Annotated in this window: 63 protein-coding genes (1 of these 63 running past the window's edge); 25 read left to right on the forward strand and 38 right to left on the reverse strand. The window is 38.3% G+C overall.

Going from position 1 to position 57,671, the window contains the following annotated elements:
• Window positions 1-354: 354 nt before the first annotated feature.
• The 10 genes from CCAL5182_RS01465 to CCAL5182_RS01510 form a co-directional block, all read right to left on the reverse strand.
• A complete protein-coding gene (locus CCAL5182_RS01465) occupies window positions 355-957 on the reverse strand; it encodes a LysE/ArgO family amino acid transporter (protein ID WP_336610077.1) in 603 nt (200 codons plus the stop codon).
• 106 nt (window positions 958-1,063) lie between these two features.
• Window positions 1,064-4,321, reverse strand: coding sequence for a carbamoyl-phosphate synthase large subunit (gene carB / locus CCAL5182_RS01470; RefSeq protein WP_336610078.1), 3,258 nt, complete (start codon window positions 4,319-4,321; stop codon window positions 1,064-1,066).
• Window positions 4,321-5,076: a rod shape-determining protein MreC gene (gene mreC, locus CCAL5182_RS01475; protein WP_169937649.1), complete on the reverse strand. Its 756-nt coding sequence runs from the start codon at window positions 5,074-5,076 to the stop codon at window positions 4,321-4,323. Before mreC ends, carB begins: the two co-directional genes overlap by 1 nt.
• Window positions 5,066-6,103 carry a rod shape-determining protein gene (locus CCAL5182_RS01480; RefSeq protein WP_169937650.1) on the reverse strand — a complete coding sequence of 346 codons (1,038 nt, stop codon included), beginning with the start codon at window positions 6,101-6,103 and terminating at the stop codon, window positions 5,066-5,068. Before CCAL5182_RS01480 ends, mreC begins: the two co-directional genes overlap by 11 nt.
• Window positions 6,104-6,112: 9 nt before the next feature.
• Window positions 6,113-7,345: an ATP-dependent Clp protease ATP-binding subunit ClpX gene (gene clpX, locus CCAL5182_RS01485; RefSeq protein WP_169999955.1), complete on the reverse strand. Its 1,233-nt coding sequence runs from the start codon at window positions 7,343-7,345 to the stop codon at window positions 6,113-6,115.
• A complete protein-coding gene (gene lpxA / locus CCAL5182_RS01490; protein ID WP_336610079.1) occupies window positions 7,345-8,133 on the reverse strand; it encodes an acyl-ACP--UDP-N-acetylglucosamine O-acyltransferase in 789 nt (262 codons plus the stop codon). Before lpxA ends, clpX begins: the two co-directional genes overlap by 1 nt.
• Before the next feature lie 19 nt (window positions 8,134-8,152).
• Window positions 8,153-8,599 carry a 3-hydroxyacyl-ACP dehydratase FabZ gene (fabZ, locus tag CCAL5182_RS01495; protein ID WP_169972539.1) on the reverse strand — a complete coding sequence of 149 codons (447 nt, stop codon included), beginning with the start codon at window positions 8,597-8,599 and terminating at the stop codon, window positions 8,153-8,155.
• A gap of 128 nt (window positions 8,600-8,727) precedes the next feature.
• Window positions 8,728-9,801, reverse strand: coding sequence for an epoxyqueuosine reductase QueH (locus tag CCAL5182_RS01500; RefSeq protein WP_336610080.1), 1,074 nt, complete (start codon window positions 9,799-9,801; stop codon window positions 8,728-8,730).
• A 138-nt stretch (window positions 9,802-9,939) separates the two neighbouring features.
• Entirely contained in the window at window positions 9,940-10,605 is a 666-nt protein-coding gene (locus CCAL5182_RS01505) for a hypothetical protein (protein WP_336610081.1), read from the reverse strand.
• Window positions 10,606-10,820: 215 nt separating this feature from the next.
• On the reverse strand, window positions 10,821-11,186 hold the full coding sequence (locus CCAL5182_RS01510; protein ID WP_169938798.1) for a hypothetical protein: 366 nt from the start codon (window positions 11,184-11,186) through the stop codon (window positions 10,821-10,823).
• A gap of 148 nt (window positions 11,187-11,334) precedes the next feature.
• On the opposite strand from CCAL5182_RS01510, the gene CCAL5182_RS01515 reads away from it, so the two are divergent.
• The 13 genes from CCAL5182_RS01515 (at window position 11,335) to CCAL5182_RS01575 (ending at window position 18,735) form a co-directional block, all read left to right on the forward strand.
• Entirely contained in the window at window positions 11,335-11,634 is a 300-nt protein-coding gene (locus CCAL5182_RS01515; RefSeq protein ID WP_336610082.1) for a hypothetical protein, read from the forward strand.
• Between the two features lie 16 nt (window positions 11,635-11,650).
• A complete protein-coding gene (locus CCAL5182_RS01520) occupies window positions 11,651-11,776 on the forward strand; it encodes a chorismate-binding protein (RefSeq protein WP_228026654.1) in 126 nt (41 codons plus the stop codon).
• Between the two features lie 65 nt (window positions 11,777-11,841).
• Entirely contained in the window at window positions 11,842-12,108 is a 267-nt protein-coding gene (locus CCAL5182_RS01525) for a hypothetical protein (RefSeq protein WP_336610083.1), read from the forward strand.
• Window positions 12,096-12,341 carry a hypothetical protein gene (locus CCAL5182_RS01530; protein WP_336610084.1) on the forward strand — a complete coding sequence of 82 codons (246 nt, stop codon included), beginning with the start codon at window positions 12,096-12,098 and terminating at the stop codon, window positions 12,339-12,341. The genes CCAL5182_RS01525 and CCAL5182_RS01530 overlap by 13 nt, the downstream gene beginning before the upstream one ends.
• Before the next feature lie 287 nt (window positions 12,342-12,628).
• Window positions 12,629-12,832 (forward strand): tautomerase family protein, encoded by a 204-nt coding sequence (locus CCAL5182_RS01535; RefSeq protein ID WP_169938802.1) that lies wholly within the window; start codon window positions 12,629-12,631, stop codon window positions 12,830-12,832.
• A complete protein-coding gene (bcp, locus tag CCAL5182_RS01540) occupies window positions 12,829-13,326 on the forward strand; it encodes a thioredoxin-dependent thiol peroxidase (protein ID WP_336610085.1) in 498 nt (165 codons plus the stop codon). The genes CCAL5182_RS01535 and bcp overlap by 4 nt, the downstream gene beginning before the upstream one ends.
• Window positions 13,326-14,333: a peptide-methionine (R)-S-oxide reductase MsrB gene (msrB, locus tag CCAL5182_RS01545; RefSeq protein ID WP_169938806.1), complete on the forward strand. Its 1,008-nt coding sequence runs from the start codon at window positions 13,326-13,328 to the stop codon at window positions 14,331-14,333. Before bcp ends, msrB begins: the two co-directional genes overlap by 1 nt.
• Window positions 14,334-14,444: 111 nt before the next feature.
• Window positions 14,445-15,359 carry a branched-chain amino acid transaminase gene (locus tag CCAL5182_RS01550; RefSeq protein WP_169938808.1) on the forward strand — a complete coding sequence of 305 codons (915 nt, stop codon included), beginning with the start codon at window positions 14,445-14,447 and terminating at the stop codon, window positions 15,357-15,359.
• 16 nt (window positions 15,360-15,375) lie between these two features.
• Entirely contained in the window at window positions 15,376-16,479 is a 1,104-nt protein-coding gene (locus CCAL5182_RS01555; protein ID WP_169999951.1) for a prohibitin family protein, read from the forward strand.
• A gap of 9 nt (window positions 16,480-16,488) precedes the next feature.
• The gene (gene hisIE, locus CCAL5182_RS01560; RefSeq protein WP_169972545.1) at window positions 16,489-17,208 is read left to right on the forward strand and encodes a bifunctional phosphoribosyl-AMP cyclohydrolase/phosphoribosyl-ATP diphosphatase HisIE; all 720 of its coding nucleotides are present in this window, start codon (window positions 16,489-16,491) and stop codon (window positions 17,206-17,208) included.
• Window positions 17,198-17,728: a DUF2393 family protein gene (locus CCAL5182_RS01565; RefSeq protein WP_169938814.1), complete on the forward strand. Its 531-nt coding sequence runs from the start codon at window positions 17,198-17,200 to the stop codon at window positions 17,726-17,728. The genes hisIE and CCAL5182_RS01565 overlap by 11 nt, the downstream gene beginning before the upstream one ends.
• On the forward strand, window positions 17,728-18,279 hold the full coding sequence (locus tag CCAL5182_RS01570) for a DUF2393 family protein (RefSeq protein WP_336610086.1): 552 nt from the start codon (window positions 17,728-17,730) through the stop codon (window positions 18,277-18,279). The genes CCAL5182_RS01565 and CCAL5182_RS01570 overlap by 1 nt, the downstream gene beginning before the upstream one ends.
• 9 nt (window positions 18,280-18,288) lie before the next feature.
• A complete protein-coding gene (locus CCAL5182_RS01575) occupies window positions 18,289-18,735 on the forward strand; it encodes a type II secretion system protein (protein WP_169938818.1) in 447 nt (148 codons plus the stop codon).
• A 3-nt stretch (window positions 18,736-18,738) separates the two neighbouring features.
• Here CCAL5182_RS01575 and CCAL5182_RS01580 read toward each other — a convergent pair whose 3' ends face one another.
• From CCAL5182_RS01580 to rpmE, 16 genes are all read right to left on the reverse strand, one after another.
• The gene (locus CCAL5182_RS01580; RefSeq protein WP_336610087.1) at window positions 18,739-19,437 is read right to left on the reverse strand and encodes a hypothetical protein; all 699 of its coding nucleotides are present in this window, start codon (window positions 19,435-19,437) and stop codon (window positions 18,739-18,741) included.
• Entirely contained in the window at window positions 19,438-20,775 is a 1,338-nt protein-coding gene (gene purF, locus CCAL5182_RS01585; RefSeq protein ID WP_336610088.1) for an amidophosphoribosyltransferase, read from the reverse strand.
• A 9-nt stretch (window positions 20,776-20,784) separates the two neighbouring features.
• The gene (dapB, locus tag CCAL5182_RS01590; RefSeq protein WP_336610089.1) at window positions 20,785-21,552 is read right to left on the reverse strand and encodes a 4-hydroxy-tetrahydrodipicolinate reductase; all 768 of its coding nucleotides are present in this window, start codon (window positions 21,550-21,552) and stop codon (window positions 20,785-20,787) included.
• A 128-nt stretch (window positions 21,553-21,680) separates the two neighbouring features.
• Window positions 21,681-22,619, reverse strand: coding sequence for an NAD(P)/FAD-dependent oxidoreductase (locus tag CCAL5182_RS01595; protein ID WP_169938826.1), 939 nt, complete (start codon window positions 22,617-22,619; stop codon window positions 21,681-21,683).
• 10 nt (window positions 22,620-22,629) lie between these two features.
• Complete coding sequence (locus CCAL5182_RS01600) at window positions 22,630-23,082, reverse strand: hypothetical protein (RefSeq protein WP_169972551.1); 453 nt, start codon at window positions 23,080-23,082, stop codon at window positions 22,630-22,632.
• Window positions 23,082-23,396 (reverse strand): thioredoxin, encoded by a 315-nt coding sequence (gene trxA / locus CCAL5182_RS01605; protein ID WP_169938830.1) that lies wholly within the window; start codon window positions 23,394-23,396, stop codon window positions 23,082-23,084. The genes CCAL5182_RS01600 and trxA overlap by 1 nt, the downstream gene beginning before the upstream one ends.
• Window positions 23,397-23,466: 70 nt before the next feature.
• Complete coding sequence (locus CCAL5182_RS01610; protein WP_336610090.1) at window positions 23,467-23,823, reverse strand: YraN family protein; 357 nt, start codon at window positions 23,821-23,823, stop codon at window positions 23,467-23,469.
• 35 nt (window positions 23,824-23,858) lie between these two features.
• Complete coding sequence (locus CCAL5182_RS01615) at window positions 23,859-24,518, reverse strand: enolase C-terminal domain-like protein (RefSeq protein WP_336610091.1); 660 nt, start codon at window positions 24,516-24,518, stop codon at window positions 23,859-23,861.
• 111 nt (window positions 24,519-24,629) lie between these two features.
• The gene (locus CCAL5182_RS01620) at window positions 24,630-24,779 is read right to left on the reverse strand and encodes a hypothetical protein (RefSeq protein WP_336610092.1); all 150 of its coding nucleotides are present in this window, start codon (window positions 24,777-24,779) and stop codon (window positions 24,630-24,632) included.
• A gap of 135 nt (window positions 24,780-24,914) precedes the next feature.
• Complete coding sequence (locus CCAL5182_RS01625; RefSeq protein WP_336610093.1) at window positions 24,915-26,183, reverse strand: homoserine dehydrogenase; 1,269 nt, start codon at window positions 26,181-26,183, stop codon at window positions 24,915-24,917.
• 19 nt (window positions 26,184-26,202) lie between these two features.
• Entirely contained in the window at window positions 26,203-27,411 is a 1,209-nt protein-coding gene (locus tag CCAL5182_RS01630; protein WP_336610094.1) for an LL-diaminopimelate aminotransferase, read from the reverse strand.
• A 9-nt stretch (window positions 27,412-27,420) separates the two neighbouring features.
• On the reverse strand, window positions 27,421-28,212 hold the full coding sequence (locus CCAL5182_RS01635) for a hypothetical protein (protein ID WP_170015273.1): 792 nt from the start codon (window positions 28,210-28,212) through the stop codon (window positions 27,421-27,423).
• On the reverse strand, window positions 28,209-29,192 hold the full coding sequence (locus CCAL5182_RS01640) for a phosphatidylglycerophosphate synthase (RefSeq protein ID WP_169972269.1): 984 nt from the start codon (window positions 29,190-29,192) through the stop codon (window positions 28,209-28,211). Before CCAL5182_RS01640 ends, CCAL5182_RS01635 begins: the two co-directional genes overlap by 4 nt.
• Window positions 29,185-29,865: a 23S rRNA (guanosine(2251)-2'-O)-methyltransferase RlmB gene (gene rlmB / locus CCAL5182_RS01645; protein WP_169972270.1), complete on the reverse strand. Its 681-nt coding sequence runs from the start codon at window positions 29,863-29,865 to the stop codon at window positions 29,185-29,187. The genes CCAL5182_RS01640 and rlmB overlap by 8 nt, the downstream gene beginning before the upstream one ends.
• A gap of 36 nt (window positions 29,866-29,901) precedes the next feature.
• On the reverse strand, window positions 29,902-30,714 hold the full coding sequence (gene rsmI / locus CCAL5182_RS01650) for a 16S rRNA (cytidine(1402)-2'-O)-methyltransferase (RefSeq protein ID WP_169972271.1): 813 nt from the start codon (window positions 30,712-30,714) through the stop codon (window positions 29,902-29,904).
• A 3-nt stretch (window positions 30,715-30,717) separates the two neighbouring features.
• On the reverse strand, window positions 30,718-30,918 hold the full coding sequence (gene rpmE, locus CCAL5182_RS01655) for a 50S ribosomal protein L31 (RefSeq protein WP_169938026.1): 201 nt from the start codon (window positions 30,916-30,918) through the stop codon (window positions 30,718-30,720).
• 393 nt (window positions 30,919-31,311) lie between these two features.
• Here rpmE and CCAL5182_RS01660 point away from each other — a divergent pair, with 393 nt between their 5' ends.
• The 5 genes from CCAL5182_RS01660 to CCAL5182_RS01680 all read left to right on the forward strand — a co-directional run bounded on the left by CCAL5182_RS01660 (window position 31,312) and on the right by CCAL5182_RS01680 (window position 38,902).
• A complete protein-coding gene (locus CCAL5182_RS01660) occupies window positions 31,312-32,502 on the forward strand; it encodes a NifS family cysteine desulfurase (RefSeq protein WP_169938024.1) in 1,191 nt (396 codons plus the stop codon).
• Between the two features lie 51 nt (window positions 32,503-32,553).
• A complete protein-coding gene (locus CCAL5182_RS01665; RefSeq protein WP_169972273.1) occupies window positions 32,554-33,540 on the forward strand; it encodes an iron-sulfur cluster assembly scaffold protein in 987 nt (328 codons plus the stop codon).
• A gap of 186 nt (window positions 33,541-33,726) precedes the next feature.
• Window positions 33,727-36,099 (forward strand): ribonucleoside-diphosphate reductase subunit alpha, encoded by a 2,373-nt coding sequence (locus CCAL5182_RS01670; protein WP_336610095.1) that lies wholly within the window; start codon window positions 33,727-33,729, stop codon window positions 36,097-36,099.
• Between the two features lie 5 nt (window positions 36,100-36,104).
• The gene (locus CCAL5182_RS01675; RefSeq protein ID WP_336610096.1) at window positions 36,105-37,280 is read left to right on the forward strand and encodes a replication-associated recombination protein A; all 1,176 of its coding nucleotides are present in this window, start codon (window positions 36,105-36,107) and stop codon (window positions 37,278-37,280) included.
• 212 nt (window positions 37,281-37,492) lie between these two features.
• Window positions 37,493-38,902, forward strand: coding sequence for an alanine/glycine:cation symporter family protein (locus CCAL5182_RS01680; RefSeq protein ID WP_169972274.1), 1,410 nt, complete (start codon window positions 37,493-37,495; stop codon window positions 38,900-38,902).
• Window positions 38,903-38,947: 45 nt separating this feature from the next.
• Here CCAL5182_RS01680 and purM read toward each other — a convergent pair whose 3' ends face one another.
• The gene (purM, locus tag CCAL5182_RS01685) at window positions 38,948-39,931 is read right to left on the reverse strand and encodes a phosphoribosylformylglycinamidine cyclo-ligase (RefSeq protein WP_169938016.1); all 984 of its coding nucleotides are present in this window, start codon (window positions 39,929-39,931) and stop codon (window positions 38,948-38,950) included.
• Between the two features lie 70 nt (window positions 39,932-40,001).
• On the opposite strand from purM, the gene coaE reads away from it, so the two are divergent.
• Together coaE and dapF are read left to right on the forward strand one after the other, a co-directional pair.
• Window positions 40,002-40,607 carry a dephospho-CoA kinase gene (gene coaE, locus CCAL5182_RS01690; protein WP_169938013.1) on the forward strand — a complete coding sequence of 202 codons (606 nt, stop codon included), beginning with the start codon at window positions 40,002-40,004 and terminating at the stop codon, window positions 40,605-40,607.
• Entirely contained in the window at window positions 40,597-41,340 is a 744-nt protein-coding gene (gene dapF, locus CCAL5182_RS01695) for a diaminopimelate epimerase (RefSeq protein ID WP_336610097.1), read from the forward strand. Before coaE ends, dapF begins: the two co-directional genes overlap by 11 nt.
• 24 nt (window positions 41,341-41,364) lie before the next feature.
• Here dapF and rplT read toward each other — a convergent pair whose 3' ends face one another.
• The 11 genes from rplT to ccoG form a co-directional block, all read right to left on the reverse strand.
• On the reverse strand, window positions 41,365-41,721 hold the full coding sequence (rplT, locus tag CCAL5182_RS01700) for a 50S ribosomal protein L20 (protein WP_169938009.1): 357 nt from the start codon (window positions 41,719-41,721) through the stop codon (window positions 41,365-41,367).
• A 105-nt stretch (window positions 41,722-41,826) separates the two neighbouring features.
• The gene (gene rpmI / locus CCAL5182_RS01705) at window positions 41,827-42,018 is read right to left on the reverse strand and encodes a 50S ribosomal protein L35 (protein WP_169938007.1); all 192 of its coding nucleotides are present in this window, start codon (window positions 42,016-42,018) and stop codon (window positions 41,827-41,829) included.
• Between the two features lie 177 nt (window positions 42,019-42,195).
• Window positions 42,196-43,338 (reverse strand): trans-sulfuration enzyme family protein, encoded by a 1,143-nt coding sequence (locus CCAL5182_RS01710; RefSeq protein ID WP_336610098.1) that lies wholly within the window; start codon window positions 43,336-43,338, stop codon window positions 42,196-42,198.
• 159 nt (window positions 43,339-43,497) lie between these two features.
• Window positions 43,498-44,295: a TonB-dependent receptor domain-containing protein gene (locus CCAL5182_RS01715; RefSeq protein WP_336610099.1), complete on the reverse strand. Its 798-nt coding sequence runs from the start codon at window positions 44,293-44,295 to the stop codon at window positions 43,498-43,500.
• 20 nt (window positions 44,296-44,315) lie between these two features.
• On the reverse strand, window positions 44,316-45,512 hold the full coding sequence (locus tag CCAL5182_RS01720; protein WP_336610100.1) for a TonB-dependent receptor plug domain-containing protein: 1,197 nt from the start codon (window positions 45,510-45,512) through the stop codon (window positions 44,316-44,318).
• Window positions 45,513-45,767: 255 nt separating this feature from the next.
• Window positions 45,768-46,001 (reverse strand): hypothetical protein, encoded by a 234-nt coding sequence (locus CCAL5182_RS01725; protein ID WP_169938001.1) that lies wholly within the window; start codon window positions 45,999-46,001, stop codon window positions 45,768-45,770.
• Window positions 46,002-46,094: 93 nt separating this feature from the next.
• Window positions 46,095-47,480 carry a TolC family protein gene (locus CCAL5182_RS01730; protein WP_336610101.1) on the reverse strand — a complete coding sequence of 462 codons (1,386 nt, stop codon included), beginning with the start codon at window positions 47,478-47,480 and terminating at the stop codon, window positions 46,095-46,097.
• Complete coding sequence (locus CCAL5182_RS01735; protein ID WP_336610102.1) at window positions 47,473-50,628, reverse strand: efflux RND transporter permease subunit; 3,156 nt, start codon at window positions 50,626-50,628, stop codon at window positions 47,473-47,475. Before CCAL5182_RS01735 ends, CCAL5182_RS01730 begins: the two co-directional genes overlap by 8 nt.
• Entirely contained in the window at window positions 50,628-51,773 is a 1,146-nt protein-coding gene (locus CCAL5182_RS01740) for an efflux RND transporter periplasmic adaptor subunit (RefSeq protein ID WP_169972282.1), read from the reverse strand. The genes CCAL5182_RS01735 and CCAL5182_RS01740 overlap by 1 nt, the downstream gene beginning before the upstream one ends.
• 106 nt (window positions 51,774-51,879) lie before the next feature.
• The gene (locus CCAL5182_RS01745; RefSeq protein WP_169937993.1) at window positions 51,880-52,500 is read right to left on the reverse strand and encodes a TetR/AcrR family transcriptional regulator; all 621 of its coding nucleotides are present in this window, start codon (window positions 52,498-52,500) and stop codon (window positions 51,880-51,882) included.
• A gap of 9 nt (window positions 52,501-52,509) precedes the next feature.
• Window positions 52,510-53,850, reverse strand: coding sequence for a cytochrome c oxidase accessory protein CcoG (ccoG, locus tag CCAL5182_RS01750; protein ID WP_169937991.1), 1,341 nt, complete (start codon window positions 53,848-53,850; stop codon window positions 52,510-52,512).
• A 151-nt stretch (window positions 53,851-54,001) separates the two neighbouring features.
• Here ccoG and rpsU point away from each other — a divergent pair, with 151 nt between their 5' ends.
• From rpsU to CCAL5182_RS01775, 5 genes are all read left to right on the forward strand, one after another.
• Complete coding sequence (gene rpsU, locus CCAL5182_RS01755) at window positions 54,002-54,214, forward strand: 30S ribosomal protein S21 (protein ID WP_169937989.1); 213 nt, start codon at window positions 54,002-54,004, stop codon at window positions 54,212-54,214.
• A gap of 105 nt (window positions 54,215-54,319) precedes the next feature.
• On the forward strand, window positions 54,320-54,958 hold the full coding sequence (locus tag CCAL5182_RS01760) for a DNA-binding protein (protein WP_336610103.1): 639 nt from the start codon (window positions 54,320-54,322) through the stop codon (window positions 54,956-54,958).
• Window positions 54,955-55,572 carry a UPF0323 family lipoprotein gene (locus CCAL5182_RS01765; RefSeq protein WP_336610104.1) on the forward strand — a complete coding sequence of 206 codons (618 nt, stop codon included), beginning with the start codon at window positions 54,955-54,957 and terminating at the stop codon, window positions 55,570-55,572. The genes CCAL5182_RS01760 and CCAL5182_RS01765 overlap by 4 nt, the downstream gene beginning before the upstream one ends.
• Before the next feature lies 1 nt (window position 55,573).
• Window positions 55,574-56,755, forward strand: a complete 1,182-nt coding sequence (locus CCAL5182_RS01770) for a glutathionylspermidine synthase family protein (RefSeq protein ID WP_336610105.1) — start codon at window positions 55,574-55,576, stop codon at window positions 56,753-56,755.
• A 2-nt stretch (window positions 56,756-56,757) separates the two neighbouring features.
• Window positions 56,758-57,671, forward strand: the 5' portion of a protein-coding gene (locus tag CCAL5182_RS01775) for a D-2-hydroxyacid dehydrogenase (protein ID WP_336610106.1). It continues 28 nt past the right edge of the window; the window shows 914 of its 942 coding nt (coding positions 1-914); its start codon is at window positions 56,758-56,760; its stop codon lies off the right edge, out of view.

Raw genomic sequence — 57,671 nt, forward strand, 5'->3', positions numbered from 1 at the left:
ATGTTATACTGATTAAATAGATGGTTAAAATGTGGTTATAGATTTCTTTAATCTCACTGAAATGAGAATTTATTCTTTAAATTTTTCTCATTTTAATGAGATTTAAATTCTCATTTCATTTGGAGGTTCATAACTTGACTAGTAACTGCTGCATTGTATGTATATTTTTTATTTTCATCATAATTTGTATAGACTAAATAAAAATAACCAACGGCAAGAATAGCTAAAAAATAAAAAATTACCTGTTTAAATTTCATTATAGCATTATAGGATTTTTAAGATAAATTTACTTACTCAAACAAAGCAAAATACACAAAAGCGTTGTTTGGTTAAGATATTGACTTTATTTTAAATTTAAACACTAAAAACAAGCATGAATGCAAGCGCTAACATTATCACGCCTACTATAAATTCTAAAATTTTCCATGCCACCGCCTTTTCAAAAAATGGGGCTAAAAGCCTAGCACCGTATCCAAGCGAAAAGAAAAATACAAACGAAGCACTTACGGCACCTGCTCCAAAGATGTTTGCATTGGTGCCAAATTTAGTAGAAACAGAGCCAATGAGCATAACGGTATCAAGATAAACATGCGGGTTTAGCCAAGTAAATGCGAGTGTTAAAAGAGCTGTTTTTGCAAGTGACGCAGTAGCAAAACTTTGTGGCTTTAGGGCGTGCGTCATCTTATATGCACTATAAAAGCTTTTTATCCCGTAAACAAACAAAAATGCCCCACCACCATATCTAGCAACACTTTCTAAGTAGCTAAATTTTTGCGTCATATAGCCAAAACCGCCAACTCCTGCTACTATCAAAATAGCGTCTGACATAGCACAAATAATACAAATTAAAAATACAAATTCTTTTTTGATGCCCTGCTTTAGCACAAAGGCATTTTGCGCTCCGATAGCAAGTATAAGTGATAAACTAGTAAGAAATCCGGATATAAAAGCATCCATAAAAAACCCTTAAAAGCGCAGTTTTACGCCAAATTTCGATGTATATAAACGCTTAAAATGAGATCAAATTTATGGTCTAAGCCATAGCCTAGACCTTTAAATTTGATTAATTTTTAAGATATTCTTGAAGTGATCTTACTTCGTAAGCCGAGCCGTCTTGAACGCTTTTGATCGACTTAGCGGCCGCAAGTGCCGCACGCATCGTGGTAAAATACGGTATCTTAAATCTCAAAACATTTTGGCGAATTTTTTTACCGTCATCGGCATTTGATTTGCTATCGCTTGTGTTTATCACAAGTGCGATATCGCCGTTTTTAAGCTTATCTTCGATATTTGGACGACTTTCGCTGATCTTATATACAAATTCCGCTTTTATGCCGTTTTCATTTAAAATTTTATAAGTTCCGCCGGTTGCCGTTATGTTAAATCCAAGCTTAATAAGATCTCTTGCTAACTCGCTCGCATAAGGTTTATCGGCATCGGCTAAGGTCAAAAATACAGTTCCGCTTGTAGGCAAGCAGTTACTAGCAGCTATCTGGCTCTTAACAAAACTTCTAGCAAAATCAGGACTTATACCCATTACTTCGCCTGTTGATTTCATCTCAGGCCCAAGAATTAAGTCAGCACCCGTTAGCTTATTAAACGGAAATACCGCCTCTTTAACGCAAACATGATTTTTGATATTTGGTAATAAAATTCCGTCTTCTTGTGTTAAAACACCGTAACTGTCGTAGAATTTAAGTGCTTCACGTAAATTTCCCTGCCACATAACCCTGGTTGCAACCTTTGCCATCGGTATGCCCGTAGCCTTGCTTACAAAAGGCACGGTTCTACTTGCTCTTGGGTTTACCTCGATCATATAAAGCTCATTTTCATAGATCGCAAACTGGATATTCATAAGTCCGATAACGCCTAAATTTAAAGCTATATCACGAGTTTGAGCACGGACTTTATCTATCATCTCCTTACTTAAACTCATCGCAGGCAAGATACAAGCGCTATCTCCGGAGTGGATGCCTGCCTCCTCTATGTGCTCCATTATCGCACCAATATAGACATCTTTACCGTCACTTATCGCGTCTACATCAAGCTCTGTTGCATCTTGTAAAAATTTATCAAGCAACACGGGAGAGTTGTTGCTAACCTGAACTGCCTCATTCATATACTCTTTTAGCTCCGCCTCACTATGAACTCTTCTCATCGCTCTACCGCCTAATACATAGCTTGGACGAACAAGCACGGGATACCCTATCGCAGCTGCCTTTTCGATAGCCTCTTTTTCACTTGTAGCGGTATCGTTTTTAGGCTGTTTAACACCTATCTTATCGATAAATTCGCTAAATTTCTTTCTGTCTTCGGCAACATCTATGGTTCTTGCGCTTGTGCCTATTATCTTTGCTCCGGTTATAGTCAAGCGTTTAGCAAATTTAAGAGGAGTTTGTCCTCCAAAATGAACTATAACACCGTCAGGCTTTTCGCACTCTATAACACTTCTTACATGCTCAAAATCAATCGGCTCAAAATAAAGTATATCGCTTGTATCATAGTCGGTTGAGACGGTTTCTGGGTTGCAGTTATACATTATCGTTTTTATACCAAGATCACGCAATGCATAACTTGCGTGCACACAACAATAGTCAAACTCTATGCCTTGTCCGACGCGGTTTGGGCCACCGCCTATTATCATGACTTTTTTATCGCTAGTAGCAGCTTTAGCCTGCTTGCTCTGGGTGATATTTGTAGTAGAGTAAAGATAAGGCGTTAGGGCTTTAAATTCTCCCGCACAAGTATCGACTTCGTTGTATTCAAGGCTTATACCAAGCTTTTCGCGAGCGAAATAAATATCATTTTGACTAAGTTCAAGGTTGTCTTTTTCATTTATCAAATGCGCTATCATCTTATCCGAAAAACCCATAGTTTTGGCTTCTCTAAGCAAATTTGCGTCATTTAATATATCCATATCGATCTTGTCTTCAAATTTTACTATTTGATGAATTTGATCCAAAAACCAAGGATCGATCTTGCTAAATTCATGAATTTCTTCTAAGCTAAAGCCTTGTCTGTAAGCTTCGGCTATCATTAAAATTCTATTTTCATTTGCATTTCTAAGACCGTATATGAGTGCATTTTTATCTAAATTTAAAGAGTTAAATCCGCTCAAATCACGCTCCATAGAACAAAGCGCCTTTTGGATACTCTCCTTAAATGTCCTGCCTATTGCCATAACTTCGCCAACAGACTTCATTGCCGTGCCAAGATAAGGGTTAGAGCCTGGAAATTTTTCAAATGTAAAGCGAGGAATTTTAGTAACGATATAATCGATCACAGGTTCAAAGCTAGCAGGAGTTCCTGTAATGTCATTTTTTATCTCATCAAGGCTAAATCCAACCGCCAAAAGAGTAGCAACTTTTGCTATAGGATAGCCCGTAGCCTTACTAGCAAGAGCAGAAGAACGTGAAACGCGTGGGTTCATCTCTATAACGATCATTCGACCTGTTTTTGGATGTATAGCAAACTGGACATTTGAGCCACCCGTATCAACACCTATCTCGCGAAGTATAGCAAAAGAGGCATCGCGCATAACTTGATACTCTTTATCTGTTAGCGTAAGCGCAGGAGCTACCGTGATACTATCTCCGGTATGAACACCCATAGGATCGAAGTTTTCGATAGAACAAACTATGATACAGTTGTCGTTTCTATCTCTTATAACTTCCATCTCATACTCTTTCCAACCAAGCAAACTCTCCTCAATAAGAATTTCATGTATAGGAGAGGCCTCAAGTCCAAGTTGAGCAAGCTCTTTAAATTCGTCTATATTATACGCTACGCCGCTTCCTGCTCCACCAAGAGTAAACGACGCCCTTATAATGATAGGAAAGCCAATATCGTTTGCCGCGTCTAATGCCTCTTGAAAACTGTGAGCATAGTGGCTTTTAGGAAGATCCATGCCGATCTTTTTCATAGCTTCTTTAAAAATTTGTCTATCTTCGCCCTTTTTTATAGCCTCAGGGTTTGCGCCAAGAAATTTGACATCTCCTAGCATATTTGCCTCATAAAGCTCCATGGCAACATTAAGAGCAACTTGCCCACCCATCGTAGGCAAGATAGCATCGACATTTTCTCTGTCTATGATGCGTTTTATACTCTCTTTTGTTATAGGTTCAACATAAGTCGCATCGGCAAAATCAGGATCAGTCATGATCGTAGCCGGATTTGAGTTTATTAATACAACGCGATATCCAAGCTCTTTAAGCGTTTTAGCAGCCTGTGTGCCGCTGTAGTCAAACTCGCAAGCCTGACCGATAACGATCGGACCCGAACCTATAAGCAAAATCGTTTTAACATCATCTCTTCTTGGCATTATCTTTCCTTTGTAACAACATATAAATAACTTGGTATATTAATCTGAGCATAAGGCTCGACTAAAACGCTTTGGTATAAACTCTCATCAAAAATTTCAGACACTTTTCCGACAGGCACTCCGCTAAAAAATGCTCCGTCAAGACCGCTAGTAAAGACCTCATCGCCGATCTTTGGTCTTAGCCATTGAGGTATAAATTTGATCAAAATTCCATTTTTATTACCGTGCGCGATACCTGGAATTTTGTCATTACCTATATAAACGGAAAATAGACTCTTTGGGTCGTTTTGAAGCAGGGCAAGCGGTTTGCCGTCCTTTTGTATCACAACACCCGCACTTTTTCCTTGGTATATAAGACCGTAAATTTTATTTGGATCATATCCTTCAAATTCGGTTATCCAAATTTTATTATAATCCCCGATATTAGCATAACTTAACCCCTTTACAAGACGAACTTTAGGGGCGTAAGCGGTTGCGTTTTTATCTTTTAAAATTTCATTTAGCTCGTTTGCGAAGGTACTAAGAAGCATTGCCGATCTTTCAAGCTCGGCATTTTGCTCTCTTAGGCTTTTAATCTCGGCAACTTGCCTAAAATGTTCATTTATCTTATCTTTTAAATTTTTTGCGATATCATCATAAAAATTTATAACATAATTACTCGCTTTAACCGACAAATTTGTAAAAATTCCGCCTTTATAAACGGAAAATACAATAAGTAGTGCGATTAAAGCAAAAAGAGTAATCTTAGTCTTCATTTATTAGCTGCTGAAGCAAACTTATCTCTTCTAGTGCTTTTCCGGTTCCGTGCGCAACCGCAAGCAACGGCTCATCTGCAACAAAAACAGGAAGTTTAACGATATCAGAAAGATATTTGTCAAGTCCGCGTATAAGCGCACCACCTCCGGTCAAGACTATACCTGTTTCAACGATATCACCCGCAAGATCAGGCGGCATCATCTCAAGAACGGTTTTTAACGCATCGGCTATCTCTTTAAGAGGCTCTCTCATAGCCTCTCTTACATCTTCGCTAGTTAGCTCTACGCGGCTTAAAAGTCCGCTAACCTGGTCGCGACCTTTTACTACTACCGTTAGTTCCTTATCTAGCTGAATGGCAGAGCCGACACCGATTTTGATCTCTTCACCCGTTCTTTCTCCAATAAGCAAGTTGTATTTTTCTTTTATATAGTTTACTATACTTGTATCTATCTTATCTCCTGCAGTGCGGATAGACTTACTTATAACTAGTCCTCCAAGAGATACTACGCCTATCTCGGTTGTTCCACCACCGATATCTACTATAAGGCTTCCTTGCGGCTCACGAACCGGTAAATTTGCTCCTATGGCTGCAGCCATAGGTTCTTCTATCAAAAATACCTCTCTAGCACCGGCACTTAGCGCACTCTCTCTGACAGCCTTTCTTTCTACTTGAGTAAGACCGTAAGGCACGGAGATGATTATGCGAGGGCGGATAAAGCTCTTTCTTTTATGCGTCTTTTCTATAAAGTAGCGTATCATTTTCTCAGTCATATCAAAGTCAGCGATAACACCGTCTCTCATCGGACGAATCGCCTCTATATCACCAGGAGTTTTACCAACCATCTCTTTTGCCGCATGTCCTACGGCTAGAATTTTTTGTTTCCCGTATTTTTCACGACGAACCGCAACTACTGAAGGTTCATTTATAATAATCCCTTTATCTTTAACAAGCACAAGGGTGTTTGCCGTACCAAGGTCGATACCCATATCGCTTGAAAAAAACCCTATCAGTTGATCTAAAAACATTTACTTCCTTTACGCGCTTTTTTTATTTTGTTTTATAAAAATCGGCTTTACACCATCTTTTACAACTTCTTTTGATATGACCACCTCATAATCTCTTAATTCAGGCAGATCATACATAACATCCGTCATTATCTCTTCCATTATACTTCTAAGTCCGCGCGCGCCGGTTTTTCTCTCGATCGCCAAAGAGGCGATTTCAGACAAGGCATCATCGTCAAATTTCAAAGCAACACCATCGATAGCAAACAGTTTTTGATACTGTTTTAGTATCGAATTTTTAGGCTCGGTTAAAATTTTAACCATATCTTCTTTTGTAATCTCATTTAATGTAGCTACCACGTGCAAACGTCCGATAAGCTCAGGGATAAGTCCAAAATGCACCAAATCATCAGGCTCAAGAAGTCCTAAAAGATCCTCTTTTTCACTTTTTGTTCGTTTTTCTTGGTTAAAACCTAAGACATTTTTACCAACGCGTCTTTCGATGATATCCAAAAGTCCGTCAAATGCACCGCCACAAACAAATAAAATATTTGTAGTGTCGATTTGTATAAAGTCTTGGTTAGGATGTTTTCTACCACCTTTTGGTGGGATATTTACAACACTTCCCTCAATGATCTTAAGAAGAGCTTGCTGCACACCCTCGCCTGAAACATCACGTGTTATACTTCGGTTTTCGCTCATCCTGGCGATCTTGTCTATCTCATCGACAAAAACTATACCCTTTTCAGCTTTTTTAACATCGCCGTTTGCGGCTTGAAGAAGACGAGTAAGGATATTTTCGACATCTTCGCCAACGTATCCAGCCTCAGTAAGGCTTGTTGCGTCACATATCGCGATAGGAACATCAAGAAATTTCGCTAAAGTCTGCGCCATCAAAGTTTTGCCACTTCCTGTTGGTCCTACAAGTAAGATATTTGACTTTGAAATTTCAGTGTCGTCTTCTATCTCGCCTTGTTTAAAAATTCTTTTATAGTGATTATAAACACCAACGCTAAAAACCTTTTTAGCCCTATCTTGACCTACGACATAACTATCAAGGACTGATTTTAGTTCTTTTGGAGTTAAATTTTGATACTGAATTTCTTCACTTTCTTCTTTTGTGTCGATACTGGTATCGCCGTATATCATATTATAAGCAGCGCTTATACAATACTCGCATATAAACGCATTGCCGGCAATATCAGTTAGTAAACGACGTTCGTTTGACTCATTTTCGCCACAAAAATTACACTTTCTCGCCATCAATCTCTTCCTTTTGCAAGCGGAATTCCTCTTGCCGTATTTATTATAAAGTTACACATTTTTTTGACATTTTCGTCACTTGTTTTTACGATAAGCTCATTTGCTTGGTCTTTTATACTTACACCTTGGTTAAATAAAAATTTATAAGCCTTTACAAGCCCTTCAACCTGCTCTTTTGCAAAACGTCTGCGAATTCCGACTAAATTTAAACTTCTAATATAAGCACGGTTTCCTTCGGCCAAACAAAACGGAACCACATCTTGAGATAAAGCACTAGCTCCTGCTATCATGCAACTTTCGCCTATTTTGACAAATTGATGAACAGGCGTTAGCCCGCCTACAACAGCATAATCACCCATTTCCACATGTCCCGCCAGTGTTGCGTTATTTGCCAGGATAACGTTATTGCCTATCACGCAGTCGTGCGCGATATGACAATACGCCATTATAAAAGCGTCATCACCGATACGAGTTATGCCATCGCCTTTGTGAGTTCCTGAATTTATCGTGCAAAATTCGCGTATCGTAGCATTTTTGCCAATTATCACGCCGGTATTTTCCTCATCATGATAGCTAATATCTTGCGGGATATCTCCTACGATAGCGTAACTAAAAACACGTCCGCCATCGGCTATTTTTGTGTTGCCGATTATCCTTGCACCTTGTTTTATGGTAACACCGTCTCCCAAAACAGCTTTTGAGCTAACATAAGCATAGGCTTCGATATTTACGTCTTCGCCTATTATCGCGCCATCTTCAACCACTGCTGTTTGATGAATTTTTTTCATGATACTTTTTGCCTTTAAATTACTTATCGACTATCATCGCCTTTAATTCAGCCTCTGCACAAAGCACGTCATCAACATACGCCTTGCCTTCAAGCACCCAGATATTTCCTTTATGTTTTAAAACATTTAGGCGGTATTCCAAACGATCTCCCGGTTTTACGGGATGGCGAAATTTAGCACCGTCTATACTCATGAAATAAACAACTTTATTTTCGATACCGGCTTGATGTTCGTCGCTCATGCTTTTAAACGCCAACACGCCGCCGGCTTGCGCCATGCCTTCGATTATCATAACGCCAGGGTATATCGGATGACCCGGAAAGTGTCCTTGAAATATCGGCTCACCTATCGTTACGTTTTTATAGGCAATGATATTTTTAGCAGGCTCTATCGCAGTAACTCTATCGATAAGCAAAAACGGAAATCTATGCGGAAGAATTTTTTGAATTTGAACTACATCTATCACCAAAAGACCTTTTAAGTAAAAATTTTTCATAGATTTTAGCAAATTTTTACTAATACCAAGTTTATTGCCAAGAAATTTAAAAATTTATAAAATTTCTTTTAGGTAAATTTTACGACAGATCTTTGTTTTTATTCAAGCGATAAAATTTCACGGCTGTCGTTATAAGTAACGTTTTTAGCATAAATTTCATACCTTCCTGCGTGAATTTCATCTAAGATAATGATCGGATTTTGACTAAAGTCACCGCAAATTTCACGGCGCAAACTTAACTCGTCATTGATATCTAGTGGATGTTTACAAATTTCGATTACGTTTTTATAATTTTTTTTGCTTAGTTTATTAAATCGTTTAAGACTTAAAAGCGTAACGCCATCTCGTAATTCATCGCAAATTTCAGCCGTTTCATTTAGGCTAAATTTTACATTTTCTCTTTTAAAATTTGAGTATAAAAAAAAGAAGCTTGGCAAGATGGAGTTGTTAAATTTTACATAAGCGCGAAGCAAGCGGTAGTTTAAAAAATATTTGCGCGAAAGATGAAATTTCACACCGCTACTCTCACACTCTCTTACCCTTTCGTAAAGCTTCAAACGCTCCCCTATGCTTCCTGGCAAAATTCGTCCGTTAATTTCACTCATAAGCTCTGACACCGGCAGTTTTTGAGCCTCTCTTTGCTTTGATAGTCCAAATACACAGCCACAGTAGTTTTGATGATAAAGCTTATCTTTTTTGGCTAGCTCAAACTGCTCGTTTGTTCCACCATTTTTTCTATAATCAATCGCAACCGCCGTTAGATCATATCCTCTGACAGCATTATTTAGGGCATTTTCAAGCTGTATAAAGTCCTTTTTAGGGCTCATCAAAAGTGTGGTCGTGATCGACTTTTCGCCAAGTTCAACAGCTTTTTTAGCCGAATTTCCAACACGAAATTCAAAACAATAAACGCAGCGCTTGCCCTTTTCAGGCTCATTTTCAAGCCCTTTTGTACCACTAAGCCATGCCTCGTAGTCGTATTCGCCCATGATAAGCTCTATACCCATCTGATCGCACGAGCGTTTTACATCCAAAAAACGCATCACATACTCACTATACGGATGGATGTTTGGGTCGTAAAAGTAGCCTATTAGGCGCTCATTTGAGAAATCAGCTCGCAAACGACGTAAAAAATAATGACTATCAACAGAGCAACAAATATGAACCAGCAAATTTTTCCTTTTATCTTTTGGTTAAAATTTATCAAATTTAACCATAACAATTTAATTACATTATGAAATTTTATACTATTTTGTCTTAACGAAAGGAAGTGCGCCTTGCATATAACAAAACGCACTTAAATTTGACGACTACTCTATCGGAGCTTTGCTTTGCAAAAAGCGATTTAGCGTCTCTACTTCTTGTGGGGTTAGTGCGGAGTTGCTTATCATGGTTTCGATCACGCTTGGCCATACATTTGCGCCAAATTCATCATAAGCATGGAGTGCGTGACAGCTGCCGCATCTTTCTTCAAAAAGTGCCTGTCCTGCCTTGTGAACAACATCTATGTCGGCAACTAAAGTATCTTTTTTCACAAAGCCTTTAACACTTACTTCATCCCATTCGTTGCCATAAGGGTCCTTGTGTGTTTTTATGACTTTAAAAGTTTTCATGTCACCTACATTGATATCCTGCTCCAAAACCCCTACTCTAGCGTATGCGATAGGGCTTTCACCAGGGATAAAACCGACATACTCAACCTCCACATATTCGCCGTTTTGTGAAATTTGCTTTAATTTCGCTCCAGCATGCAACTCTGCTATAACCTTGCCGCCTACCTTATCTAAAACAGGCGTCATGGAGCCGACAAATAAGTCAGCTCCACAAAAAGCTCTTAACGGTCCAAAGTGAGACGCGGTCATCCTTGCACTCTCGTCGTTCATAAGAGAATTACTTATGATGTCTATTGCACTTGAGCTGGTTGTTCCAACAGCCGTTGCGGCAGCCATACCGCTTAAAAATTCTCGTCTTTGCATTACTTCTCCTTTATTTACGAAAATTTGTATATTTTTTGATTATACACCTGTTACTATTAGAGATGCTTAAATTTTTTATATTGTTAAAATTTAATTTTTATTTTTAGATATTTTTAAGTAAAGTTACTGCAATGATCATCGAGATGGTTTAAAATTTAGAATAAAACAAGCATTTTACTCTAAATTTTAGTTACGGTAGATGATATAAATTTGTATTAAAGATCGTTTATTTCGCTACTTCTTGCATTATAAACAAACCAGCTAAGAAGTAGATATAATAAGACAAACGCAAAAATCAACCCCGGATAAAAGCCACCGCTTTGTGCTAAATTCATCTTATGAAGCGAGATAAAAAGCGCTCCAAGAGCAACCAAAAAACCAACAAGTCTTAGTATAAAATTTGTAGGTTTTATGCAAATAGCCAAAAGCGCTACCGCTACGACACCAAGGGGTATGATAGCTACTTGAAAGATCCAGGCAAAAGCTATCGCGACAAATGATAGTGCCAAGAAAAATGTTCGCTTTTTCATAAGATCTTGAAAGAAGCAAACTATGCCTTTATTTTCTATGTTATAGTCCATTTTCCATCCTTTTTGCGTTATTTTAAAATTTCAAAGATAAATAAAGCGTTAAAATACCAAAATACGCCGAAATTTTAGTAAAAATACAAATTCATTTAAAGACCGTCCGTTTATAGCACTTATAAACTGTGATGCAAGTAAAAATATAGTGCGCAAACCAAAGCGCGCTACCGAGTTTGGAATTAGTTTTAAATTTGACGCTACCCTAAAACCAAAAACCTATACCTTGCAAAAATTTCCTATAAATTTTAAGACATACAAGCAAGCCTTTAATAAAGTCCAAAACCACCAGCACAACGGACATAGTTATTTGTTAAATTTATGCTTTACAACACCTATAAAAACAGAGCTTAGCTTGGAAGAAATTTATAACCACGCGGATGCAAAGCTGGTTTTATACAAAAAGACGAATTTATCTGCTTTGGCCCGGAGCCTTTTGTGCGTATAAATAAAAGGCACGACAAATGCCACACAAAAGGACGCTAAAAATAAATTTACTTAACGACAAAAAAGAGCTTAGCGAACAAATGATGATCACAGATCTCATGCGCAACAACCTTTTGGCTGTTGCTGGCGGCATAAAAGTGTAAAAATTTTACGGCTGGTTCGATAAGCGGTGTGGCTAAAATTCGCTCTTGTGAGATTATCAACGAGTGTGAGATATCACCCAGGGTTTTTATACGGACATTTTATACACTCAGATAAAAAATACACACAAAGCTTTACTTTGATACGATATGTGCGTCAAAACGGCAACGACATGGAGTTTATAAGCGGTGGAGGCATAACACTACAAAGCGATGCAAGAAAGGAGTATGATGAGCTTATCAAAAAGTCTACTTTCCTTTTTGAAACGATAAAGATAAAAGATAAAACGGCGTGCGATCTTGCGGTCTTGATGGATTGGTTATGGCAAAAGTAGTTTATGATGAACTTAGCGAGCTTGTAAGCGTTGAGTATTTTCCTTATAAAGTGCGAGAATTTGAGAAATTCTACCTTACAAATATCAACTTTTCATACGCGAAAAAGTATCTTGATCACTTAAATATCAACAAAGCAAAAGGTAAAAAAGATAAGATCATTATGATAAAAAACGATCAGATTTTAGATACTAGTATCGCAAATATCGCTATTTTTGCTAACAACCTAGGCTGATTAACACAAAAACTGCTTGATGGTGGGTATTTACAAGAAGCAGATATCGACGCAAACATACTTTTAAAAACAAAAAGACTTGCCATCATGAATGCTATGGTTGGATTTTACGAGATAAAAAATTTCAAATAATAACTTCGCTGTTTTAAAATTTAAATAATCAGTATTTATCTATCGCTCGCAAAATAACTGCACCATGCAAATTTAAATTTGTAATTTTATTAAGTTTTATAAACGAAACATTTTAAATTTTTAGCTAGAATACATAAAACTTAAAAGGAGAAAAAATGCCATTTATTAACATAAAAACAGCGGCTCCCGAGCCGACAAAAGAGCAAAAAGAGCAGATCATAAAAGAAACAACCGAGATGATGGTTAGAATTCTAGGCAAACAAAAAGAACGCGTTATGGTATTTATAGAAACTTACGATCAAGACAGCGTAGGAGTCGGCGGCAAAAGCATAGAAGAGATAAAAAAGGAGAGCAAATGAGCGAATTTAGCAAAGAAGACATAGAGCGCAAAGTAACACTGCAAAAAGGCGATGAAGCGCCAAATTTCACGCTTGAAAACGCCGATGGAGTTAGCGTAAATTTAAAAGATTTTATCAGTAAAAATGTCGTGCTTTACTTTTATCCAAAGGACAACACTCCTGGCTGCACCACCGAAGCTTGCGAATTTAGCGCACTTTTTGACGACTTTATCTCAAACGATACGGTAATAGTTGGTATAAGCCCGGATAGCGTAAAAAGCCATGTTGGATTTATATCTAAACAAAACTTAAAGCACATCTTGCTAAGTGATCCTCAAAAACAAGTCTCAAAAGAGTATGGAGTATGGCAGGTGCGTAAAAACTACGGCAAAGAGTATCTTGGCATAGTTAGAACAACTTTTGTTATCGATAAAGAAGGTAAAATTTCAAAAGTATACAAAAGCGTTAAAGCCAAAGACCATGCGGCAAAAGTCCTAGCGGATCTAGTTAAATAATGGCTAAAATTTTAACGATTATTTTGTTCTTGTGCACGCTTTTAAATGCACAGATAAAAGGAGAGGCGAAAATGAGTGAAATTTATCTTGCAGGAGGTTGTTTTTGGGGAGTTGAGGGGTATTTTAAACAACTTAAAGGAGTGGTTGAAACAAGTGTAGGTTATGCAAACGGCAACTCGGAAAACACAAGCTATGACAAACTAAAACAAACCGATCACGCCGAGACTATACTTATAAAATTTGATGAAAATCGCATAAATTTGGCTGAAATTTTAGCTCATTTTTTCCGTATCATCGACCCGTTTTCTATTAACAAACAAGGCAACGATGTTGGAAGACAGTATAGAAGCGGGATTTATTACACAAATGATATCCAAAAGGCTCTTTTGGATAAATTTATCGCCATGGAGCAAGAAAAAGCAACACAAAAGATCGCAGTTGAAATTCTGCCACTTAAAAACTACATAAAAGCCGAAGAGTATCATCAAGACTATCTTGACAAAAATCCAAACGGATACTGCCATATTGACCTAAATTTAGCGAAAAAACCGCTTTATGGCGAAGATGATTTTGTCATGCCTAGCCGTGAGGAGTTAAAGCAAAAACTTAGCCCACATCAATACGCCGTAACTCAGGAAAAGGCAACAGAGAGACCATTTAGTAGTGAGTACGATAAATTCTACGAAAAAGGAATTTATGTCGATATAGTAAGCGGTAAACCGCTATTTTCAAGCTCGGATAAATTTGACGCTGGATGTGGCTGGCCAAGCTTTTCAAAACCCATAACAACCGATGCGTTAAGCTACGAGCAAGACGAAAGCCACGGCATGCAAAGGATCGAAGTGCTATCAAGCGTAGCAAATAGCCATTTAGGACATGTTTTTAACGACGGCTTGCCTGAACTTGGAGGTCTTAGATACTGCATAAATGGAGCTAGTTTAAAATTTATCCCGCTTGAAAAGATGAAAGAGCTAGGATATGAAAAGTATATAATCTACGTTAAGTAACACAAGGGGCTTAAAAGCCCCGAAATTCTTTAATCCAGCACAAAGTTTATAAAATTTAAACGTTTTTTGTGATAAAATCTCACTAAATTTACACAAAGAAAGGCAAAATCAATGGATGCTGCAGAATTTATCTGGATGGATGGAAAATTAATCAAATGGGAAGATGCCAAAGTTCACGTTTTAACCCACTCGCTACACTATGCAAATGCTGTATTTGAGGGCACAAGAGCTTATCAAACAGACAAAGGTTTGGCGATTTTTAGATTAAGAGATCATACTAAACGTTTATTAAAATCAGCAAAAATGACAGTATTAAATTGCAAATACACTCTTGAAGAGCTTGAAAATGCGCAAATCGAGCTTTTAAGAGCTAATAAATTTAAAGGCAATGTTTATCTTCGCCCACTTATCTATCTTGGATACGGCATAATGGGATTAGCCCATACAAAAGCCCCTGTAAACACCGCGATAGCTGCATGGGAATGGGGTGCATATCTTGGTGAAGAGGGCTTAAAAAAGGGTATTAGAGTTAAAATCTCAAGCTTTGCAAAATACGCTCCTAACAGTCAAATGACAAAGGCTAAGTCAAGCTCAAACTATCTAACATCACAAATGGCAAACTATGAAGCAAAAGACGCAGGATATGACGAAGCACTACTTTTAGATGAAGAAGGCTTTGTAGCCGAAGGTCCTGGCGAATGCTTTTTTATCGTTGAAAACGGCGAGTTAGTAACTCCTCCAAGCGATAATGCACTGCTTAGCATAACTCAAGATACGGTTATAAAACTAGCTTGTGATCTTGGTATAAAAGTTCGTAGAGAGCGCTTAACAAGAGATCAAGTTTATACAGCCGATGAGGCGTTTTTTACAGGAACTGCGGCTGAAGTAACTCCGATAAGCAATATCGATAACAGAATCATCGGAAGTGGCGAGCGCGGAGAAGTAACAAAAAGACTACAAGATGCGTATTTTGATGTAGTTTACGGAAAAAATGAAAAATACGCTTCATTTTTGACATATATTTAAAAATTAAAGGGACATAATGCCAGCAAACTTGAACGACTATTTTAATAAAAAAAACAACAACAGCTCGGGCGATAATGGCGGCAATGAGCCGCCTAGGATAAATTTCAAAAAACCAAAAATGCCAGATGGAATGGGTAAAATAGGCACTCTAGCTTATGTTATCATAGCTATCATAGCGGTGATCGCCATTACACAGCCTTTTGTTATCATCAACTCAGGCGAAGTAGGTATCAAATCAACCGCCGGTAAATACGAATCAAACCCTATGCAGCCGGGCTTTCACTTCTTCATGCCTTTTATCCAAAAGGTCATAGTCGTAGATACGAGAGTTAGGCTTATCAACTATACTTCAGGTGAAGATATGGGAGAAAACGCAAGACTGATAAGTGGCGGCACAACGGGTATAATTCGTAAAAATTCTATCTCTGTTCTTGATGCAAGAAACTTACCGGTTAGCATAGATATAACTGTTCAATACCGTCTAAATCCTGAAAATGCACCTCAAACTATTGCCGCTTGGGGTCTTAGCTGGGAAAACAAGATCGTAGACCCGGTTGTTCGCGACGTGGTTAGAAGTATCGCCGGTAAATACACCGCAGAAGAGCTTCCAACACGCAGAAACGAGATAGCTACACAGATAGATCAAGGTATAAGAAAGGATATTGACGCTCAGCCAAATAGACCTGTAGAGCTTTTAACAGTGCAGCTTCGCGAGATCATCTTGCCTGAAAAAGTAAAAGAGCAAATAGAGCGCGTTCAGATCGCAAAGCAAGAAGCCGAGAGAACTAAATACGAAGTAGAGCGTGCAAACCAAGAGGCCCTTAAAAAAGCCGCACTCGCAGAAGGTACGGCAAAAGCTGCTATCATAGAAGCTCAAGGTAAAGCCGATGCCGTTAAGATCGAAGCCGACGCACAAGCTTATGCAAACAAAGAGGTGGCAAAAAGTCTTGATGGTAACTTACTAAATTTAAAACAGATTGAAACTCAGGGTAAATTTAATGAAGCTCTTCGCGAAAACAAAGACGCTAAAATTTTCCTAACTCCTGGCGGAGCCGTGCCAAATATCTGGGTTGACACAAAAGACAAAGCAAGACAAAGCGCGGTTGAGACAACAAGATAAGGATAAAAAGTGCTTGAGAATTTAAACATAGACTGGCAAAAAGTAGACAACCTCCTCCCGACTATCGTCCAAGAGCAAGGCAGCAACGATGTCTTGATGCTCGCTTACATGAATGAAGAGGCATTAAATTTAAGTCTAAAAAGTGGCTTTGCTCACTACTTCTCACGCACTAAAAATCGCATCTGGAAAAAAGGTGAAGAGAGCGGAAATACCCAAAAAATCATCTCCGCTCATCTTGACTGCGATAACGACACATTGCTTTTAAAAGTCGTGCAAAATGGTGGCATAGCATGTCATACAGGGCAAAAGTCGTGCTTTTTTAACGAGATAAATTTAACAAATTTAACCTCATCGAATAAGCCTGAAAATGTAGTTAATAAGCCAACCTACAACCTAGCTGACGAACTTTATCACATTATACTAGACAGAAAGTTAAACGCCGATCCACAAAAATCCTATGTCGCGAGCTTGTTTCATAAAGGTGAAAATTCCATATTAAAAAAAATAGGCGAAGAGGCAACTGAATTTGTTATGGCTTGCAAAGATACAACGGCAAATTCTAGCGAGAAAAACAAAAACGACATGGTTTATGAGGCTGCAGACCTTTACTTTCATACCATGGTTGCGCTTAGCATACACAACATACACCCCGATCGTATCAAAACCGAACTCGCGCGTCGCTTTGGCATGAGCGGCATAGACGAGAAAAACTCGCGTAATGATAAATAACTTAAAGCACGATATACTTTTTATACTCGCAAATTCCCAAGCGGTGGATTATTTATCATACGGTTGGGTTTTTATAGCTTTTCTTTTTATTTTATTTATTGGAATATTTTTTGCTTTAAAATCATGGTGGCAGATAGGTTTTTTAATCATCTTGCTAGGTTTAATTGGCTTTTTTGTGGCGAATTTTTATGTTCACCAAGGTTTAAAAACATACCTAAGACCAACCGTCATAAGTGATGTTGCGACAAAACAACTAACATACTCAAATACGCTAATCGCTGACTTTAACATAACAAATGAGTCCAATAAAAGCTTTAAAATTTGCAAGATAGACATTGGTTTTTATATGCGTTCCAAACAAGAAGCGAGAGAGTTTTTAAATTCACTCAATCCCTTTTTTACAAAAACTATCATTTTAAAAGAGCCTTTTGTTCCAAAAGAAACAAAACAAATACAACAAACGATCAATGATTTTTCATTTATCGAATATAAAATATCTAAAAAAGCGGAGTGTTTTTAATGAGTGCCTCTTACTTTACTATCGTTCACATCATAGTTTTATGTATCATCTTGCTACTTTGTGTTTTATTTTTTATACTCTCTTTAAAAACGGAACGAAAACTCTTTTTATCACTATGCTTTACAAACATACTAGTTTCTGTCAGCCTTAGCGTGTTTTTGATGTTGGTTTTGGATAAATATACCAAAATAGGCATACTTGAAAATGTAACAAATGAGAGAATTTTAAGAAACGAAAGCATAGTTTTTAAAGGACAAGTAAGAAATATCGGCAAATTTACGATAAGCAAATGTGTTCTTAAGATCAAACTTATCAACCAGCCACTAAGCAAAGACAACTTAAGCGGAGAAGCGCTCTTTAAACCAAGCGGGATGTCGCTATTTTCATGGCTATTAAACGAGAAAAAAGACACTCATCCAAACACCGTCGAATACTCATTTGAAGTCGCCAAAGACCTAAAGAAGAAAAAAAGTGCCTCTTTTACGGTAAATATGCCCTATCCTCCGTATTTTACGCGCACAATGCATGTTACAAAGCTAAATTGCTACTAAGGAAAAGGCATGAAAAAAGGATTTACCGCCGTTGAGCTTGTATTTATCATCGTTGTTCTTGGGATCTTGTCTGCTGTTGTTTTGCCTAAGCTATTTGGCACAAGAGAAGATACTTTCGTAGCAAGAGCTGCGACAAATATTAGTACTTTTGTAAGCGATATAACACACTATTACATGGCGCAAGGCGGGTTTGAAAATGGCAAGGAAAACATATATAAGATGACAAGCGTAGCATTCCCCATACAAATAGGCACAAACAACTGCCTTGACGTAACAGACGTAACCCAGACTTCCATAACATTAAGCATATCGGAAGCGGACTTATGTGGCGATCTTTGGCGCATAGATAGCCTTGCGGAATTTAAAGAGCTCGTAAGTAAAGATATCGATGGAACCGCAAAAGAAATACCGTCCATTGACTCTAGAATTTTAATATTTGGCACACAGAAAAATTAAAATTTAAATAGCACATAAAGTAGAAAGAATTCTTGCTTGTTTTTTAATATCTTGCGATAAGAGAAATTTAAATTTTTCACTCGCGGTAAAATTTCTAGCCTCTTTTTCTTTGGCATCATCGTTAAAGTCGTAAAAAAATGAGAGATTTTTTATCTTTGCACCTCTATCTTTTAAGACGCTCATTTCTAAAATCGTAGCGAAAAATCCATCATCTCTCAAATAATAATTTGTAGCGCTGGTGATATTTATAAATTTATTTGATAAAAAATTCAAGCAAACACCTTGTTTGTCGCTTTTAAAAACAATACTTTCGATCAAGCCTGAGCTAAATTCGTAAAATTTAAATGACGATGAATTTTGCAAGGCAGCTTTGTCTTTTTCTAAATTTATATCAAGAGTTGAATTTGTGTCTAAATTTATTATCACGTTGCCTTTAGCTCTGGCTAGAAGGTAGATATGACCCAGCTTTTCCTTGCTCTGCGACTTTATATCTTTTGTGTATGCGTTGCCTATGGTAGGTATATTTTTGGTATTGTTTGGGATAAATTTTGTATCAAATGCAAGTAAAATTTCTGATTTAGCGCCGTTCTCTTTTATATAAGGCGTCCATAACGGTTCTTCTTTTTGTAAATTTATACCCTCTTTTGCGCAACCGTAAAATAGCAACAATGCGCCAAAAAGGGCAAAATTTATAAATTTCATCTACTTAATGAAGTAGTTTCCATCAAAACTAACAAGCGAGTAGTCGCGCTCATCGCCGATACTTTTCACAAGGTCATCTATCTCTAAAAATTCAAGAGTGTCTGCACCTATATATTTACAAACCTCATCGCATGTTTTGTTTGCACTGATAAGTTCGGCAAAACTTGGAGTATCTATGCCGTATCTTTCAGGAAATTTTAGCTCCGGACAAGCTACGCGAAAGTGAATTTCTTTAGCTCCAGCATGACGAAGTAGTTCGACTATTTTTTTAGATGTTGTTCCGCGAACTATGCTATCATCAACCACAACAACGCTTTTGCCTTTTAAAACCTCGCTCATTGGGTTAAGCTTGAGCTTTACCTTTAAATTTCTAAGCTCTTGCGTGGGTTCTATAAATGTTCGTCCGACGTAGTGGTTACGCACGATAGCAAGCTCAAAAGGTATGCCGCTCTCGTTTGCATATCCAAGTGCAGCAGGCACACCGCTATCTGGCACAGGAACTACAAAATCAGCCTTAATCTTACTTTGTCTAGCAAGTGCCGCGCCCATCTTTTTACGAACATCATAGACGCTTTTACCCTCTACAACGCTATCGGGACGTGCAAAATATATATACTCAAACGCGCAAATTCTTGGCTCTGGCTCAAAAAGCTGTATGCTCTCAAATTCATCTTTGCCATTTTCAAAAACTAGCATCTCACCAGGGCACACATCTCTTATGAAAGTTGCCTCTACAAGATCAAACGCACATGTTTCGCTAGCAACAATATACCCGCCGTCTTTTAATCTCCCAAGTGAGAGTGGACGCACGCCGTATTTATCGCGGATAGCAAAAATTTTATGTCGAGACTGCACTAGCAAGCAATACGCACCAAGTATCTTGTCAAGTGCTGCAGTGATGCGCTCTTGCAGGTGTGGACTGTGGTTTCTTGCTATTAGATGAACGATGTTTTCAGTATCCATGTTTGACTGAAATATAGCACCCTCGTCTATAAGCGCTCCACGAACCTCGTCTTTATTTACAAAGTTGCCGTTATGCACGACCGAAATTTGCCCCAAAGAGTAGTTTGCCGCTATCGGCTGGGAGTCGTTGCCTGAGTTTTTACCAGCTGTTGCGTAGCGGTTGTGTCCTATCGCCATATCACCCTTTAGTGTTTTTAGCGAGCTTTCGTTAAAGACTTCGGTTACTAGACCTTTGCCCTTGTGTGTTAAAATTTCACCATTATCACAAGCGCTTATACCGCTCGCCTCTTGCCCACGATGCTGCATAGAAAATAGCGCGTAATACGCGGTTTTAGCTGCATCTTGTGAATTTATTACTCCGACTATCGCACACATGTTTTTCCTTTATATACCCAAACAATCTGTTATATCGTATTGACCGTTGTTTTGAGAACTTAACCAGATAGCAGCTTTTATAGCACCTTTTGCAAATGTAGCGCGACTTGTTGCAGTATGGTTTAGCTCGATGAACTCACCGTCATTATAAAACCCTACCGTATGACGACCGACTATATCGCCTCCTCTTAGAGCAAGGACTGCTATCTCGTCTTTTTTTCGCTCACCTATAAGACCATTTCTGCCGGTTGTCATAACCTCTTTTAAGTCCAAATCTCTAGCTTCTGCTATATGCTTAGCCAATGTTAGTGCCGTTCCGCTTGGAGCGTCCTTTTTGTGTTTATGATGCATTTCTACTATTTCAGTATCAAATTCTCTTAGAGCTTTTGAAGCGATAGCTGCTAGTTTATTTAAAACGGCAACACCTAGGCTCATGTTTGTCGCATATAGGATCGGCATAGCATTTGCCGCTTGAGCTATAAGAGTAGCGCCTTCGTCGGCAAGACCCGTTGTACCTATGACTAGCGGCTTTGGATTTGTTCTTGCATAGCTTATTAAATTTAAAGCTCCCTGTTTTATTGTAAAGTCTATAATAACGTCGCTATTTTCAAAAAGAACTTCAAATTTATCCGTTACCAAAACATCTTTTGGTAGTTCAAAATCAAGCTCTTCAATCGTATAAGCCACACTTAGTTTAGCAACCTCGTTATTTTTTAAACAAGCGATTATCTCGCGACCCATTTTGCCGCTAGCGCCGTGAATACCGACTTTTATCATTTATATGCCTTTAAAATTTTTGCATATTATAGTAAAAAAGGTATAAAATTTCGGTTATATTATGTAGTTTGGATTAAAAATTTGTGATGTAAAAGCCCGGAAATTTATCCCGGGCTTTTCTAAAAATTTTAGTGTAGATTTTCTATATAGCTAAGTGCGCTTAAAGCAGCTACAGCGCCGTCTGCTGCCGCAACAACAACTTGTTTTGGAGCGTCTTTTCTGATATCGCCCGCAGCAAATAAGCCTGCCACGTTTGTTTGCATTTTCAAATCAACATCAACCTGGCCGCCATCAACTACGTCGCAGATGAAAGAGCCGTCTTCAAGACGTAAAATTTCATTATTTACATTTAGTCCTACGAAAGTGAAAACGCCAGGCACTTTTAAGTCACGCTCGCCATCTTGTGTATTTAAGATAAGTCCACTAAGGCCTGCTTTATCGCCGTAAGCCTCTTTGATAGTTGCATTTGTTATAAACTCTATCTTTTCGTTTTTACGTGCTTTTTCTACCGTTGTAGGGGCTGCACGAAAACCGTCTCTACGGTGAATTATATATACTTTTGAAGCTATATTTGAAAGATATATCGCCTCTTCTATCGCGGTGTCACCACCTCCTAGAACTGCAACTTCTTTATTTTTATAGAAAAATCCGTCACAAGTAGCACAAGTGCTAACTCCACGGCCAAAAAACTCATCTTCGCCTTTAAAGCCTGCGCGACGAGGAGTTGATCCTGTAGCTACGATAACGGCCTTTGCCTTTTCTATCTTATCGCCCTCAAGCAAAATATCAAAGCTTCCGTCTTCATTTTTGCGAATTCCTGTTACATTTGCCCAAGTGTGCGTAAGGCCAAAATGACTACACTGCTTCCACCATGTGCTCATAAAGTCAAATCCGCTCTCGCCAGGATTTTTTTGACCCGGGTAGTTTTCTATCTCGGAACTTCCGGTTATCTGACCGCCGGGCTCGCCCTTTTCAAACATAACAACGTTTTTTAGTCCGCCTCTTGTTGCATAAAGTCCCGCACTTAATCCTGCAGGTCCGCCTCCGATAATCGCTAAATCTAACATATTTTCTCCTTTATTCTATTTTTATTATCTGCGAATCCTGCTTATAAATTTCGCCGTTTTGACGCACTATCTCGACTTTGCTTGGCACTGCCGTGATATTTAGTGTATTTATAAGCTTTAAGATGGTGTTTATATCCGAACTTACACTTTTTAAGGTTTCATTTGACTCACCGCGTTTTTGCAACATATCAACGGCTACAACGGGCAAATTTGACCTTTGCTCTTTTAAAATTTCTTCTATTTTTGACTGGTTAGAGCTAAAAACTATAAGTAGATATTTATCATCTTTGGGTATAAAAATTTCACTTTTTTCATAAAAAATAAGCTCTGAAAAATTTATAAATTTATATTTTGAAAAACGGTAATTGCTATACGCAAAGACGATGGCTATCATAGCGGCACCAAAAAAGGAACCGAAAATATAGGTTAGAGGAAGAAGACTTCCTCTATTTTTTAAAGCCATTAAAGAAGTGAATTTAGTTTGTCTGTTATGCTTTGTTTTGACTGAGCGCCTACCATTTGATCAACTAGCTCGCCGTCTTTAAAGAAAAGCATAGTAGGGATAGAGCGGATACCGTACTCAACAGCCAGGTCTTGAACCTCATCGGTATTTACTTTGCAAATTTTTGCTTTGCCGTCGAAATCTTCCGCAAGTTCCTCGATCACAGGAGCTAGCATACGACAAGGTCCACACCATGGAGCCCAAAAGTCAACAAGCGCAACGCCCTCTTTAACAACATCAAAATTTTCAGTTGTAAGTTCTATGTATTTTCCCATTTTTTCTCCTTATTTTTAATATTGGTGAATTATACATTAAATTTTATAAATACTATCTAAATAATAAATTTTATAAACTGATATTTCTTATTAGTTCAATATTTTTACCATTTATAACTATAAAATCTATTTCGTAGTCCCTATCTGCACCGTTTTTAAGTAGATAGTAATCAACCGCCTTTAAAATTTTAGAGTATTTGCTCGGTGTTAATCTATATATCGCATCATGCCCCATTTGGTTTGATTTTAGCGAGCTAGCCTTTACTTCTATGAAACAAAGTATACCCTCTTTATCAATTGCAATTATATCGATCTCACCGAATTTAGAGCGAAAATTTCGCTCTAAAATTTGAAATTTCATCTTTGAAAGATAAGCACATGCTTGATCTTCGCTGCTTTTTCCAAAAAGATATGAAACAAGCCCCAAATTTGCCTCCAAAAATTTGAAGTATTATATCAAATTTAACCAATAGTTGTTATTTGGGCATTTTGAAAGGCAAATTCACTCCACTCGTTGCCGATACCAGAAATTTCAGGTGGCGCGATGAAGCCGTTAATGGGCTGATAGTCGTGCTTGCAAAGCGCCTTGTTGTATTCGTGCAGGTTATATACATGGTGTTCGTGGATGGTGAAATTTGGCAAAGCCGTCTCAAGATGAAGCGCCGCAGCCGTTAGAAGCGGGCTAGAGCATACATGAATTTGCACTCCGACATCATAAGCGTGAGCCATATCACAAACCTTCTTAGTCTCGGTTATGCCGCCATTTGTGCCGATATCGGGCTGTATCATGGATATGGAGTGATTTTCAAAATACGCCTTGTATTGCCACCTTGTATAGATCCGCTCGCCGTGTGCGATAGGGATATTTATGTTGCTAGCGATAAATTTATTAACACCAAAGACCTCCGTCTTGCCTTGCAAGGCCAGTAGCGACTTTCCAAGCGCACCTGCAAAGGCGCCGGTGTATTGGATGTTATGGCCTGTTCTGGCTTCATACTCTGCATTTATCTGTGCAAAAGGTTCAGATAATCCCCCGCACGACCAAACCTGCAACGAATCAGACTTAAACGGTGTGTAGCCCGCAAGCATCACTTCAGGTGTGGCAGCAGCAGCTATTGCCATAGCGCCTTTTAAAAAGCTACGACGAGATGCGTTTGTTTCTTTAATTTCATATGCTTTCTCCTTTCTTTGGTTTGTTGTTAGTTTTTTGATTTGGTATACGATATGATGAATTTAGGTGTAGTTATTTGCTTTGTAGCGTGTGTTAAATTTATTGTAGATGAAATATCTTGCGAATGAAATTTTAAAAATTTCACTTATGCTTAAATTTGCATAATTCGCACTTATGCAACTATGCCTTATAATAGTTTTTATGGGATACATATGTTTGATCCATGCAAAGGTATTTCTGCCACGCAGAACTGCAGGTGTGATTTTAACTTTTTAGCGCTTGTAGGTCACTTAAATGCTAATAAAAATAGGCGAATTTTGATAATCCACCTATTTTGGATTTAAATTTTAACCCTCTATCCTTATCATAAAAGGTTTTTCTTTAACAAATTCTTGCTTGGTTAAAATTTCAATAACTCTCTTTACATCAAGTTCAAGGCTCGTATGGGTAGTGAAAAACAGCGTTACGCCGTTTTCGTCGCCCTTTAGCTTTGGTTTTTGCAAGAAGCTATCTATAGAGAGGTTGTTCTCGCTCATGATATTTGTTATCTTGGCTAAAACACCCATTTTGTCATCGACTGTTAGTCTAAAGTAGTATTTTGTGCGGATTTCATCTTGCGCAAGTAGCTCAAGAGGAGTTAGCTCGAGTGGTATTTTGTATCCAAACATAGGAGATTTTACATCTCTTGCTATATCGATAAGATCACTTATAACAGCACTTGCCGTCGCGCTGCCGCCAGCACCAGGACCATAAAACATCGTCTCACCGACCGCGTCCCCCACAACACTTATGCCGTTCATTACGCCATCGACTTTAGCTATCATCTTATCTTTTGCTACAAGAGCAGGATGAACCCTAAGCTCAACTTTATCATCCACTTTTTTGGCGATAGCAAGGAGTTTTATAATGTATTCAAAGTCTTGAGCGAAGAAAATGTCCTCTTTTGTGATATTTTCTATACCCTCTATCAAGATGTCCTCGGGCTTTCCATAAACACCGTAGGCTATGCTTGAAAGTATGAGTAGCTTATGCGCCGCGTCAAAACCACCAACATCAAATGTCGGGTCAGCCTCGGCATATCCTAACTCTTGCGCGCTTTTAAGCGCTTGCTCAAAACTGGCTCCTCCTTGCATCATGGAGGTCAGGATATAGTTGCTAGTTCCGTTCATTATGCCTTTTACAGAGCTTATATGGTTTGCACTAAGCCCCTCTCTTAGGGTTTTTATGATCGGTATGCCGCCTGCGACACTTGCTTCAAAGCCAAAAGGTGTGTCTTGCGCGATATTTTGTAGCTCATATCTATGATAAGCAAGAAGGGCTTTATTAGCAGTTACTACTGCTTTTTTACGTTTTAAAATTTCACTTATGATACGATAAGGATAGTCCACCCCACCCATAAGCTCTACATAAACATCGATATCGTCGCGTTTTAAAACAGCATCCATATCATCCGTTAACGGGATACCAACGTCGCGTTTTTTATTTAAATTTTTAACAACACCGATAACAGGAGTTATCTCTTTACCGCTTCTAGCGGTGATTAGTTTTTGATTTTGGATTAGGATTTTAGCGACTTGCTCGCCAACGGTTCCTACGCCTAATATTGCTACTCTCATTAAAACTCTTTAAATTTTATTATTCAAAATCTTTCAAATATCGTTTGACGTTTCTTGCTGCTTGGCGGATACGATTTTCGTTTTCGATAAGAGCAAAACGAACATAGTCATTCCCTCCCTCGCCAAAACCTATGCCAGGACTTACAGCCACTTGCGCCTTTGTTAAGAGCTGTTTTGAAAATTCAAGACTTCCAAGATGTGAAAATTTAGGCGGTAGTTTTGCCCAAATAAACATACTTGAGCTTGGCTTGTTCATGCTCCAACCGGCATTATCAAACGCATCAAGCAAGATATCGCGACGTTTTTCATAAACTGCTCTTATCTCTCCAACGCAGCCCTGATCGCCATCAAGCGCTACTGTTGCGGCTACCTGGATAGGTGTAAACATACCATAGTCAACCCATGATTTTATCTTTTTAAGAGCGGCACAGAGGCGTTTATTGCCACACATGAAGCCGACCCTCCAGCCAGCCATATTATAGCTTTTTGAAAGAGTATAGCACTCTACCGCCACGTCTTTTGCGCCCTCTACTTCAAAAATACTAGGCGCTTTATATCCGTCAAAACTTAGATCCGCATAGGCGATATCTGAAATGATATAAAATCTCTCCTTCTTAGACATCGCAACCAGGCGCTCATAAAAGCTCTTTTGCACGGTTACGGTCGTTGGGTTATGAGGGAAATTTACAACAACATACTTTGGTCTTGGAGAGCTCGAGTATATAGTGTGTTCTAAATTTTCAAAAAATTTATTTTCGTCAAGTTCAAATTTGTCATTATAATGAAGTGGCATTTTAGCAACACTTCCACCTGCAAACAAAAACGCCTGCGTATGTATCGGATAAGCAGGATCAGGAACTACGGCAACATCGCCTGGATTTACAACGGCTTGAGCAAGATGAACAAATCCCTCTTTTGAGCCCATAACAGCGACGGCTTCTGTTTCGGGGTCAAGGTTAACATCGTATTTTCTTTTATACCAATTACATATAGCTAGACGAAGCTTATAAATTCCCGCACTCGCCGAATACCCGTGCGTTTTATCTTTTTGCGCACTCTCGCAAAGTTTATCTACGATATGTTGCGGTGTGCGACCTTCGGGGTTTCCCATCGAGAAGTCTATGATATCCTCTCCGGCTCTACGTGCCGCCATTTTTATAGCATTTACTTCAGCAAAGATATAATTTGGCAGCCTCTCTATCGTGTTAAAACGAATCTCGTCAAACATAAATTTCCCCTATTTTATAAATTTAATAACTATCTCTTTTTTGATATTACTTATATCTACGCTATCACCCAAAAGCATATAACTAGCATTACTCGGCAGGGTTATTTCGTATTTTTGCGCTATGGCATACTCTTGAAAATGCGAAATTTGAACTAAATTTTTATCATAAATTCTAATATCTGGCATCCATCTATTTGGCGCTAAAGATGTGATACTTACTGAATTTGCGCCATTTGTATTTAAAAAGAATGCCGAACTTAATCGTTCCAAAATAAGCTCGTTGTTTTCATTTATTTGCGCTATTCCGGCAGGGATGTTTAAATTTTTACCATTTAGCAAAACAAGCAAAGCACCGTCTTTTCTATCAAAACCTAAGGTCTTAAATCCGCTTAACTTTAAATTTTCATCAAGCAAAACCGGGTCTATACCATCTCGTTTTACAACCGTAACTCCGTAAGTAAGACCGTTTGAATTTGCAAATTTATTGATATTTGCTACGATACCACCCATCGAATTTATACTAAAATTTAAAGCCTTTATAAACAGTGTCGCAGAAATTTCATCCTCGGTAAAAAAGTCCAAATTTAAGCTTGAAGACGAAAATGACCTTGCATCAAAAATATTTTTCGACTTTAGTTCGTTTGTGATGGCCACCACGTTAATAGCGCCGTTTGCGTTTATGAAATTTTTAGTGGAAATTTCACTTGCTTTTTGCTCGTTTATACTTAAAGCAACTACGCTTTTAGCAACATCTGCTTCTAAAAAACAGACAAAACATAGCAAAAAAGCAAGAAATTTCACCACGTTTTACCTTTGTTTAACATGATAAATTCATCATAAGTTATAGGTTTTATCTCTCCGTTTTCAACCAAAAGCCTGACTGCCTTACCGGGAGCAAATTTACTTATTTTGTCACCTACTTTTAGCTCTAACTGACCGTTGCCACAAACTATAAGCTGTCTTTTACTTAGATCTATCGTTAAATTTTCGCTTGAGTCTCTGGATATTTTTTGGTCATTTTCAAGATTTATGACTCCTATCCAAACGCGTTGTTTTGGCACGATAACAGCTGTAGGGGCGGTGACGTTTTTGTCTTTTGGTTCAGTTATGCTTGTAGTTAATCTCTCAAGCGCAGAGCTTTGAGTGCCTACGTTTTGATCTAAATTTTGCTCTATATTTATAACGATCGTGCTTGCGTTTTGCTCGATCTTTGGTGCTAGTTTAGCTACGTTGCTCTCTACGGCTTCTTTTTCTTTTGTCAAATTTTCATCTTGCGGAAACTGTGTTTTGGTTATCGTTATATTTGCCTCTTTAATGTTTTGCTTGACCTCATTTACTATACTAGAATCAGAATAAACCGCACTTCGATTTTCATCCTCAAAAAGACTTGGCAAATTTTCTAGGTATTTATAAGCTTCAAAATAATAAACCCCGCCACCAAGAGCAAACAAAATAACAAGCCAAGCCAACCATGAAAACGAGCCTCGCGACTTTCTAGCAGAAGTGGTGTCTGAGGTATAGGCTGGAATTTTAGGGTTGATTTTTATAGAATTTACATTTTGAGGCTTGTGTTCGTTTAAAAATGCCTCATACTCTTCAAGCCACAAACTAAGCTCAAGATTATACTCGCGTTGCAAAATTTTAATATAACCTCTTGCATTTAAACGCACCAATTTTTCAAAATTTTTATCAACTATGTATTGTAAAAAAATTGGCTCAATATGCGTCTTTCTCGCAACTTCTTTTATCCCGATCTCTTTTATGCTCTCAAGTTCATTCATTTATCATCCTATCACAGATTATCGCAAAGGCGGCACTTACATTTAACGAGTCCCAATCCTCTTTTAGTTTTATGCCTATACACTCATCGCATTTTGCAACAGCTTTTTGCGGTATGCCTTCGCCCTCGCTACCCATGATAAGCGCACGTTTTTCTTTAAATTTTGCCTCATGAACATTTTTGCCGTTACTTGCGGTAGCATACAGAGTAAATCCGCGCTGCTTTAATTCATTTAACAAACTAAGTCCATCATCAACTAGCGCGATAGGTATCTCATATGCCGCTCCGCTACTTGAACGCAAAACACCTTCCATGTTAATATTTTTAGCAACAACAATAATCGCCTCGCAGCCTAACGCATAAGCCGTTCTTGCTATAGCACCGATATTGCCAACATCGCTGATACCATAAAGCACGACTACGAAATTTAACTTTTTAAGTTCGTTTATATCGGCAAATTCGTATTCATTAACACTAGCCAAAAAGCCTTGATGGTTTCCTCCGTGAGCCAAAGACTGCGCTTTTTGGTTATCAACACGAATTATTTTTTTACCGACCTTGCAGATACGTGAAAAAAGTTTTGCGTCACACTCTTTTGAGAGATATATCTCGTTGATTAACTTCGGATGTTTTTCTAAAACATGTAAAAATAGTTGTTTTCCATATATTATCATGGGCTTGATAATACCTAAAATCAAGTAAAAGAAAACTTATTTTGTAAGCTCGTTGTATATTTTCTTAACCTCTTGTCCGGTTATTTTACTTAGTAGTTTAGCTTTTGCTTTTGGAGCGATATCAAGGGCGTTTATATCGCTTATGCTTATGGTTTCAAAACTTGGATTATCGCTTTGCGAGACAACAACACACCACTCGCCGTTTAAGTTTGATCTCTCTAAAATTTCAGACATTTTTATAGCACTACTTTTAAATTTGGTTTCAAATTTTTTAGTTGCTTCTTTTATAGCAAAAATTTCTCGCTCAGGCTCAAGCTTTGCGATATCATTTACAAGAGATAAAATTCGTTTAGGACTTTCATATATAACGCATGGATAAGCTAAATTTAGGGCATTTTGTATGGCTTGAGTTCGCTCCTTACCCGTGTTTGGTAAAAAACCCAAAAACACAAATTCTTTCTCGCAAAGTCCGCTGGCAACAACACTTAAAAGTGCAGCATTTGCACCACTTAACACCTCATAGCCTATGTTGTGATTTTGCGCGTATCTTATAAGGCTAACCCCTGGATCGCTAATGCCTGGCATCCCTGCATCGCTCATATATGCGATATTTTTATCAAAAAATTCGCGAGTTAAATTTGCAAAAAACTCGCTTTCGTTGTGCGTATGAAGTGGGATAAAATTTTGTATATTGATGTGTGCGTCAAAGCGTTCATTAAGCAGTCTAACAAGAGATTTACTTACTCTTGTATCTTCACATACGACTATCTCGCAACTGCGCAAGACGCTAAGCGCACGAAGCGAGATGTCTTCTAAATTTCCTATCGGAGTAGGAACAAAGTAAAGCAAGGCTTAGTTTAAAGCGTATTTTTTCTTGAATTTCTCAACGCGGCCAGCGCTATCTACGATCTTTTCACTGCCTGTAAAAAACGGATGGCACTCACTGCAAATGTCTATTCTGATCTCACTTTTGTTTGACTTTGTCTTAAAAGTGTTACCACAAGCGCAAGTCACGGTGCATTCTACATACTCTGGATGTATCTCTTTTTTCATAATTTTTCCTTTGATTATCTTTTGTGATATTGTCTTTCTAGTTTAAGCAAGGCGTGATTATACTAAAAAAAAATTAAAAAATCAAATTTCACATAATTTCTTCTACATTAATATTATGCTATTTAAATTTTAAATTATATCGCATATAATTTTTGGGACTTTTCTTAAAAAAATAATTAATATTAGGAGTAAATTTACCTCTTTTATCCTAGTCATCTCTACGACACCGAATATATCACATATTGATAAAGAATTTCAATATAAATTTAATATCATAATTGCTGTTAAATTGAAAAAGCTAGATACAAAATTTAAACAAAAATTAATGAAATTTGCTATAATATTCCATCAAAAATAAAAAGGATAATTTCTATCCTAATTAAAGGCAAAAATTTGAGAGTTTACTTAGATAATAACGCAACTACGATGGTTGATCCCGAAGCTTTTGAGGCGATGAAACCGTTTTTTTGCGAAAAATACGGCAACCCAAATTCCTTACATAAATTTGGCTCAGAAACACACCCTGCACTTCGCAATGCACTAGATCAGCTATATGTTGGGATAAACGCAAAAGACAGCGATGATATCATCGTAACTTCATGTGCGACAGAGAGTAATAACTGGGTTATAAAAGGGATATATTTTGACAAGATAGCCAATGGTGAACGTAAAAGAGTAGTAACAACCGCGGTCGAACATCCTGCTATCCGCATGACCTGTGAGTTTTTAAAACAATTTGGTGTCCAAATCACCATCGTTGATGTAAACGAAGAAGGCATCATAACGCCTGATCAACTTCGTGAAGTTATGGGCGAAGATGTGGCTTTGGTTTCGGTAATGTATGCAAACAACGAAACTGGCATGATATTTCCTATAAAAGAATTAGCTTCGGTCGCACACGAATACGGCGCACTTTTCCACACAGACGCTGTTCAGGCGTTTGGCAAAATTCCTATAAATGTTCGTGATCTTGATGTTGATTTCATGAGTTTTTCTGCTCATAAATTTCACGGTCCAAAAGGTGTTGGCGGACTTTATATAAAAGATAGCCAAGCTCTTAGCAGTCTACTTCACGGCGGAGAACACATGGGCGGTCGCAGAAGCGGAACTCTTGATGTTGCAGGTATCGTAGGTATGGGTAAAGCACTTGAACTCGCTAATAAATTTATGAGTTTTGAAAACTCTCACGTAAAAAGATTACGCGATAAACTTGAGGATGCGCTTTTAAGCCTGCCTGATGTGAGCGTTGTCGGAAGACGTGAAAACAGAGTGCCAAACACCATCCTCGCCTCTATAAAAGGCGTAGAAGGAGAAGCTATGCTTTGGGACTTAAACCGCGCCGGCATCGCTGCGTCAACAGGCTCTGCTTGCGCTAGCGAAACACTTGAAAGCAACCCGATAATGGAAGCTATCGGAGCGGATAAAGAACTTGCTCACACTGCGCTTCGCTTATCTCTTTCACGTTTTAATACCGAAGAAGAGATAGATTATGCGATCGAGCAGATCAAAAAAGCCGTAGAAAGACTAAGAGGAATTTCAAGCACATTTGCTTACACTCCAGAAGGTCACGTAAGCGGACTATAAATTTAAATAAATTTAAAAAAAGACGCCAAGTGTGTCAAAAAAAGGAATAATATGGCAAAAGATAGTTTAATAGGCGGTTCGATCTGGGATGAATACTCTCAAGTCGTCCAAGACAGAATGAATAATCCAAAATTTATGGGCGAGATAACCGAAAATGAAGCAAAAGAGCGTGGCGCAAAACTTATCGTAGCCGACTTTGGTGCGGAAAGTTGCGGCGATGCGGTTCGTCTTTATTGGCTTGTAGATGAAGCAACAGATACTATTATAGATGCTAAATTTAAAAGCTTTGGTTGTGGCACAGCGATAGCTAGCTCTGACACAATGGCTGAACTTTGTATCGGTAAAACCGTAGATGAAGCGGTAAAAATAACAAATATAGATGTAGAAAAAGCTATGCGCGATACACCTGAAACTCCTGCCGTGCCACCTCAAAAGATGCACTGCTCGGTTATGGCATATGATGTTATCAAGGCTGCCGCGGCTAGCTACAAAGGTGTCGATCCTGATCATTTTGAAGATGAGATCATCGTTTGCGAATGCGCTAGAGTTAGTCTTGGAACGATTAAAGAAGTTATAAAACTAAACGATCTTAAAACAGTTGAAGAGATCACTCAATACACAAAGGCCGGGGCATTTTGTAAGTCATGCATAAAACCAGGCGGACACGAAAAACGTGAATACTACCTAACCGACATCTTACGCGACACAAGAGCCGAGATGGAGCAAGAGCGTCTTAAAAAGCAAGCTAACGCAAAAGCTTTAGGCGATCAATTAAATTTTGATGAACTAAGTGTTGTGGGTCAGCTAAAAGCCGTTGAGGGCATAATGGATAGCGAAATTCGCCCTATGCTTATGATGGACGGCGGGGATCTTGAGGTTATTGATATACAAAAAACACCAGAGGGTAACATAGATATTTACATCCGTTATCTTGGCGCATGTTCAGGCTGTGCTAGTGGTGCAGGTGGCACACTTTACGCTATAGAAAACGTTCTACAAGAAAAACTAAGCACAAATATTCGCGTAATGCCGATATGATATATTTCCGCTTGATTTTCAAGCGGAATTTCCTTCATACAAATGCAAATTTTTAAAAAGTAATAAAATTTTTAAATACAAATTTCACGCGCAAAGCACCATAAAAAGCGACTAAAATCGTCCTAAGCTGTTTAAAAACAAGCATAAGATAAAATCCATTTTTTAAATACACCCAAAAGAGAGAATATGAAAGTAATAAAACGCAACGGAAGAACGGAAGAGTTAGATATAAGTAAGATCAAAAAATACACGAGTGAAGCGGTGGTCGGACTTGATAACGTAAGCCTTAGCGAACTCGAAGTAGATGCAAAAATTCAGTTTAGAGATATGATAACAACTGAAGAGATCCAACAAACGCTTATAAAAACCGCCGTAGACAAGATAGATATCGACCGTCCAAACTGGACATTCGTCGCTGCTAGATTATTTTTATACGATCTATACCATAAAGTAACAGGATATAATGGATATAGCCACTTAAGGGAGTATTTTGAAAAGGGTGAAAAAGCCGATCGTATAGTGCCCGGATTAAAAGAAAAATACGACCTTGATGATCTAAATGACTACATAAAACCGCAGCGTGATTTGCAATTTGCATATCTTGGCATAAAAACACTTTACGACAGATACTTGATAAAAGATAAGCAAGGAAAACCTATAGAGCTTCCACAGCAAATGTTTATGGCCATAGCGATGTTTCTTGCCCAAAACGAACTTGACTGCCAAGGCTGGGCTAAGAAATTTTACGACCTGATAAGTAAATTTGAGGTTATGCTAGCAACCCCTACTCTATCAAACGCAAGAACACAGCGTCACCAACTAAGCTCATGCTACATCGGCTCTACTCCCGATAATATCGAGGGAATTTTTGATAGCTATAAAGAGATGGCTCTTCTTTCTAAATTTGGCGGAGGTATCGGCTGGGACTGGAGTAAGGTTCGCGCTATGGGCGGTAGCATAGATGGGCATAAAAATGCAGCAGGAGGTATCATACCTTTCTTAAAGATAACCAACGATATAGCCGTTGCAGTCGATCAGCTAGGCACTAGAAAAGGCGCTATCGCCGTTTATATCGAGCCTTGGCACATGGATGTTAGCGACTTTTTAGACCTTCGTAAAAACTCGGGCGAAGAAAGACGCAGGGCGCATGAAATTTTCCCTGCGCTTTGGATAAATGATCTCTTTATGAAAAGAGTGCAAGAAAACGGCAAATGGACACTTTTTGACCCGGCTGACGTGAGCGATCTTTGCGAGCTTTACGGAGATGAGTTTGAGAAAAAATACCTAGAGTATGAAAACAACGAAAATATCCAAAAAAATACCATGCTAGCAAAAGATCTTTGGAAAAAGATACTAACTAGCTATTTTGAGACAGGCATGCCGTTTTTAGCGTTTAAAGACAATGCAAACAAAGCTAATCCAAACGACCACGAAGGCATAATTAGAAGCTCAAATTTATGTACTGAAATTTTTCAAAACACCGAGCCAAACTACTATAAGATCAAAATCATCTATACAGATGGCGAAGTAGAACTATTTGACGAAGAAGACGATGTTACGGTAGATAGCGGCATAACAAAAAAAGCTAAGAAACTTAGTGCGCTTGATAGCCTAAAAGGTAAAGAAATCTTTATCGTAGAAAAAGAGGCAACCGAAGGCAAAACAGCAGTTTGTAACCTAGCAAGCGTAAATTTAAGCAAGATAAATACGCCTGAAGATATATCAAGAGTAGTTCCGATAGCAGTTAGGATGCTTGATAACGTAATCGATCTAAATTTCTACCCACACAAAAAAGTAAAATACACAAATTTAAGCAGTAGATCTATAGGGCTTGGTGTAATGGGCGAAGCTCAAATGATAGCACAAAAAGGCGTAAAATGGGGAAGTTACGAGCATTTAGCACTTATAGATAGTGTAATGGAAAACATAAGCTACCACACGATATATACAAGCTCAAATTTAGCTGTTGAAAAAGGCAAGTATCCAACTTTTGAGGGCTCAAAATGGAGCAAAGGCATAATGCCTATCGATGTTGCAAACGAAAATGCAAAAGCCTTGGTAAATCGCGGAGGCTTGTTTGATGATGGAAGCTGCGACTGGGACAAGCTTCGCCAAAAAGTTAAAACCGACGGTATGCGCAACGGCTATCTAATGGCAATCGCCCCTACCTCAAGCATAAGCATACTTGTAGGCACTACACAAACTATCGAGCCTGTATATAAGAGAAAATGGTTTGAGCATAATCTAAGCGGTATGATACCAAATGTTGTGCCAAATTTAAGTCCTGATACTTGGCAGTACTACACGCCTGCTTACGAGCTTGATCAAAGAGTCCTTATAAAAGCCGGAGCTGTTCGTCAAAAGTGGATCGACCAGGGTCAAAGCCTAAATATCTTTATGAGCCTTGATAAGGCAAGTGGCGGATATTTAAGTGAAATTTACACACTCGCATGGGAGCTTGGACTAAAATCAACCTACTACCTTCGCTCAGAATCACCTGATAGCGAAAAGGTAAATAACGTAGCCGATCGCTCTGTTGAGTGTGAGGGATGTCAATAAATTCGATGTTTGCCCTTAAATTTCGCCCAAAAACCCTTGATGAGATCTGCGGTCAAGAAGATATCGTTAGGGTTTTTAAAAAATTTATAGAAAACGAAAAGATCCCCCATAGTATGTTTTACGGGCTTGCGGGATGTGGTAAAACAAGCTTTGCCAGAGCTGTTGCAAGTCTTATGAAATACGACTTTTATGAATTTGACGGCGGTAATTTAAAAATAGATGAATTTCGTAAAATTTTAAAAAACTATGAAAACGCGTTAGTTAAGCCGCTGTTTTTTATCGATGAGATTCATCGGCTAAGCAAAACACAACAAGAAGCGCTTTTGATCCCGATGGAAAATTACCGTGCTATAATTATTGGTGCAAGCACTGAAAATCCGTTCTTCACACTAAGTTCAGGCATCAGAAGTCGTTCTATGCTTTTTGAGTTTAAGCCATTAAGCTCAAAAGACTTTGACAGATTATTAAAGCGTGTGCAAGAAGAGGTGAAATTTAATATAGACAAAGAAGCAAAAGAGTATTTGTTTAAAAGCAGCGGAGGCGACGCTAGAAGCTTATTAAATTTACTCGAATTTGCGCTTAGCATAGACATAAATATAACCTTGGATAACCTAAAAACACTTAGGGCAAATGCCGTTTCAGAGGGTATCAGCGAGGATGACACACACTATCATTTAGCAAGTGCGCTCATAAAAAGCCTTAGAGGTAGCGACGAAAATGCCGCCATTTATTATCTAGCAAGGTTGATTGACGCTGGAGAGAGTGCGGATTTTATCGCTAGACGTATGGTTATACTTGCTAGCGAAGATATCGGCAACGCCAATCCAAACGCCTTAAATTTAGCTGTCAGCACCCTAAATGCCGTAAGCAAAATCGGCTATCCCGAAGCCCGCATAATCCTTGCACAATGTGCCGTTTATCTAGCGCATTCACCAAAGTCAAATTCAAGCTATGTAGCGATAAATTCGGCTCTTAGTTACGTAAAAAGCGAAGAAAAACTTCAAATACCAAAATACCTAATCAACACTGCTCCCGAGGTAAAGAACTACCTTTATCCACATGATTTTGGGGGCTGGGTCGAACAAAACTACCTTACAAAACCACTTAAATTTTATAAAAGTGACGGGATCGGTTTTGAAAAAACTCTTAGCGAGTGGCTAGCTAAGATAAAACAAAGATAAATATAGCATTTTTTGTGACTTTATTTGTGATATTTTAATATAAATTTTAGCTTAAATTTATATAGAGAATGCGACAAACAGGGTATTTGAAATTTATTTTATAACAAAAAGTAAGGTTGTATTGTAATTTTATATTAAAAAATTTAATTTTTATAAAATTTTAATTTTTTTTTAAATACACTTTAAAATCTATATCATGAAAGGATGTTGTTTTGGAACTATTCACAGAACTCGTTAGCAAGGTAAATTCCTTTGTTTGGGGGCCTTATTTTTTAATAACCCTCCTATGCGGAACCGGTCTCTTTTTCACATTTAGACTAAAATTTGTTCAGATTTTTAAGTTTAAAGATGGGTGGAATCGCCTTTTTGGAAACTTCTCTTTACACGGCGAAGCAGCCGGCAAAGACGGTATGAGTTCGTTTCAGTCAGTAGCAACAGCAGTGGCCGCACAAGTTGGCACCGGCAACTTGGTTGGCGCTTCAACCGCACTTGTAATGGGCGGACCAGGTGCGATATTTTGGATGTGGTGCGCGGCGTTTTTAGGCATGGCTACAAATTTTGCCGAAATTTGTCTGGCACAAGTTTATAAAACAAAAGACGATAGCGATCACACCATAGGCGGTCCGGCATTTTACATCTCAAAAGGTATCGGCGGAAAACTTGGTAAAGTTTTAGCAGGATTTTTTGCGGTGGCTATTATTTTAGCACTTGGTTTTATGGGAAATATGGTTCAAGCTAACTCTATATCAGATGGCTTTTCGGGGGCTTTTGGTATCCCTCAATGGGCGATAGGCTTAGTTTTAGCCATAGTTTGTGCGGTAGTTTTTATAGGCGGAGTTAAGGCCATCGCAAGAGTTGCGGAAAAGGTGGTTCCTGTAATGGCTATCATATATGTCATCGTCGGTCTACTTATAGTTTGCGTAAATTTTAAAGAAATTCCATCAGTTGTAAGCATAATATTTGAAGCAGCGTTTAACCCTTCTGCCGCTTGGGGCGGCGCTATCGGTGCTAGTATCGCAACTGCCATGAGATACGGCATAGCAAGAGGTTTGTTCAGTAACGAAGCTGGTATGGGCTCAACTCCTCACGCGCATGCAGCCGCTAAAGTAAAACATCCTGTCGAGCAAGGTGTTTTAGGTATCATGTCGGTTTTTGTAGATACATTTATCGTACTTAACATCACCGTCTTTGTAGTGCTTAGCTCAAACGTCGTAGCATTTGAAAACGGTCAGCCGGTATTTAGCGGTATAACCCTTGTTCAAGAGGCATTTTCATCACATCTTCTAGGACATACTATCGGGTATTCGTTTGTTGCGGTTTGCCTATTTTTCTTCGCATTTACAACGATACTTGGTTGGTATTATTTTGCAGAGATAAACGTCAGATATCTTTTTGGCAAAAAAGGTGTTAAATTTTTGCAAGTACTAGTAGTTGCTTTTGTATTTTTAGGAAGCCTGCTAAAAATAAAACTCGTTTGGGAGCTTTCTGACCTCTTTAACGGTCTTATGGTACTGCCAAACCTTATAGCTGTTTTATTACTTAGTCCGATAGTGGTTAAACTGCTAGAGGACTATAATGCTAAAAAAGAGTATAAAGCGGAAGATTACATCAAAATAAAATAAAACTTTATCTTGCTTTGATTATTTTCAAAGCAAGATATTTTAAATTTAGATAAGCTCTACGCCGCTACCTTCTACGACTTCGCCTATCTCATAAGCGTCAGAATCCTCAAGTATAAATTTCACATTTTCAGGGCTTACTACAAGCACCATGCCTACGCCCATATTAAATGTGCGATAAAGCTCTGCTTGTTCTACAACTCCATCAAATATCGAGTAAATTTCAGGTCGCTTGATAGCGTCTACATTTATCTTTGCACCAAGTCCTACAGGGAAAACACGAGGTAAATTTTCAACCAAACCACCGCCTGTGATGTGAGCTAGAGCGTTTAGTTTATCTTTTAGTTTTAAAAATTCAGGCACATAAATTCTAGTTGGCTCCAGTAAAAGGTCGATTAAATTTTTATCTCCCAATTTATCGTCAAATTTTAACCCTTTGCTTTCAACTACTTTTCTTGCCAATGAGTAACCGTTTGAGTGAAGCCCACTTGAGCTAAGCGCTAAAAGCTTATCGCCTTTTTTTACAAATTTTGCTCTATCTATCTCGTCTATCTCAGCCATGCCAACAGCAAATCCGGCCAGGTCAAAATCACCTTTTTCATACATTGAGGGCATCTCTGCCGTTTCGCCGCCTATTAAAGCACAACTTGCCTTCTTGCAACCTTCTGCAATACCCTTAACTACGACTTCGGCTGAATTTATATCAAGCTTTGCCGTAGCGTAATAATCAAGAAAAAACAACGGCGTAGCAAAGTTGCATATCAGGTCGTTTACGCACATTGCGACTAGATCCTCACCTACTTTATCAAGGCGATTTGCATCTATGGCAAGCCTAAGCTTTGTGCCAACACCATCGGTTGCGCCTAAAATGGCAGGATTTTTATAGCCGCTTGGTAGTTTGATAGCTCCTGAAAACGAGCCGATACCACCCAAAACCAACGGAGTAAAGGTTGATTTAACATGAGGTTTTATCGCATTGACAAACTCATTTCCTGCATCAATATCAACACCAGCGTCTTTATATGTTATCATTTTCGCCCCCTTAAATTTTGGCTGATTTTAGCCAAAATTTGCTAAAATCGTAGTAAAATAAAGGTCAAAAATGCGTAAATTTAAAAAAGGCATCGTTGTAACAGGCTCGATAGGATCTGGCAAAAGCACGGTTTGCACACTACTAAAACTACACGGATATAGCGTGATAGACGCTGATGAAATAGCGCACGAAGTCTTACAAAGTTTGGCTGATGAAATTTCTATAAAATTTAAAGATGTTGTTAAAAACGGCAAAGTAGATAGAAAAAAACTGGGCGAGATCGTATTTGCAGATAAAGACAAATTATCATGGCTTGAAGAGCTCTTACATCCAAAGATACGAGATGAAATTTATGCCAAGTGTGAAATTTTAGAAGATAAAAATATTTTTTATTTCGTTGATATACCGCTTTATTTTGAGCGCAAGGGCGTTTATGAGTGTTTTGAAAAAGTAGTAGTCGTTTATGCTTCAAAAGAAGAGCTTATAAAAAGAGTAATGAAAAGAAACGAGCTTGATAGCAAAGCGGCAAAATCACGTGTAAATCTGCAAATAGACATCGAAGAAAAACGAAAAATGGCAAATTTTATTATAGACAATAGCTCAGACTTGTTAAATCTAGAGGCAAGTGTAAATAAATTCTTAAACGATCTAAAAGGTAAAGCAAATGTTGGTTAGCAAATACAATGCAAGTGGCAATGATTTTGTGATCTTTCATACGTTTTTAAAGGCAGATAGAAGCGACTTTGCTGTAAAAATTTGCGACAGACAAAACGGCATAGGAGCCGATGGACTGATAGTTATCTTGCCGTATGACGATGGTATAAGATGGGAGTTTTACAACTCTGACGGAAGTAGTGCAAATATGTGCGGCAACGGCTCAAGAGCGGCATTTTTATACGCTTATAAAAACGCTCTTATAAACAAAAGCTCCAACCTTCTAACCGGTGCCGGGCTAATAACCGGAGATGTGGATGAAAATAGCGTTGAAGTCGAATTAACAAGCCCTAAAATCCTAAGCAAAGATAGTATAAACGAATTTGATAAAGAGTGGTTTTTTTACGATACGGGAGTGCCACATTTGGTGCATTTTACACAAAATTTGGATAAATTTGACCTAAATTTAGCAAAACATCTGCGACACAAATATAATGCAAATATAAATTTCGCCAAATTTGAAAACGGATTGCTAAAAGTAAGAACATATGAACGTGGCGTTGAAGATGAGACGCTAGCTTGCGGAACCGGTATGGCGGCATGCTTTTACGGTGCGGTTTTAAATTTACATGCAAATAAAATTTTAAGCGTATATCCTAAAAGCGGCGAGGAACTACAACTAAGACTAGAAAATGAGAAGATATATTTTAAAGGAAATGTTAAACACTGTTTTGATGTGAGTATTGAAATTTAAAAAGCCCCAAATGGGGCTTAATAATTATTTTAAAGCGTCTTTTGCAGATCTTGCAAGCGCCGCAAATGCGTCCGCGTCATTCATAGCTAGATCAGCTAAAATTTTTCTATCAAGCTCTATGTTAGCCTTTTTAAGACCATTCATAAATCTTGAGTAGCTTATGTCGTTTAGTCTGCAAGCAGCATTTATACGAACTATCCACAGACGGCGGAAGTCACGTTTTTTCTGGCGACGATCACGATAAGCGTATACTAAACTTCTTTCAAGTTGTTCTTTAGCTTTTCTAAAATGTTTATGTCTTGCACTATAAAAACCACGTGCAAGTTTTAAAACTTTCTTATGGCGTCTTCTTCTAACTACGCCCGTTTTTACTCTTGCCATATTTATCCTTTCACAAATTGGCGTCCATTATATGGATCTTTCCCTATAAATTTTAATTTTAGGGGAGTTTGAATGACTTTTGTCAAAAACTTAAACTATGCTTGGCTATACGCCTAGCATTCTTTTTACTGCAGGGACATTTGTGCTATCCACGTATTGTGGCTGACGAAGGTCTCTTTTGCGTCCGGCAGACTTTTTAGTCAAGATGTGGCTTCTAAAAGCAGAGCCGCGCTTGATTTTATTTTTGCCTACTTTAAAACGCTTAGCAGCACCGCGAACGGTTTTCATCTTTGGCATGCTAATCCTTACTGTGTGATTTTACGCTTTTACGTAAGATGTGGATTATATCCAAAATTTCTTTAAATAAATTAAATTTTAATACCGTAATTTTATAAAATGCAATTTGCATAGAAGTGCTTAATCGCGAAAAACAAAGCGTTTTGGGCTAAATTTAGCCCAAAACTATGAAATTTATCAAATTTTAGCTTTTGTAAAAGCCTGTTTTAAATCAGCCATCAAGTCATCTGAGTTTTCAACACCGACAGCCATACGAAGTAAATTTTGTTTGATACCGATCTTTTCTTGTAGCTCTTTTGGATAGCTATCGTGAGTCATAGAGGCTGGATGGCAAACAAGGCTCTCAACTCCGCCAAGACTTACGGCAAGGTCAAAAATTCTAAGTGATTTGACAAATTTATTGCAGTCGTATTTTGGATCTATCTCAAATGATATAAGCGCCCCTATGCCGGTAGCTTGGCCTTCTTGTGCCTCTTTTTCAAATTTAGAATACGAACCCGCATAGTGCACGGCGCTAACAGCCTCCTCTTTGCTTAAAAACTCGATTATCTTATGAGTGTTTTGCGTTTGACGATCAAACCTTACGCTTAAAGTCTTAAGCCCCTTTATAAGATAGTATGAGTCGGCAGGGGATAACATCGAGCCAAAGCTATTTCTAAGCAGATCAAGCTTAGCTGCTAGTTCATCGCTATTTGTCGTAACAATACCAGCGATAACATCGGCATGCCCGCCGATGTATTTTGTAGCAGAATACACCACAACATCAACTCCAAGCTCAAGCAAATGCTGATAATACGGCGTTAAAAAGGTATTGTCTGCTATAACCATAATGCCCTTTTTATGCGCGATATTTACGATACGCTTAATATCCGTGACACGCAACAAAGGATTTGATGGAGTTTCTATAAAGATAGCTTTTACGTCGGATGAAATTTCATCCTCATTTAGCGTGTTAAAATCATCAACTAGCTCGTATTTAAGTCCTTGGTTTTTAAAAATAGTATCGGCATAACGATATGTTCCGCCATAAGTGTTGTTGTTAAGTAAAATTTTATCACCGGTTTTAAACAAACTAAAAGCAAGGGTTGTCGCTGCCATACCGGAAGCGGTGGCTAGGCAATACCTTGAGCCTTCTATCTTGGCAAAAAGCTCTTCGAATGCATTTCTGGTTGGATTTACTCCTCGCGAATACCCATACTTTTGAAAGTCATCAAGACCATTTTGAACAAAACTGGTGGCTAAAAATATCGGCGGAACTACCGACTGATAAGGGTTGTCTTTGGCATTTATGCCTTTTACTATAAGCGTGTCTAATTTCATTTTTACTCCTTGCTCTCATCTATAAATTTGATATCGTGTGATGAATTTGCTTATTGATTTTACTTTAAATTTACAAAATATAATATAAATCACAAGGAATTATTTTGATATTAAATGTGCTATCAAGAAATAAAAGGGAGTAAATTTACCCCTTTTTAATTAAAATTTATAAGATACGCTGGCTTTTATATTTCTTCCAGGTTCCCAGTCTATGTTGCCTGGAGCTAATGGCGTAGGAGGGCAAGTTCGACCTCTTGGACAACTCATAGAGCCTGCACTTCTTTGAGAGTGCGACCAATATGTTTTATCAAAAAGATTATAAACACCGAAATTTACCTCAAGTCCTTTGTATTTTCCAGAGCTAGGCGACCAAGTGGCATATATGTCACTCACGGCATAGCCCGGTTTTTTAAATTCACTTCCGCTACCGTTTTTAGCCGTTATCCTATCAAAAGCTATAATGTTGTAGCCTATTAAAGTATCGATAGGGGCAATGGCGTATTCTGCGTTAAAGGTGTATTTATCGCCTGCATCACTATAAGCTAGGACACCACCGTATCCGGCATTTGAATTTTTATCTTTATACTCAGTTCTTGCGCGTGAGTAACTAGCCGATAAGCTTAAATTTGATATGTTATATCTTAAGGCTAGCTCTCCGCCTTTTACGACTGCGCGTCCACCATTAACTCTGTCAACTTGTATAGAGCCTGCTTTTCCCATTTCTACTATAAGATTGTCATAACCGTTATAAAAATATTTCGCTATAATGCTTAGACTTTGACTATCGCTAAGTTGAGTTTGATATCTTGTGCCAACCTCATACACGTCACCAGTTTCAGGGTCTAAGTCGCCGTTTGTCGTAAAGTTAATGCTATTTGTACTACTTATACGTATCGCCTCTATCGGATCAGGACCTCTAAATACCCTTGCCCAACTAGCATAAACCCTAAGACCCATGTCAAATTGATAGTCTAAATTTACAGCTGGAGACCACTCGTGCCATGGTAGTCTGCCCTTCCTGCGATGCCCTGGGTGCCACCCATCGTATTAAGCTTATAGTTATCATATCTAATACCAGGCGTTAATGTAAATCCGCCTGTTCTAAGCTGGTCTTCTAAGAACACCGACAAGCTTGTAGCTTTGTCGTCAGGAGTGTTGGAAGTGTCGTTTTTATTATAACTTTTACTTTGATAAATTTCTGTACCGTAAACTAATGTATGTCCGATATATCCTGTCTCAAATTTTGTTTTATTTATAGCTTTTGCACCGTAAGTTTTTACTCCGGCATTTACTGATGACTTAGCTTCGTGTTTTGTATGATAAGCATTTAAGTCAAGATCGACATAGTCATTTGGGTTTAGATTGAAATTTGCCGTATATGTATCACGCCAGTATTTCGTATCCACCAGTGAACTATCATCTGTAGTTCCCCACTCGGCTCTTAGCGGAAAATCACCCTTCATCTGCATACGTTCGGCACTAAAAGTGATCTTACTATAATCAGCTATGTTATATCCGACTTTGAACAAGTAGTTTGTATTATCAGCGTTATTTCCGCCAAGTTTTTCGCCTTTACCACTCTCGCCTCTGCCATACCCCCTATGTCCTACGTAGCCCAAAAGCTCAAGTGACTCAAATGCTTTTGCATATAAAGTCAAGCTTTCTTGCCACTCTTTATTATTGCTTGCGTATCCGCTTTTTATCTTTCCTCCAAAAACCTCTCCATCTTCTAACAAGTCACTAGCGTCTGCAGTTTTAAATGCTACAGAACCGCCAAGCGCGCCTGAAGTACCGACAACAGAATTTACTCCAAGGCCAACATTAACACTTCTTATGATATCTGGATCTATGTATAAGTCAGCAGCATGATGAAATGCATTTCCTTTTTGACGAGCCCCGTCGATAGTGATATTTAAACCGCGGTCATTTATACCTCTAATATAAATTTTTTGATTAAGTGAGTTTGTTCCGCCTATATAAACGCCAGGCATATCACGCATAACATCATTTATAAGTGCAGCATTTCTAACATTTACCTTTGCCGCATCTATCTCTTGCGCACCGCCCGTGGCAGTTACTTCTACGCCACTTAAAGCAACTTCTTGTGCGCCAAAAGTAACACTTGTAAAAAGTGCAGCAACTAATGAAATTTTTAGATCTGGTCTAAATTTCATCCATAACTCCTTTAAATTAAATTTTGATTATTATTATTAATAACTTTTGGGAAGCTAATTTTACATAAACATAACTTATCTGTAAATTAAATATTTAGTAAAATAAAACAAAATTTATGAATTTATGAGAAAATAGTGTTCAAATTTAAAGCCGATAAAAACGAATTTTAAAATAAAATAGAATGGATTTGTAAATCTAGCAGATGAAATTTAAGAGGCATAAAACCAAATTTGCTTTATGCCAAGTAGTAGTTTTTAGTTAGCCGAGCACTTGCAGCGACCCTTTAAAGGTATCGCAAATACCGCAATAATCGCATAAAATACGATACCAAACACGCAAGCCATCATAGCTATCATACCCCAATCAACCAATGCGGACTCAAGCCTATATGCCTCAGCGTAATCGATCGCAAACCATAATGCAACGCCAAGCACCAAAGCAAACACGAAAAATCCCCAAGAAAATATAAAATTCCAAATTTTACACATGAAACCCTCCTTAAATTTTAATCCTGATATTAGCCAAAAATACTGAAAAATTTATTAACGAAGATCAATAATTAAAGGGCAAAAGCCCTATAATTATTTTGTTTGATTTTGCTCTACTTTAAATCCACCGCCGAAACTTTTATAAATTTCAACTACGCTGTTGTTTAAAGTCAAAGCCGCATCTACAGCAACTAGCCTAGTGCTTAAGAGATTTCTTTGAGAGTCAAGCAAGGTCAGATGATCGGCATAGCCTGTCTCGTATTGAGCGCGTGCAAGGTCGTAAATTTTACTTTGTGAGTTTAGTAAAGCCTGGGTTTCATCATATACTTCGGCTGCACTTTTGCGATTATGCAAGGCAACCATGACTTCGCCCAATGCCGCTTTTATAGCCTGCTCGTATTTTAGAGCATTTGCACTTTGTGAAAGTTCTGCTAGTTCGACATTGTTTGCGCGTCTGCCATAGTCAAATACACTTTGGGCAAGTGAGCCGGCTAGTGACCACGTGTTGGCATTTTGAACAAAAAGCCTATCAAGCTCATCCGAGCTAAATCCAAAAATCCCGGTTAATGATAAAGTCGGAAAATAAGCCGCCTTAGCCACTCCTACAAGGGCATTTGAGCTTTTTAGGCTCTCATAAGCACTTGCGACATCGCTTCTTCTAAGAAGCACGTCAGAGCTTATATCCGCACTAATTTGCGGAGGAGTTGGCAAGGTGTCGCTTGTCGCGATGATATCTCTTAAAATTTCATCGTTACTTTTTCCAGAAAGTATAGCCAAGGCATTTGAGGCGCTAAGCATAGAATTTTGAACATTTGTCAGGTTGATTTGTGCACTTTGCATGGCAGCCACGCTTTGCAAGTATATAATTTGCGTAATAGTTCCAACTTCAAGCTGTTTTTTACGATACTCCATCGTGTCTTTATAGCTTTTTAAAGTCTCTTTTAAAATATCCTCTTTCATCTTTAAAGACACAAGCGTAAAGTAATTTTGCACGACGTTTGAAGCTATAGTAAGCCTTGCGTTATCATAGTCATATCTACTTGCTTGCAAAAGTGCGTCCGATGAAGCTATAGAATTTCTTACCCTGCCCCAAAGATCAACTTCATAATTAAGCACCACACTTAGCGAGAAACTATCGTATTTAACATTATCTTGTCCGCTATATGTCTCGCCGCTTGTTCTAGCCTTACTTGCTTCGCCGTTTATGCCAAGAGTAGGGAAAAGATCGGTACGAGAGTTTTTAAGCGTTAGTGCCGCACTTTGTAAATTTATATAGGCGAGCTTTAAATCTATGTTATGTTTTAGCGACTCTTCAACGAGTAAATTTAAATTTTGGTCATTAAAATTTTGCCACCAAAGATCGTTTATATCACTGGTTTCAAACCTATACTCAAATTTCGTCTCGACCTGAGGCATTTCAGGACGAAAAGAACATCCTGCCATAAAAAGTGCTAATACCAAAACAGCTATATTACGCATTAACCTCTCCTCCATCTCGCTTGATTATTTTGTTTTTGTTCCAAAATTTAGCGTTTAAATTTTCTAGTAGATAGTAAAAGAGCGGAACGAAAAATATCGCTATCGTTGTAGCCGCTATCATACCGCCTACAACACCGGTGCCAAGACTGTGGCGAGATGCTGCACCTGCCCCGCTTGATATAACCATCGGAAAAACTCCTAGTGTAAATGCGATAGATGTCATAACTATCGGACGGAAACGTAGTCTAGCCGCACTAACGGCTGCGTCAAATATACTTTTACCGTTTTCACGCTCTTGCATAGCAAATTCCACGATAAGGATCGCATTTTTTGCCGAAAGACCGATGAGCAGCAACAAGCCTACCTCAAAATACACGTCGTTTGTTAATCCCCTGGCCCATGTAGCAAGTAACGAACCAAATACAGCAAACGGAACAGCGGTAATAACCGCAAGAGGGATCAGCCATCTTTCATACTGCGCCGCAAGTATCAAAAATACAAATATCATACCAAATATAAATGCTTGCGTGCCGGTGCCTGCTGAATTTACCTCTTGATATGCCGTGCCAGACCATGCTATTGAATATTCGTTTTCATTTAAGGTCTCTTTAACTACCTCTTGTATAGCTTTTAGCGCCTCACCTGAAGTATATCCGATGGCAGGATCACCCATAACCTTCGCTGCAGGAAAGAGATTAAACCTATCAACAAGGTCTGGCCCCATGCTTCTTGTTAGTGTGGCAACTGTTGCCAAAGATACCATCTCACCTTTTGAATTTTTAACAAATATATCACGCATATCTTCCGGAGAATTTCTAAATTTCTCTTTGGCTTGTGCATATACGCGGTATGTTTTACCGAACATATTAAAGTCGTTTATGTAGTATGAACCCATAGTCGCCGAAAGCGCGTTAAATATATCAGACTTACTTACGCCAAGCAGATAAGCCTTTTCGTCGTCTATCTTTATATCATACTGCGGATAGTTTGTCTCAAGGGTGGTTCTTACGCTTGTTAGCTCAGGACGAGCATTTGCCTTAGCAACTACCGCTAAAACATCTTTTTCTATATCATTGTAGCTCTTGCCGCTTCTGTTTTGTATAAACATCTCAAAACCACCAGTCATTGATAAGCCTGTAATAGGAGGTATGTTTACAACAAAGCTCATGCTCTCTTTTGAAGGCCAAAATACACCGTTGTATTTACCGATCAACGCATTTATACTACTTTGAGGAGTTTGCCTTAAACTCCAGTCAGTTGTTCTAACAAAAAAGATCATAGAGTTTTCACGAAGTGCGCCAGCTATCATGTCGTATCCAGCAAAACCTGTCACTAGATCGATATTTGGATCAGCCAAAAGCATTTCGCTCATTTTATTTACCTCTTTGATAGTTCTAGGCGCAGCCGAAGCTGGAGGTAAAGAAGAGATAGCCATCATATAGCCCTTATCCTCGTAAGGCACAAGGCTACTTGGCACTACTTTAAATAGCTCTATCATTGCAAATATAACAATAGCAACTACCGCAAGGCTTGGTATGACATGGCGTAAAATTTTAGCAACGCCTGCCGAAAAGACATTTGTGCTCCAGTCAAACAAATCGTTAAATTTCTTAACTATCCAAAACGGCTCACTCTCGCCGCGCTTAAGCATGATAGCCGCGAGTGCAGGAGTAAGAGTAAGCGCCACAAAGCCAGAAAGAGCGACCGAAACAACAAGAGTAAGGGCGAATTGACGCTGGATAACACCAACAAATCCCTCCATAAACGCAACCGGCACAAAAACTGCAGAAAGCACTAGCACGATAGATATAACCGGTGCAGCAACCTCATCCATGGCTTTTATAGTCGCGTCTTTAACGCTTATGTCTTTATCTTCGTGCATTATACGTTCAACGTTTTCTATAACGATAATAGCATCATCTACAACGATACCGATAGCAAGAATAAGTGCAAAAAGCGTGATAAGGTTTATAGAAAATCCCATCGCATAAAAACCGGCAAATGTTCCTATGATAGAAACCGGCACGGCAAGCATCGGTATGATGGTGGCGCGGATACTTTTTAAGAAGAAATAAATAACGATAATAACAAGAACAAGCGCCTCTATAAAGGTCTTAACAACCTCTTTTATAGAAACTTCAACAAATTTTGTAGTATCGTATGAGACTGTATGCTTAAAACCGGCAGGATAACTAACAGAGAGTTCATCTAAGCGTTTTGAAACAAGCTGCGCCGTCTCAAGTGCGTTTGCATCATTTTGTAAGAAAATAAGCATAGGCGACATTACTTGGTTATTTAAAAAGCCGTTAAACGAGTAAGATCTTGAGCCTATCTCAACATCTGCCACGTCTTTTAACTTTAACAGTGTGCCGTCAGAATTTGATCTTAGGATAATGTTTTCAAACTGCTCCGAGCTAGAGTAACGACCGTCCGCTTTTATCGTATACACATAAGGATTTTTGGCGTCTTTCATAGGCTGTTCGCCGATTTTACCCGCTGCGTATTGGCTATTTTGCGTTCTAACCGCAGTTAAAACCTCAGGAACACTTAGGTTAAATTTAGATAGCTCATCAGGCTTTAACCAAATCCTCATGGCGTAGTTTTGGTTGCCGATAACGTTAACGTCACCAACGCCCTTAACACGCTTTATCTCATCGGCGATATTTAGCAAGACGTAGTTTGATTGTTCAAGCCTGCTCATACTCGGGTCATCTGAAGTAAAGGCAACAACTTCAAGTATCGAGCTACTTCTTTCACGCACGATAACGCCGGTACTTTGGACCTCATCAGGCAGACGAGAGAGTGCTGCTTGAACGCGGTTATTAACATCTATCGTAGCTTGTTTTGAGTCATAGCCTATCTGAAAATATACATTTATACTCATTGAGCCACTTGAGCTTGAAGTGCTTTGCATATATATCATGCCCTCAACACCATTTATCTCGTCCTCAAGCAACGTTGCAACCGTGTTTGCGATAGTCTCTGCATTTGCTCCCGTATAAGTAGCACTAACGGTTACTTGCGGCGGAGTGAGTTTTGGATACTCCTCGATAGGAAGACCTTTCATCGCCATAAGTCCGCCAATAACAATGATGATCGAAACAACAGCGGCAAATATAGGGCGATTTATAAAAAATCTAGAAAACATTATTTGTTCTCCTTACCTTGAGTTTCAGGCACAACAGGTGCACCCACGCCTATCTTTTTAAAGTTGTTTGTTATTATCACGTCACCTTCGTTTATGCCGTCGCTAACATAAGCTTCAGTTACTGTTTGGTATATGATTTTGATATTTTGTTTTGCGACTTTACCGTCTTTTACTAAATAAACATACGGACTAACGGTGTCTTGAAGGATCGCTACTTGAGGTATAGTGAAGCTATTTTTTTGTATAAATCCATCCATCTGAATACGAGCAAACATGCCAGGAAGTAGCTTGCCGTCCTTGTTTTCAAATTCGGCTTTGGCTAAAACATTGCCCGTTGAAGTATCTACTGTCGCATCTATAAATTTAACCCTACCTACATAGTTTTCATTGTTTAAATTTAATACCGCTTCGGCATTTAGTTGCTCCCAGCTAGCGGAATTTAAATTTTTAATCCTATCTAGGTTATCAATATCTGAAATATAAAATCTAGCCTCTATCGGATCGATCTTGGTTAATCTAACAAGCTGCGTGCTTCCTACTGCGACATAAGTGCCTATATCTACTAAATTCTCACCGACCACACCGCTAAAAGGTGCTTTTACATTTGAATATTCAAGATTTAGCTTTGCGGTTTTTGCGTTTGCTTGTGCACTAGCCAAATTTGCAGTTGCACTCTCTAGCGCAGCGACAGCGCTATCATAGTCCTTCTGACTTGTCGCCTTTTGTTCAAAAAGTTTTTTTATCCTATCCATGTCGCTTTTTGCATTTTTAAGCGTAGCTTGTGCTTGCAAGATATTTGCTTGTGCAACCTCATAAGCAGCCGTATATAAGTCGGGGTCTATGACAAATAAAATTTGTCCCTCTTTGACACTATCTCCCGCTTTAAAATTTTGTTTTAAAAGCGTCCCTGCTACCTTTGGTGTTATAACAACATCTTGCTCGCTTTGAATTCTTGCGGGATAGTTAAATGTCATCGGGAAATCACCCTTTTTGGCTACGACGACATCAACTTTTGCAGGGGGCTTTTGCATGGCTGATGCAGCAGCTTTGCCCTCTTCTTTTTTATTAAACGCTTTTAGTAAATCACAACCCGTAAAGGTCATCATGACGACTAAAGTAATGGCTAAAGCCCTATACCTTCTCATGAAATTTCTCCTTAAATTTTTATTATTTTATTTTGTTCGTAATTTGAATTACATTTTACTAAAGAAGCGAAATTTTACTATAAATTCGATAAACGAATGATAAATATTATTTGCAAATACCGTTAAGAAACGAATCCACGATACCTGCAACTATCTGCATTTTTTCCTCTTTTGTTTTTGGCTTCGGCTCTTCGCCAAGTATAAGCGTCCTAAAGAAAAACGGCTCACGGATCAAAGAGCAAAAACTAAACGCAACAGCTTCCGCATCACCGCATTTTAACAAAGGCGCGATATTTGGTTTTCTTAAAAAGTCCGCTATGGTTTTTATAATAACATCGGTCATGAGTTGCGCGGTTAGCTGTGCCAAATCCTTGCTTTTATATGTTTCTGCTATAACGATCCTAAAGAATTTTGTGCTCTCTGGTTTATAAAAAATTTCAAAATACACTAGTCCGAATGCATTTAAAAATTCACTCAGGTCATTGCTCTCTTTTAAGACGGTAAGCGCATCTAGTTCACACTTAAACTCGTCCATTTTTATCTTAAGTATCGCCATAAAAAGTTTTTCTTTATTTTCAAAAAATTTGTAAACGCTAGCAAGTGAGCCACCGCTTTTTGTTACTATCTGATTTAGGCTTGTATTTTCATAGCCGTTTTGTAAAAATAGCTCTTGTGCCGCCTCAATGATAGAGTCGTAGCGTTTTTGACCTTTTTTTGAGATATTCATGCCTTGCCTTTAGTTTAAATTTTGTTTTTTAGGATAGACAAAAACGGTTTCCCTATCGACGCTTATCTTCTCTTTTTCATCTACCGCATAAGCATTTATCTTAATAGTTATAGGCATATCTTTTTGGTCATTTAAATTTAAATTTTTAGATCCTAAAATCACGATAACACGCTGTTTGTGGTTTGGCTTGACCTCGATAGGCTCACTTGGGCGCACGATCTTGATATTTGTGTCATTTGTGTCAAAATAATACGTATGTTTTTTGCTATCGGTGTTTTGAAATAAAAATGTATATGAATTTTCTACATTTTTATCTTTTGTGATGTTATAAAGCTCGCTTGTTCTATTTATATTTAAGAGCATATGCTCTTTTTTGCCACTCATTAACACCAAAACTACCGAAGCAACGGAGAGTATCGCCACATAAGCGATCGTTCTAAAACGAAGATATTTGACCTTTTGATGTGTTTTTTGCGCATTTTCACTTGTCCACTCTATAAGCGAAGGAAAGTTAAATTTAGCCATCACTTTAGAGCAAGCATCGGAGCATTCAAGACAGTTGATACACTCAAGCTGCATACCTTTTCTGATATCAATATGTGTGGGGCAAATTTTCACACAAGCCTCGCAGCCTGTGCATTGTGCACCTTCTATCTGCGGTTTCTTCCATAGTTTTGTGCCCTTATCATAAATTTTACCTCCACGCTCTTCGTTATAAAGAACTTGGATGGTGTCGTTGTCAAACATTGTTGATTGTATCCTAGCATACGGGCAAACATATACGCAAAAATTCTCTTTTAAAAAGCAAACGTCAAATACAAGCCAAAGCGTGATACAGGCTAAAAAACCTACTAATACCTTATGATTTGTCCAGTCACTTAAATAAGCAAAAAAGTCTTGTGGCGGAACAAAATACCACAAAAAATTTGAGGCGATAAGCACAGATAAACATGCCCAGATTATCACACTCAAAGCTCTTTTAAAGACACTTACATCTTGCTGCTTTTGTTTATCTTTTATATTTTTATAAATTTTTAAAATTTTAGTTTGTATCAGGTCTCTATAAACAGATCTAAAGATAGTTTGAGGACAGCTCCAACCACACCAAACACGGCCTCCAAGAGTTGTTAGAAAAAATATAAAAAGAAATAAAATAATAAACAAAAACGGCATCAGATAAAGCTCTTGCATATCAAATTGCGTAAATAGCAAATGAAGCTTGCTTTTATCAAAACTAAGCAAGAAAAAATGACTATCGTTTATTTTAATAAAAGGTAGCACAAAAGCGATTGCGGTGATAATGGCAAAACCAAAATGCCTTCTTGAAGTATAGTTTTTTTCACATCCCATAGTAAAACCTTTGCAACAAATTTATAATATTTTAAAAATAATTTAGTGAAATTATATCTTTATAAGGTTAATTATATATAAAAATTTGTTTTTTTAAATTTTTTCAGATATAATCCGATTTCTAATTTTTTATTGAAAGGTGGTGAGGACGTTGCCTGGTATTAAGGTACATCCGAACGAGTCTTTTGACGAAGCTTACAGAAAGTTCAAAAAGCAAGTTGATCGTAACCTAGTTGTAACTGAAGTTAGAGCTAGACGCTTCTTTGAGCCTATGACTGAAATTCGCAAAAAGCAAAAGATTGCAGCTCGCAAGAAAATGCTTAAGCGCCTTTACATGCTTAGACGCTACGAGTCAAGACTCTAAAAACCCATTAAACCGATCCGGCGTAGCTTGGTCGGTTTAACCCTTATTTTATCCTTATTTGTTATAATTACTCATAAAAATTTTTAAGTCAATACAGGATTTTTTATGCAAAAGTTGCCTGTTAATGAAGCGGCCAATGTCTTAGGTGTCACAAAAGAAGCGGTTTATAACCGTATCCGCCGTGGCTCGCTAAAGTCTGTCGAAAAAGACGGGCAAAAATTTGTCGTTTTAGATGACGCCGACATAAAAGACGAAAAACCGAGCAAAAAAAGACAAAGCCACAATGAAACAACCAATAAGCAAAACGGCGAATTTGTTAGATATTTGATCGAGCAACTAAACGAAGTTAAGGCATTAAATTTAAATCTACAAGCCGACAAAGATAGACTCTTTAAAGAAAAAGAGCAAATGCTTATCGAAAGCAAAAATGAAATTTCACAAATTTACAAAGAGCGCGACGAAAAGCTAATGGTCTTTTTAAAAGCCATGGAAAGACCGTTTTTAACGCACGTAAAAAGCGAAGAAACAGCGGTTGAAGCGGTTGTAGATGAGGAGATTAGCGAGCAAAAATGGATAAGCTTGAGTGAATTTTTACGAGAATTTTCATTTGAGCCAAAAAAGCAAAAAAAAGCTCAAAATAAGATCATAAAACACATAGGGCGCTCTAAATTTATTAAATTTAAGCAAGGTGTGATTTTGATTAGAAAAGATAAAACATTAAAAGAATTGATCGGAGAAAAATGAAACATATCAAAAAAATAGCAACTTACGCGGCTATCGGCGGTTTTGGTGCGATAGTCATGGCCGGACTTGCCGGATGTACAAGCAACGAACAAGGCGACTCGCTCGAAGAGGTAGCACAAAAAACCGGAGCCTTTGTGATTATAGAAGAGACTGCAAACGGAGCGTATAAAATTTTAGAAGAGTATCCAAGCAGCGAAACTCGTGTGGTTTTAAAGCAACTTGACGGCACGGAACGTGTGTTAAGCAAAGAAGAGATGGATAAATTAATTGCCGAAGAAAATGCAAAAATAGAAGCCGGAACGTCAAATTTAACAAATCCTAACGCGCAACTAAGTAGCGGGGGAGCAAGCTTAGGCGAGACCATACTTGCTTCTGCAGCAGGCGCTATCATAGGTAGCTGGATCGGCAGCAAGCTCTTTGGTAACCAAAATTTCCAAAATCAACGCCAAACCGCTTATAAAAATCCAAGCACATACACAAGAAGTGCCGATGGCTTTAACAAAGCCAAAAGCACTGCCACAAGCGGAGCCAAAGGAAGCACTAAGAGTGGATTTTTCGGCTCAAATTCCGGCTCGAAGGCAGCTTCAAGCTCAAGTCAAAGCGTAGGCGGTTGATATGATAAATTTAAAAAAAATCAAACCCTTAAATAAAGAATTTATGGAACAAATCGGTTTTGCGTGGCATACCGATAGCGATAATTCATCCTATGTTGCAGATGAGATAGTAGGCGTTACGAGCGATGAAGCCCGGGCGTATTACGAGGCGGCAAATGAACTTTATGATATGTTCGTTGCTGCAGCACAGCACATCATCGAAAACAACCTCTTTCATGAAGTGGGAATTCCTTTTAACCTCATAGACGCGATAAAACAAAGTTGGGAAAACGACGTGCACTGGCATTTATACGGCAGGTTTGACCTAGCCGGCGGGCTTGACAGAAAACCGATAAAGCTTATAGAATTTAACGCCGATACTCCGACTGCAGTCTTTGAAACCGCGATCATCCAATGGGCTATGCTTAAATTTAATAAAATGGATGAAAATTCCCAGTTTAACGATCTTTACGCGGCACTTGTAGAAAATTTCAAACGCCTTGTAGTCCTTGGCGGAGATACGGATGACTTTAACAAATACTACGAGGGCTGGAAAATTTTATTTAGCACGATAGCTGGAAATATCGAGGATGAAAATACCACAAAACTCCTTCAAGCAGCGGCAAATGAAGCTGGATTTACGACTGATTTTGCCTACGTGGACGAGGTGGAATTTAGTGATGAGAACGGGATCTTTAAAGGCGAAGAAAACTACGAATACTGGTTTAAACTTATCCCATGGGAAGATATCGCCATAAACGAAGGCGAACTTGCGTTAATACTAACAAACATCCTAAATAACCAAAAGGCCATCATCCTAAATCCAGCCTACACACTACTTTTTCAAAGCAAAGGGATACTTAAAATTTTATGGGATTTATATCCTAATCATCCGCTCTTACTCGAGGCCTCAAACGAGCCGCTAGCCGGTAAAAAATGTGTCAAAAAGCCTGTTTTTGGACGAGAAGGAGCTAATGTAAGTGTCATAGAAGCAAACGGCGAAGTAAGCTTTGAAAACAAGGGCGAATACGACACAAGTCGCGTCGTTTACCAAGAATTTTACGAATTTAATAAAGATGAACGCGGGGATAATTATCAAGCGGGGGTATTTTTCGCGTATGAGGGTTGCGCTCTTGGATATCGAAAAGGCAAAGAAATCCTTGATAATTACTCCAAATTCGTAGGACATTTTATAAAGGAGTAGCCGTGAAAATCGTATGTTTAGACGCTTTAACGCTTGGAAGTGATATAAATTTAGATGTATTTAAAAAATTTGGCGAATTTGTGCGTTATGAAACAACCGCGCAAGACGACACCATACAAAGACTAAAGGATGCCGATATCGTTATCGCCAACAAAGTCTTGATAACAAAAGAGGTCATGGACGCTACAAATTTAAAGCTGATCTGCGTTAGCGCAACCGGAACAAATAATGTAGATATGCGATGCGCAAAAGAGAAAAATATCCCTGTTAAAAATGTCACAGGATACTCTACAAATAGCGTTACACAACAGACTTTCGCTTCACTTTTGGCTCTTTTAAACGAAGTCGAGTTTTATGATGGTTATGTAAAAAGCGGCGAATGGGTAAAAAGTGAAATTTTTACAAATTTAGATAGAGCTATTTGCGAACTTTCTGGCAAAAATTTCGGCATAATCGGTCTTGGAGAGATAGGCAAAAACGTAGCAAAAGTAGCCCAAGCCTTTGGAGCTAAAGTTTTTTACTACTCTACAAGCGGAGCAAACAACAACACGGAATTTGAGCGCTTAGAGCTTAAAGAGCTTCTAAAAATTTGCGATATCGTAAGCATTCATGCACCTTTAAATGAAAAAACCAAGTCGCTCATCGGCAAAAAAGAGCTTGAGCTAATGAAGCCGCGAGCGATTATATGCAACTTTGGCAGAGGCGGGATAGTTGATGAGGAAGCGCTTGCAAAAGCTATCGATGATAAAAATTTAAAAGTATGTATCGATGTGCTAGAAAGTGAACCTATGAGTGCAAACCATCCGCTTTTAAATATTAAAAATAGCTCGAATTTGATCATCACTCCACACATAGCATGGGCTAGTTTAGAAGCTAGAGAAAAGCTTATAAATTTAATAGTTAAAAACATTGAAGA

The sequence above is a fragment of the Campylobacter sp. 7477a genome (assembly GCF_014892335.1).
Classification (GTDB): Bacteria; Campylobacterota; Campylobacteria; order Campylobacterales; family Campylobacteraceae; genus Campylobacter_A; species Campylobacter_A californiensis.

Coding starts and splice junctions, on each gene's coding strand:
- CCAL5182_RS01465 (WP_336610077.1), bottom strand. CDS start 957: ATGGATGCTTTTATATCCGGATTTCTTACTAGTTTATCACTTATACTT.
- carB (WP_336610078.1), bottom strand. CDS start 4,321: ATGCCAAGAAGAGATGATGTTAAAACGATTTTGCTTATAGGTTCGGGT.
- mreC (WP_169937649.1), bottom strand. CDS start 5,076: ATGAAGACTAAGATTACTCTTTTTGCTTTAATCGCACTACTTATTGTA.
- CCAL5182_RS01480 (WP_169937650.1), bottom strand. CDS start 6,103: ATGTTTTTAGATCAACTGATAGGGTTTTTTTCAAGCGATATGGGTATC.
- clpX (WP_169999955.1), bottom strand. CDS start 7,345: ATGGCGAGAAAGTGTAATTTTTGTGGCGAAAATGAGTCAAACGAACGT.
- lpxA (WP_336610079.1), bottom strand. CDS start 8,133: ATGAAAAAAATTCATCAAACAGCAGTGGTTGAAGATGGCGCGATAATA.
- CCAL5182_RS01505 (WP_336610081.1), bottom strand. CDS start 10,605: ATGCAAAGACGAGAATTTTTAAGCGGTATGGCTGCCGCAACGGCTGTT.
- CCAL5182_RS01510 (WP_169938798.1), bottom strand. CDS start 11,186: ATGGACTATAACATAGAAAATAAAGGCATAGTTTGCTTCTTTCAAGAT.
- CCAL5182_RS01520 (WP_228026654.1), top strand. CDS start 11,651: ATGCCACACAAAAGGACGCTAAAAATAAATTTACTTAACGACAAAAAA.
- CCAL5182_RS01530 (WP_336610084.1), top strand. CDS start 12,096: ATGGCAAAAGTAGTTTATGATGAACTTAGCGAGCTTGTAAGCGTTGAG.
- CCAL5182_RS01535 (WP_169938802.1), top strand. CDS start 12,629: ATGCCATTTATTAACATAAAAACAGCGGCTCCCGAGCCGACAAAAGAG.
- bcp (WP_336610085.1), top strand. CDS start 12,829: ATGAGCGAATTTAGCAAAGAAGACATAGAGCGCAAAGTAACACTGCAA.
- msrB (WP_169938806.1), top strand. CDS start 13,326: ATGGCTAAAATTTTAACGATTATTTTGTTCTTGTGCACGCTTTTAAAT.
- CCAL5182_RS01550 (WP_169938808.1), top strand. CDS start 14,445: ATGGATGCTGCAGAATTTATCTGGATGGATGGAAAATTAATCAAATGG.
- CCAL5182_RS01555 (WP_169999951.1), top strand. CDS start 15,376: ATGCCAGCAAACTTGAACGACTATTTTAATAAAAAAAACAACAACAGC.
- CCAL5182_RS01565 (WP_169938814.1), top strand. CDS start 17,198: ATGATAAATAACTTAAAGCACGATATACTTTTTATACTCGCAAATTCC.
- CCAL5182_RS01570 (WP_336610086.1), top strand. CDS start 17,728: ATGAGTGCCTCTTACTTTACTATCGTTCACATCATAGTTTTATGTATC.
- CCAL5182_RS01575 (WP_169938818.1), top strand. CDS start 18,289: ATGAAAAAAGGATTTACCGCCGTTGAGCTTGTATTTATCATCGTTGTT.
- CCAL5182_RS01580 (WP_336610087.1), bottom strand. CDS start 19,437: ATGAAATTTATAAATTTTGCCCTTTTTGGCGCATTGTTGCTATTTTAC.
- purF (WP_336610088.1), bottom strand. CDS start 20,775: ATGTGTGCGATAGTCGGAGTAATAAATTCACAAGATGCAGCTAAAACC.
- dapB (WP_336610089.1), bottom strand. CDS start 21,552: ATGATAAAAGTCGGTATTCACGGCGCTAGCGGCAAAATGGGTCGCGAG.
- CCAL5182_RS01595 (WP_169938826.1), bottom strand. CDS start 22,619: ATGTTAGATTTAGCGATTATCGGAGGCGGACCTGCAGGATTAAGTGCG.
- CCAL5182_RS01600 (WP_169972551.1), bottom strand. CDS start 23,082: ATGGCTTTAAAAAATAGAGGAAGTCTTCTTCCTCTAACCTATATTTTC.
- trxA (WP_169938830.1), bottom strand. CDS start 23,396: ATGGGAAAATACATAGAACTTACAACTGAAAATTTTGATGTTGTTAAA.
- CCAL5182_RS01615 (WP_336610091.1), bottom strand. CDS start 24,518: ATGGCAATAGCTGCTGCTGCCACACCTGAAGTGATGCTTGCGGGCTAC.
- CCAL5182_RS01620 (WP_336610092.1), bottom strand. CDS start 24,779: ATGTATCCCATAAAAACTATTATAAGGCATAGTTGCATAAGTGCGAAT.
- CCAL5182_RS01625 (WP_336610093.1), bottom strand. CDS start 26,183: ATGAGAGTAGCAATATTAGGCGTAGGAACCGTTGGCGAGCAAGTCGCT.
- CCAL5182_RS01630 (WP_336610094.1), bottom strand. CDS start 27,411: ATGTTTGACGAGATTCGTTTTAACACGATAGAGAGGCTGCCAAATTAT.
- CCAL5182_RS01640 (WP_169972269.1), bottom strand. CDS start 29,192: ATGAATGAACTTGAGAGCATAAAAGAGATCGGGATAAAAGAAGTTGCG.
- rlmB (WP_169972270.1), bottom strand. CDS start 29,865: ATGATAATATATGGAAAACAACTATTTTTACATGTTTTAGAAAAACAT.
- rpmE (WP_169938026.1), bottom strand. CDS start 30,918: ATGAAAAAAGAGATACATCCAGAGTATGTAGAATGCACCGTGACTTGC.
- CCAL5182_RS01665 (WP_169972273.1), top strand. CDS start 32,554: ATGGCAAAAGATAGTTTAATAGGCGGTTCGATCTGGGATGAATACTCT.
- CCAL5182_RS01670 (WP_336610095.1), top strand. CDS start 33,727: ATGAAAGTAATAAAACGCAACGGAAGAACGGAAGAGTTAGATATAAGT.
- CCAL5182_RS01675 (WP_336610096.1), top strand. CDS start 36,105: ATGTTTGCCCTTAAATTTCGCCCAAAAACCCTTGATGAGATCTGCGGT.
- purM (WP_169938016.1), bottom strand. CDS start 39,931: ATGATAACATATAAAGACGCTGGTGTTGATATTGATGCAGGAAATGAG.
- coaE (WP_169938013.1), top strand. CDS start 40,002: ATGCGTAAATTTAAAAAAGGCATCGTTGTAACAGGCTCGATAGGATCT.
- dapF (WP_336610097.1), top strand. CDS start 40,597: ATGTTGGTTAGCAAATACAATGCAAGTGGCAATGATTTTGTGATCTTT.
- rplT (WP_169938009.1), bottom strand. CDS start 41,721: ATGGCAAGAGTAAAAACGGGCGTAGTTAGAAGAAGACGCCATAAGAAA.
- rpmI (WP_169938007.1), bottom strand. CDS start 42,018: ATGCCAAAGATGAAAACCGTTCGCGGTGCTGCTAAGCGTTTTAAAGTA.
- CCAL5182_RS01710 (WP_336610098.1), bottom strand. CDS start 43,338: ATGAAATTAGACACGCTTATAGTAAAAGGCATAAATGCCAAAGACAAC.
- CCAL5182_RS01715 (WP_336610099.1), bottom strand. CDS start 44,295: ATGGGTCTTAGGGTTTATGCTAGTTGGGCAAGGGTATTTAGAGGTCCT.
- CCAL5182_RS01720 (WP_336610100.1), bottom strand. CDS start 45,512: ATGAAATTTAGACCAGATCTAAAAATTTCATTAGTTGCTGCACTTTTT.
- CCAL5182_RS01725 (WP_169938001.1), bottom strand. CDS start 46,001: ATGTGTAAAATTTGGAATTTTATATTTTCTTGGGGATTTTTCGTGTTT.
- CCAL5182_RS01730 (WP_336610101.1), bottom strand. CDS start 47,480: ATGCGTAATATAGCTGTTTTGGTATTAGCACTTTTTATGGCAGGATGT.
- CCAL5182_RS01735 (WP_336610102.1), bottom strand. CDS start 50,628: ATGTTTTCTAGATTTTTTATAAATCGCCCTATATTTGCCGCTGTTGTT.
- CCAL5182_RS01740 (WP_169972282.1), bottom strand. CDS start 51,773: ATGAGAAGGTATAGGGCTTTAGCCATTACTTTAGTCGTCATGATGACC.
- CCAL5182_RS01745 (WP_169937993.1), bottom strand. CDS start 52,500: ATGAATATCTCAAAAAAAGGTCAAAAACGCTACGACTCTATCATTGAG.
- ccoG (WP_169937991.1), bottom strand. CDS start 53,850: ATGGGATGTGAAAAAAACTATACTTCAAGAAGGCATTTTGGTTTTGCC.
- CCAL5182_RS01760 (WP_336610103.1), top strand. CDS start 54,320: ATGCAAAAGTTGCCTGTTAATGAAGCGGCCAATGTCTTAGGTGTCACA.
- CCAL5182_RS01765 (WP_336610104.1), top strand. CDS start 54,955: ATGAAACATATCAAAAAAATAGCAACTTACGCGGCTATCGGCGGTTTT.
- CCAL5182_RS01770 (WP_336610105.1), top strand. CDS start 55,574: ATGATAAATTTAAAAAAAATCAAACCCTTAAATAAAGAATTTATGGAA.